Source organism: Bacillus sp. 9.4, from assembly GCF_055486415.1.
In genome coordinates this window covers 570,143-627,813 of record NZ_JBVFMU010000003.1, presented here as the reverse complement: position 1 = coordinate 627,813, position 57,671 = coordinate 570,143, and the positions used below count along the sequence as shown (strand labels likewise).

Genomic DNA, 57,671 nt, shown 5'->3' with positions numbered 1-57,671 from the left:
CATCCCGGCGTTTTTCCGAAGTTCGAAAATTGTACGATAAGTTCATTGTCACCCTTGTGAAGCGTAAAAAAGCTCGTATATGGGCGGTTTTGTGCCGCAAAATCAGGTTTATCTGAAGGGTTGCCGCTTTGGCCAATGAATTGTCCATTAAAATAGATGCGATTGGCACTGTAAATAAACGACGTGCTGATCCCAAAAACCTGATTGTCTTGCTTTGATCTGATGGTCAGCTTATACGTTCCGTAATCAACATTGATACCCTGCTTGGCCAGCTTCACATTGCTGGGGACATCAACGAATAAGGGATCTTTTCCTTTTGCTGAAGCGATCTCTTTTGGTGACAGAATCTGATTTGGATACAATGTCCATTTTCCGTTCAGCTGTACATTCCCATCCTTCTGAAAATCCCAATTCTCCAAGTTCATGACCCCATGCCTTGCCGCAGGAAGCGTTGATCCGGAAAAATGGTCAATGGCTATGAAACCCATAAAGAATGCAGCGTAACCGAAAATAATAGAAGTGAAGATCAATTTCTCTTTCATATCATGGCTCCTTTATTCAAATAGGATCATTCTAAATTCCTATTTTTTTATAAATATTGTAAGTGTAAAATTTCAAAAACTACAATAGAAAGAAAAAGAATCCAGATAAAGGGGTTATTTGTCATGATATAATAGAAGTTATTTACTGATATCTCGATTTTACATATAGGGTGGGATGTTTTGTGAAAGCGTTAATTGTTGACGATGAGCACTTGGCATTGCTCCATTTTAAGAAAATGCTTGAACGAACAAACGCCTTTCAATCTATTATGGCGTATCAAGATCCGGTTGAGGCCTTAGAGCATCCTGAGACTCCTGCTGTAGATGCGGTGTTTCTTGATATTGAAATGCCGGGGGTAAACGGCATTGAGCTTGCTGAGGCGATTCAATCGATGAATGAAAACATCCAAGTCGTTTTCATCACGGCTTATAATGAGTTTGCTATCAAGGCGTTTGAGCTGAATGCCATTGATTATTTGATGAAGCCTGTCATATACAAGCGGCTTGAGACAACTGTTGAACGAATCAAAACGAATAATATGCTCAGAAAAATGCAGAAAATACCGAGGCGCATTTTTCCATCCAATGTTTTGGGAGCTTGCAGTTTCATCAAACCTTAAAGGATGTCAAAACAAGCATTCCAGTCAAGTGGAGAACGTCGAAAGCACGTGAAATATACTTATTTTTACTTCACAATCAAGGCCATGTGGTCAGTAAAGACATGCTAATCGATCTTTTTTGGCCTCATTACGATGTTTCAAAAGCAAGCACCCAACTTTACTCAACCATTTATCAAATACGAAAATTATTCAGCCAGATCCCTTTCAGCCAAACTATCGAGAAGACTGATACTGGATATATTCTTCGGCTTTCAGGCGCAAAAATCGATATTGTGGAATGGGAAAAATCGCTAAAAGGGGCGCCGCCGCTCAATACGGCTACATTACATCTGCACATGGATATTTTCATGTCCTATCAAAATCATTATCTAATGGAGCACGGCTATCTTTGGGCAGAACCGGAAAAGACGCGTCTTTCCCAGCTTTGGCTTGGAAAGGCCTATGAACTGATCGATTATCATATTCATGAAATGAACGATCATCAAGCGATGGACATTTGCCTGCAAGCCGAGAAAATTGAGCCATACGATCATAAAATTATGCAATACAAGCTGCAGCTATTCAACAAAAGCGGGAAGGTAGAAGAGGCGATAAAAGAATATCAGCGTTACAAACAAATGAAGGATCAAATTAATTAAAGAACTCCAAACCAGTATGTGTCGATTGCTTTTCGATGCACACTGGTTTTTTTGTGCACTTAAAGGGAAGTCCCTAGCCATATGTCTCCTGGGTGAAACTTCAACTCTCTCCAATTCACTTCAATCATACATGATTTCTGAGTTGTACAGAAATTGTATAGTTCCATTTCATACAATGTAGTTTGGTTCGGATGACAAATTTTAGTTTTGGAACTCATTCGGTATTAGCAGTTCTTTTTGGGGGATGAGACATGATGTTATGGTCTCGCGGATCAATCGGCAAGTGAAAGATAGATAAGAAAGGGAGGAATGAAAAGTTGAGAACGAGGAGTTTTCCCTTAGGGCTGAAAAAAAGCGGGCGGATCGTTATGATCATAAGCCTTGCCATCTTTTTCTTCTTTAGCCAGATCGCCAGCTATACTCTTACGGCACAGGCTGTGGACGTAACGTCAAGTGACAGCCAATTCTTCGATTCGGTAACAGTTAAGGACGCCAAGGGTCAGATTGTTGACGGATCAAAAGGAAACAAACCGGCACTAACACCGGGGGACGAAGTGAAACTGACATATGAATGGTCATTGAAAAAAGACAAAAAAGCAGATAGCGAACAGGATATCAATGTGGAGATACCTAAAAGCTTTACATTTGATAAAGGTGCAGAAGGTGAGATCAAATCTGCTGATCAGGTCATCGGCAGCTATCAAGTGCCGGCGGGCAGCAGCACCATGACAGTAAAATTAACAACTGCATCCGCGGATTCTCCTGATGCCAAGGGGAACATTACACTGCCAGCTAAGTTTACTGCAGATGTAAAAGACGATGAACATACAGCAGCAGCCCTTTTTCAGCTAGGGGGAGGCAAAACCCAGCAGGTGATCATCCCTGTTAAGAAAGAGGAGACACCAGATGCCGAGGCGGAAGAGCCAAAAAACGACTCTTCTGATACTGCGGGTGATCAGGAAGGGAAAGATGACAAACCTGCACCTTCAGTCAGCAAGGATCAAAAAGAGGAAGAACAGCAGCCGTCAGATGACGCTAAGAGCGGCGAAGCCTCTAAGAGTGATGATTCAAAAAAAGTGTCATCCTCAAGTCAATCAGCTTTCAAAAGCTTGCAAACTGAAGAAAAACAAATCACGCAACATATTTTAACTGGCGTGACGTTGACGGACGAAAACGGAAAGCCATATGACAAGGGCAATCGCGCCAATACGAATTCTCCGGTGAAAATTTCAATTGATTGGGCCATTCCCGACAATTTAGGAAAAACAATCAATGCCGGCGATAAATATGAATTTGATTTGCCTAAAGAATTTATTATGCATAATGACATTGTGAACCTGCCTTTAAGCGCCGGAGACACCACATACGGGACATTTTCTATTGATACGAACGGACATGTGGTAATGACATTTAACGGCGAGGTAAAAGACAGTTCTAATGTCAAAGGCACATTGGTTATCAATACGCAGTTCAACGAGAAAAAAATAACGGGTTCGACAACACAAAAGATCCCATTTCCTGTGAATGCCGATACTCCTGAAACAACAGTTTATTTTAAACCCAATGTGAGTAAAACCATTGATAAATCAGGTGTGCTGGATAAAGGCATCAACCCTGGTAAAGTAACATGGACGGTCGATGTCAATAAAAAGTTGGATCAAGTCAAAAATGCCAAACTCACGGAAAGCCTTCCAGATGGCGTAATCTACCGTTCAGTTAAAGTGTATGAACTCAATGTGAACATTGATGGTTCTGTCAGCAGAGGAAATGAAGTTTCTTCCGGCTACAGTGTTGATTCAAAAGGAAATGTCACATTTGACGGGACAATTGATTCAGCATACCGCCTTGTATACGAAACCGACATTGACAATAGTGCGAAGCCGAGTGAAGGCGGAAATGTAACGCTGACGAACAAGGCGGCATTCAGCGGAGACAACCTGGAACCCATTTCTGCCGAAGCCACTGTTGCAGCCAAATATGGAAGAATGATCGCGAAATCATCGACCGGCTATGATGGAGAATCTCAAACATTCAGCTGGGCTCTTTCATACAATTACGGTGAGAAACAGATCGACCAATCCAAGGCCAGCATTAAAGATGCTTTTGGAACTGGCGATTTGCATCTTGTGAAAGATTCTTTGAAGGTTATTCCTATTACCTTTGGACAGAACGGCAGCGAGCAAGCGGGAACGCCTTTAAAGGAAGGCGAGGACTATACGCTGATCGATAATGGAAGCGGATTTGAAGTCAAATTTAATAAAACCATTACCAGCGCGTACAAAATCACATATCAAACAAAGGTCAACAGCGGAGTGATCATTGATAAATCGACAACATACACCAACAGCGTTGTGACCGGAACAGGGGATTCAAAAGAGGCTTCCGGAATAGCCATTCAGCAAAACCTCATCAAAGGATATTCAAACGTAGATTATGAGAAGAAGACGGCTGATTGGACGATTACAGTTAATAAAAATAAATACTTGATGAACAATTGGACTTTGAATGATCAATTTGAAAGCGGCGGAATGGTTCTGCTTGATGAATCGTTCAAGCTTCAAGACACAACGAACAACAAAACATTGCAGAAAGACAAAGACTACACGTTAATAAAAAAACCGGATCATAAAGGCTTTACTTTGGCATTGATCGGGGATTATGCAAAAACAGACAGTCAATTTAAGATCACTTATACGACAACGTTCAATGCCGATTATTCTAACGAAAGCGTTAAGAATACAGCTCAGTCGACATGGACTGATCAAAACGGCAATGAGCGCACGAATAAGGTATCAAGCGGTTTTACGCCGAATCATCAGACTTCAAATAATGGTTTCAAAAACGGATCATATAACGCGGTTTCAAAGGAAATCACGTGGAAAATCGGCGTCAACTATAACGGCGAGCCGACGAAAAACCCTTATATCAAAGATGCCATAACAGATCCTCAGCAATTTGTGCCGGGTTCCGTTGTCGTTAAGAGTTATACGATCAATAAAAACGGCTCGATCACAGAAGGAGACGCGCTTGATCCTTCCAAGTATGATGTCGAAGAGCCTTCTGCGAAAAATGAACGCACGCTGACGATACACCTTAAAACAGGCGATTCTGTACCATATCTGGTTGAGTTTAAGACATCACTCAAAGGACAGGTCATTGATCAGAATCAGTATACAAACAAGGCAACCTACTATAATGACGGCTATGCAGACCGCACGTTAACAGGCTCTGTTTCAGTTGCGAACGGAGGAAGCCTGGTTTTCAAAGGCGGCAAACAAAATGGAAGCTACATCGATTGGAACATCAATGTCAACTCCAGCCAATCAACGCTGGATGACGTAAAAGTTACTGACACGCCGGATGAAAATCAAATATTAGATGCGGATTCTTTTAAAGTGTATCAAGCAAAATATGATGAAAACGGAGTGGTCAAAGACAGCAGCGGAAATCTGACCGTGGGAGATGTCGAGCTTCAAAAAGACAAAGACTACACGTTAGACATCAAAACGGACAATACAACAGGTGAACAATCGTTTGTCCTGAAATTCATAGGCAGCTATAAGCAAATTGATCGCGCCTATGTGATCAAATACCGGTCTCTGATTAACATAGCCGGCACGAGCGGCCATGTTAAAAATAAGGTGTCTATTTCAGGAACAAATGTGAAGGAGCAGACTCAAGAAAACAGCAGCTCGATCTTTGTTGCCATTTCAAGCGGCGACGGTTCCGGATCCGGAGAAAAAGGAAGCCTGACGATTTTTAAGACTGGAGAGGACGATAAAGCTCTTGAAGGAGCAGAATTCCAGTTATGGTCTGAGGGCTCCAAACAGCTCCTCCGCACTGGTACGACGGATGCCGGCGGGAAGCTTACATTCGGAAATATTCGCTACGGTTCCTATGTATTAAAAGAAGTAAAAGCGCCTGACGGATATACCATCAGTGATGCTTATGCAAAAGGAGTCTCTGTAAAGATAGACAGCAACTCCTCCAAGACAGGAGCGCTGTACAAAGTCGTAAATCAACAGAACAAGGTGACGCTTATCAAACAAGACGAACAAAACAATCCTTTGGCGGGTGCTGTTTTCAAGCTGGAGAAAAAGTCAAATGACGGCACCTATACTCTCATACGAACAGATATAAAATCTGATAAAAACGGAAAAGTAGAAATGAACGGTTTGCCGGCGGGCTACTATCGCTTGACAGAAACACAAGCTCCTGAAGGCTTTATCGTAAATACAAAAGCGATTCACTTCTCAATCGCAAAGAATGAAAAGAATCAAGTGTCTGACGTCAATTTGGGGGCAATGACCAATTATCAAGGAAAAGTCTCTCTGACGAAGGAAAATGCTGAAGGCCAGAAACTTGAAGGCGCAGTATTCAACATTGTCGATCAAGATGGAAAGATTGTTCAAGAGAAGCTGACTTCAGATAAAGACGGAAAAATTGAGGCTTCGGGCCTTGCACCGGGCCATTACGCTTTTGTGGAAACAAAAGCGCCAGCCGGCTATGTGCTGAATACAAAGAAAAAAGAATTTACCATCTCAGAATCTGCAGCAGGAAAGCCTGAAGCCGCAGATGCCGGAATCGCCGTTAACGATAAAGGCTCTGTTGAGCTGACGAAGGAAGATGCAGATGGCCAGAAGCTTGAAGGAGCCGTCTTTAAGATTATCGACAAGGAAGGTAATACGGTTCAAGAAGGACTGACCTCAGATAAAAATGGGAAAGTCGCAGCTTCAGGCCTTGCACCGGGACACTACGCTTTTGTTGAAACGAAAGCGCCAGCGGGCTATGTGCTGAATACAGAGAAAATTGAGTTTGAGATCTCTGATTCCTCTGAAGGAAAGCCTGAAGCTACAGATGCCGGGATCGCTACTAACCATAAAGGCTCCGTTGAGTTGACGAAGGAAAATGCTGAAGGCAAGAAGCTTGAAGGTGCAGTTTTTAACATTGTCGACGAAAAAGGAAATACGGTTCAAGAAGAGCTGACTTCCGATAAAGACGGAAAAGTGAAGGCTTCAGATCTTTCGCCGGGACGCTACGCCTTTGTTGAAACGAAAGCGCCAGCCGGTTATGTGCTAAACACGGAGAAAAAAGAGTTTACCATTTCTGAATCAGCAGCAGGAAAGCCAAAATCCGCTGATGCCGGGATCGTCGTGAACTATCAAGGATCGGTTCAGCTGACGAAGGAAGATCAGGATGGAAAAGGCTTAGCAGGCGCGGTATTCAAAATCACTGACAGCAATGGGAAAACAGTGAGAGACGATCTAGTCTCAAAAGAAGGCGGCAAAATTGAAGTTGACGGGTTAGCGCCAGGAAGCTATCAATTTATCGAAAAACAGGCGCCAGACGGGTATCTATTATCCGCCATCCCTGTGCCATTCACCATTAAGGCAGAAAACGGCGGCAAACCTAAACAAGTTGAAGTAACAGCGGTTAATACGAAGAACCGGGTTGTCCTCACAAAAGTGGATCAGCATGATCAACGTAAAGTTCTGCAAGGCGCAGAATTCAATTTGACAGACGCCAACGGCAAAGTGCTGAAGTCCGGTTTGGTTACCGATGACAAAGGACAATTCACGGTGCATGGCCTCAAAGCTGGCGATTATCAGTTTGTAGAAACAAAAGCGCCTAAGGATTATGAGGTGGACCAAACTCCTATATCGTTCAAGATCACAAACACAGACACGAAAACAGTCGAAATCACCGCGGAAAACATTTTGGCACCAGGTGACGTAAATGTGAAAAAAGTGGATCAAGACGATAAAAATACCGTTTTGGAGGGCGCTGAATTCAAGTTATTGGACGAAAGCGGCAAGCCTGTAAAAACTGACGGGTATGGAAAAGAGCTTTCTAAACTCTGGAAAACAGATCAAAATGGGCAGTTCACTGTAAAAGGCCTTGCGCCGGGAAGCTACCAGTTGATTGAAACGAAGGCTCCCGAAGGTTACAAACTTGACGAAACACCGATTGAATTCACAATTGAAAAAGGACAGTCAAAAGCTGTTGAGATCGTTGTTTCTAATCAAAAAGTGAAAACACCAACGCCTGATAAGCATGATCATCCTGATAAACCTGCACCGGGCGGAAATGGAAAAGATGATGGAGATCATCCGAATACCAATGGTACAGATGGCAGCTCGGATGGTCAGTCGAACACAGACAAAACCCTCCCAAAAACCGGAGATACAGACAGCATGCTGACAGCAATGATCGGTATCCTGCTGCTTATGGCAGGCGGAGGCTTAGCTGTTGCCTCAAGAAAGAAACAAAGAAAAGGATAAAGTTGAAGGCACCTGATCATCGAAGAATCGATCAGGTGCTTTTTTGAAAAGTGACACGAAGCGTTTTTAGAAGGATGCATAAGAAAGGGTTTTTTGCATGTACAAGAAAATGATCATTACGGTGTTCATCCTTTTCGGACTGCTGCTGATCTCTTCTCCTTATATAAAAGGCGGAATTATAGCTTATCTTAGCAAAAGCCAGAGTGAATCGGCCTTAACTGTGGAGCAGCTGAAAAAAAATAATGAGAGAGAAGCGGAATTTGAATTTGATTTAATCGAGCCGCCTGAGTTAATGGATGCTGTAAAGGCCGGCTTTGATCACGATCAAAAAGCGGTTATCGGGCGGATAACAATTAAAAGTGTCGATCTGGAGCTTCCGATCGTAAAAGGCACAACCAATGAAAATCTTTTGATAGGGGCGGCAACAATGCGCCCGGATCAAAAAATGGGTGAGGGAAATTATCCGTTGGCGGGCCATCATTTGAAGCAAAAGAATCTTCTGTTCGGACCTCTGGAAAACATAAAAACAGGTGCCCAAATTGTCATCACGGATTTTAAAAAGGATTATATCTATTCTGTAACATCTAAAGACATCATATCGGAAATGGATGCAGATGTAATTGAGGAGACAAACAGAAAAGAGATTACGTTAATCACATGTGACAAGGCGGTCAAAACTGAAGGGCGCCTTGTTGTGAAAGGGGAATTGGTTGATTCTTTTGGCCATACAAATTAAATATGCAAGAGTGAAAGCACGAAAAGAAAAGCTGCCGTTCAAAACGGCAGCTTTTTTCATGCAGAACATATCTATTCAAAATGTCTATTGTGATGTTCTTCGGTTCAGTGTCTGTTTTGGGGAACATGCCCCCTCATATTTATAATTTTTGCTTAAATGCCTCAATGAGTTTTGTTCCTGTATAGCCCTCTTTTACAAGGGACTCGAGAATGGTTTCAGTGCCCTGCTGTTTTCTTGTGACCATTTGTCCATAGAGTAAAACCTGGATGCTTTCTTCCAGCTTGACGATATTTTTCACTGCTGCTGTCAGCTGGGCGGGGCGATTGCTTTTTTTCGTGATCGTTACAAATACTTTGGCTTCAGATTGGCTGTTTTGAAGCTGTTCAAAAAAAGAAAGATGTTCTTTCTGTACAAGCGCCTCAATCAGCCAGTGATTTTCACCGTCTTCTTTATTTATAATCAGTCCGTCAATAAGGGGAAACTGTTCGATTGATTGTTCTTCCTTGTCCACTCGTTCCACATTCAGGTCAACCAGTTTAAAGGTTTTCATTTCTTCTCACCCCGATTACTTCCAAAGTTTTCTTGCCTTCCATTATAACATAAACGTTTTCGAGGAAAAAATCCTGCAATGCTGGGGCTAAAGAATTTTGTATGAGCGAAACATTTAATAATTTCTATTTTTTCATTATACTGTAACTGACTATGGATTACGGAGAGATGTGGTATGAATCAATTTCGTTTAAAAGAAATTTATATTGACGGCGCTCCTTCTGAAAGCCATTTGATTCAAAAGGAAGTAACATATATGTTAAGCCGTAAAGAAGTGTTTGAGGTTCATCTGAACAAAAAAGGAAGAATAAGTTTTTTATACGAAACACAAGATGGCATGGAGCAGTATAAAATCAAGCTGTCAATGCCGGAAAAAAAATTGAGCTTTCAGTGGTTTGCGTGGGATGGCTCTTCCTATGTGCGCATGAATACGCAAAACTGGCTGACAAAGCAAATCTTTTTCCGTTTTTTAAAAAGTACATATTTCTTCAAAGGAAAAAAGCAAAAGATGTTTTTAGCTGAAGGAAAAATGAAAACGAAAGATAAAAACAGAGGCTGAAAGCCATTTTTAAGCGTTTTTCTTTTCTTGTTGCATCATTTACAATACATACAACCGCAAGGAGAGGAGGAATCGCATGTTCAATCAGGTCATGCTTGTCGGACGTCTTACAAAAGATCCTGATCTTCGCTACACTTCCGCCGGTGCGGCAGTTGCACATGTTACGCTCGCGGTGAACCGCAGCTTCAAGAATGCTTCAGGTGAAATCGAAGCTGATTACGTCAATTGCACACTTTGGAGAAAAACAGCTGAAAACACGGCGTTGTATTGCCAAAAAGGTTCTCTCGTCGGCGTAAGCGGACGGATTCAGACAAGAAGCTATGAAAACGCGGAAGGCGTTAACGTGTATGTAACAGAAGTGTTGGCTGACACTGTTCGTTTTATGGACCCTAAACCCCGGGAAAAAGCTGCTGATTGACACCCCCTGCTCCTCCCGTTATCTATCCATTCACTATTATCCGAATCTTCGCATCATCCCCTCAAAATTGACCAGTCGACCAGACTGGTTCTTTCTTTTTTGTCTACTTAGGAAAAATTGGTTCTCTCGACGCATTTTTACTTAAAATCACTTATTAATGTTGAATAAAATTAAACAAAAACTTATAATTACTTATAAATGATTGCTAAGAAAAGGAATGAGGGCGTGTACCAAGAAGAAAGATTAGTAGCGATTTTGGATTTTTTAAAACAGCATAACCGAATTACAACGGAGCAGATCTGTACGCTCCTGCAAGTGTCAAGGGATACAGCGCGACGAGATCTTGTGAAACTTGAGGAACAGAATGCCATCATCCGCACAAGAGGCGGCGCCATTTTACCGACTGTGCATCAGAAAATTCAAAGCTATTCCGGCCGCCTGAAAACAGTGTCTGAGGAAAAAAATAAGATCGGCAGGCTTGCAGCATCGCTTATTCATGATGGTGACCGGGTGATTTTAGACGCCTCTACAACTGTTCAGGCATGTGCAAAGCATTTGAATGCGGTTGATTGTACGGTAATCACCAATTCGATTAATCTTGCGGATGTGCTGTCCGATAAAGAGGGAATTGAAATTTATCTGCTGGGAGGCAAGCTGGAAAAGGAGCACCGCTTTCTGTACGGGTCCTCTGTGATTGAAAAGCTTTCAAGCTACCATGTTGATAAAGCGCTGATTGGTGTGGTCGGCATTTCCGAACATGGCATTACAATTGCGCATGAAGAGGATGGCATGGTGAAGCGGAAAATGATACAGCAGGCAAAGCAGGTCATTGCGCTTGCAGACCATTCTAAGCTGGGCAGCACCAGTTTTTATCAGTATGCGGAGCTGAATGAAATCGACCTCTTGATTACAGACAGGCTGCCGAATCAGGCATTTTGTGACTTGCTTGACCGAAACGGCGTTGAGCTTCTCGTGACAGAGCAGGATGAAGGAAAGGACTGACAAACGTGAAATTAATTGCGATTGACTTAGATGGAACCTTACTCAACAGCAAGCATCAGGTAAGCTTGGAAAATGAAAACGCACTGCGGCAGGCGCAGCGGGATGGCATTGAAGTGGTGGTGTCAACTGGGCGCGCTCATTTTGACGTCATGTCAATCTTTGAACCGCTGGGGATCAAAACATGGGTCATCAGTGCAAACGGCGCCGTCATTCACGATCCCGACGGCAGGCTTTATCATCACGAAACGATTGATAAGAAACGGGCGTATGACATTCTCTCATGGCTTGAGTCGGAAAACTATTATTATGAGGTATTCACAGGTTCAGCGATTTATACGCCGCAAAACGGCAGAGAACTTCTTGATGTTGAGCTGGACAGATTCAGAAGCGCAAATCCGGAAGCGGATCTTTCTGTCCTTAAGCAGGCGGCCGAGGTGCAATACAGCCAATCGGGCTTTGCTTACATTAACTCCTTTCAAGAGCTGTTTGAAGCCGATCAGCCAATCGATTTTTACAATATTCTCGGCTTTTCTTTCTTCAAAGAAAAGCTTGAGGCAGGCTGGAAAAGATATGAGCCTGCCGAAGATTTGACGCTTGTCAGTTCGGCTGAGCACAACTTTGAGCTTTCTTCCCGCAAAGCTTCCAAGGGGCAGGCGCTGAAGAGGCTTGCGGAACAGCTGAATATTCCGCTCGAGGAAACCGCTGCTGTAGGTGACAGTTTAAATGACAAATCGATGCTGGAGGCTGCGGGAAAAGGTGTAGCGATGGGCAATGCCCGGGAAGACATCAAATCGATAGCCGATGCTGTCACCTTAACCAATGACGAACATGGTGTCGCACATATGATGAAACATTTGCTGTAGGTATATGTGCTGCTCCAAAAGTGCATCCTGTTGAAAACCGGCGTAACGGATTTTTTGGAAATTCGGCGTGACGGCTATGAACGGAAAAAGCTGGCTCTTTCAGAGCCAGCTTTTTTAGTCATGATCATTGCGCTGTTGCGCTTAATGTAAACAGTTCTTCGAGCTCCTGTGTGGAAAGCTCGGTAATCCAGTTTTCACTTTGGATAATTTGATCGTTCAGGGTTTGCTTGGATTCAAGCATGACATCAATTTTTTCCTCGATTGTTCCCGTCGTAATCATTTTATGAACGTGGACAAAGCGCTCTTGGCCTATGCGGTATGCACGGTCAGTCGCTTGATTTTCAACCGCCGGGTTCCACCATCTGTCATAATGGATGACGTGATTGGCGGCAGTCAAATTAAGTCCGGTGCCCCCAGCTTTGAGTGAGAGAATCAGTGTCGGATATTCTTTCCTTTGAAATTTCTCAACGAGTGTATCCCGCTCTTGCTTGGAGAGACTCCCGTTTAAAAATTGCACAGGTTCCCCGAACGTTTTTTCAAGCAGCCGCTTCATCATGTTCCCCATCTGAATGTATTGCGTGAAAATGAGGCAGCTTTCGTTTTGGGCGCGGATCGCTGTCATCAGTTCCATCAATTTTTCGAGCTTGACTGATCTGCCGGCCAGCAGCTCGGTTTGCTCTTCCTTTAAATAAAGCGCGGGATGATCGCATATTTGCTTGAGCCGTCCAAGCATGCTGAGGATCAGCGCTTTTCGCTGCATGCCGGTCAGTGATGTCATATGGTCAAAAGTGTCTTTGACGAGCTGCTCATAAAGGGATGCCTGCTCGGCTGACAGCGGGATAAATTCTTTTTCTTCCAGCTTCTCAGGAAGATTAAGCGCGACCTCTTCATCCCGTTTCGTCCGGCGGAGAAGGAATGGCCGGATTAATTGCTGAAGCTGTCCGATTCTCTTTTCGTCCCGGTCTTTTTCGATCGGCAGCACATAGCGTTTATGGAAGCCGGTCAAACTGCCGAGGTAGCCTTTATTCATGAAGTCAAAAATGGACCACAGCTCAGTCAGGCGGTTTTCCATCGGCGTGCCGCTCAGCGCGATATGGTGAAGCCCCTTCAGCTTCCTGATTGCGCGTGATTGCTTCGTATGCGCGTTTTTAATATTTTGCGCTTCATCAAGGCAGATCGTGTTCCATGTCACAGAAGAAAGCTCTTCAGTATCGGCATGTGACAGACCGTATGAAGTGAGCACCACGTCTGCGTTTTCATAATGCGCGGCGAAATCATCACCCTTTGGCCGGCGCGGCCCATAATGGAGCGCGACAGACAGATCAGGGGCAAAGGTTTGAAGCTCCCGCTGCCAGTTGCCAAGTACGGATGTCGGCGCAATAATCAAATGAGGCGTTTTTTGCCGGCCGCTTTCCTTCACGTGAAGGAAATAGGCGATCATTTGAATCGTTTTCCCAAGCCCCATATCGTCAGCCAGACAGGCGCCAAAACCGCTTTCCCGCAGAAACAGCAGCCAGTTCATGCCGTATTTCTGATAAGGGCGGAGCGTTCCTTTGAAAGAAAGACTGACTTCGTGCTCCGGCAGGTTTTCTGCGGCAGTGAGCTTTCGAATCAGTGACCTGAGCTGTTTAGATAGATCAAACTGAATGCCGGCAAAAGCGGATGTATCAATCAGATCCGAATCCTCAAGTCCGCCATCCTGCTGATCCATTAGCTCGCGTGCCAGAATATCAGACATGTGGAGTCCCTCTGATTCTGCTTTTTCCATCAGGCGTTTCATCTGTTTGATAAACTGCGGATCGATTTTAACCCATTGCCCGCGGATATTAACAAGGCGCCTGTTGCTGGCGACAAGCTCATTAAATTCAGCCTCAGTCAGTTCAATTCCATTTGTCGCAAACCGCCAGTTGAAATCAAGCAGTGCATTCATGCCGACAAATGACTCGCCGCGCGGGGAGGACGACACCTTTGCCTTCAGCATCATGTTGCTGTCTCTGACAATCTGCCACCAGGACGGCAGGAGGATTTCTACCCCCATATCGACAAGCGTCTCACTTGCTTCTGACAGGAAGATCCAGGCTTCTTCCTCTGAGATCAGCGTTGTCCCGGAATCAAACGATAGCCATGGAACCGTTCTGTGAAAGCGGTCCTGCTCACGCGCGATTTTATCGCTGTACGCCTGCCACGATTTTTTGAGGCTTTTCAGTCCGTCAAAGAATTCTACAGCACCGCTCTTTTTATCGCGTAAAAACATCTCGATCTTCCATTCGTCTCCGTCAAAGTCTGGTTCATTTAAGCGCAAGCCGACAGTAAATGGAGATTGGTCGTCAATCCAGCCAATGCCTTCCAGAAAATCCTCTTCATCAAGAAAATGGCCGCGGAATGACGTAACCGCAGGCGATTTCTCCTTGATATGTTCCCATTTTTCCCGCAGGTCATCGTCGTATTGGATGTAATCCTGTACGGCAGCGGAAAACCATTCCGCAGTAAAGCCTTCCAGTATATTATCGCGGTCCTTCCAGCGAAAAACACCGTTTGTCCATGCGTCATAGTCAGGCAGAAAATCGCCGTCCGCGATAAATTCATAGATGGTCGATGCCGCCTCGATCAGCGGCTCCGTTTCTTCTGTAAGCTGCACGGAGCTGAATGAGTTGAACGAGTTTTTGCCGAGAAGCTCTACAGTCATCCATGGAGATAGCAGGACAGCAGTCGTCCCGATGAAGCTGACATCCTCTAGAAAGGTTCCGTAAAATGAGGATTCATGCCATTGGAACAAATGCTTTTTCATATGGCTGTAGGGAAGAGGCTGCTCATTTTCATCAAAGGCTGAGAGCGTAAATGACCCATCTTCCATTTGTTCGACGTGGATGAGAATTTCTTTAAGACTCGCCATCAATCAACTTTCCTTTCTGCAGTTCTTCTTGAAGCGCGCGCAGGCGCTTGTAATGCGCGCTCAGCAGCTGAATATACCGCTCCCACACCTTCTGCTTTTTCGCTTTTTTGTACAGAGTGCGCAATTTTTTCAAATACCGGGCGGCTTCCTTGTACGAGCTGCGGTTCTTCTGATCAATGAAAAAAGCCACTTCTCTATGGTAAGCCGGTATAAGCGCCTCAGGGTCGCTCGCTGCAATTTCCTTGAGCATCATTTTATCCATTTCATTGATGGAAAAGCCGACAAGGCTATGAATTTCAATCCACTCAGCATAGCGTTTTTTTTCATATAAATGATGGCTGTATTCTGTGAACGTATACGGCAGACAGCCCGCGGCAAAGCGCTCAAACAGCGCTTGATCATTGGTTTGCTGCACATAGGCATTCAACAGAAGGAACAGCTCGCCGATCACATCGCGAATCTCTTTAAACGGCTTATCCAGCTTCGAATAACCCATCGCAATTGGTTCAATTTGCTGGTACCATGTTTTAAGCCGTTTCCAGTCCTTCTTGGCAGTCATTTCACTCAGCCATTGGAACGTATAAGGGAGCGCTTCCGGCGGGAATTGATCCGCTTCCGCAAAAATAACGTCATCATTCTTTTGCAGGAATTCCAAATGCAGGCGCCCGAATTGCAATTCGGGAGAAAAACGCCGTCCTGCTTCTTTTTTCAATATCTCCTGTTCGCGTGCCACCCATTTTGGCCGCGACAGCAGCGCACTCCAAATTTCACCGAAGACGCGGATGCGTTCGTATTGGAAAATTTCTTCTTTCAACAGCAAATGTCGGATAACATCCGGTGTTTTATCCAAAAATGGATCAAGCGCAAAAGACAGCGCGTATGTTTTTAATTTATCAATAGAGCTGTAGATTGTATCCATCAGCTGTTCAACGTACGGATTGAGGGAATAAAAATCTTGTTCGGGGTTCAGCTTGCCTGCTTCGATCAATGTGAACATGCGAAGCCAAACCGCAATCGCGGAATGAATCTGATACAGGCTTTTCAGCTCCGGCTTGTTCGGCGCATGTTTTTTTAATGCGGACAGGTAGCCGTAATAGAGGCCCTGCATGTTTTGGCTGCCTTCTGGCGTACGTGCCTGCCAGAGAGAAAACTCTGAATCAAAAAAAGCAAGCCAGCTTGAAAGTGATTCTTCATTAGGCAGCACCTTTTCCTGAAACTGGCGGCGGACGAGCTCTTTGCTTTCCTCAAGCTTTTCCCTCTCCAGCCAATACTCTGTAAAAGTACCCACTCGCTCGAACATTGCATATACATATAAAAACACAGCCAGCATATGGCGGCAGATTCTTCCGGACGGACATGAACAGCCGCTTTTGACTATGACAAACAAGTTCAATGTGACCCGCACAGGCACAACATCCTGCACGTAAGCCGTAACTTCCGTCGGACTCACTGCTTGTAAACGATAGACTGAATCCTGCCGATATAAAATAAGGGCTTTTTTGATCAGCTGAACATTTTCCTCATTGTAAGGAAGAAGTTCTTTTAACTGTTCAGCAGATGCCAGCACATCGTCTTTGGAAATCATATTCTGAAGCATGATTATCGCTCCTAACCGAGTCACGTAATAAAAAGATCCAATTTCTCTATTATATCGCAACACATCGGCCTTAAAAAGTTTTTCCTAAAAAAGGACATAAAAAATGGGATGTGTCGAATGATGTATTAGAGATTGCAAATTGATAACCAGCATCATATAATAATCGTGTTTTCAACTTAATGGAAGCTGAAAGGAATAAAAAGATGAGTGAAAAGAAATTGAATCAAGAAGAATTTCTGAAAATTTTGATGCATGCACATGAAATTGGTGAGCAGTCATCTGAGATGACGACGAAGGAAATGCTTGAAAATTTGATTTCTCATATTAAAAATGGATATGCAACATAAAAATCCCGCACGCCTTTAGCGGGATTTTTCTATGCGAGATGACGTGACTGCACGAATAAGAGAAAATGAGACAGCGCTGTCAACACAGTAAATATAGCGCTTACATAAAAAGTGCTAACATAACGTATTGTAAAAAAATGTCGAATTATGTCATGTGAAAAGCTGGAGAAATGCGGTTTCAACGTTGTATAATCGTAGATGGAAAAGGATGTTATAAGAGATTTGGAGGTATCATGGGAGAATCTACAAGCTTAAAAGAGATATTATCAACGTTAACAAAACGCATACTTTTGATTATGATTGTAACCGCAGCTGCCACTGCTGCCGGCGGACTCATTAGTTTCTTCGCACTTACACCCATCTATGAAAATTCAACTCAGATACTGGTCAACCAATCGAAAAATGAACGAAAAGAAGTCCAATTTAACGATGTCCAAACCAATCTTCAGTTAATCAATACGTACAATGTCATCATTAAGAGCCCTGCCATCTTAGATGAAGTCATTAAAGAAATGGGCCTGTCGATGACATCCCAAGAACTGAATGACAAAATTACCGTATCCAGCGAACAGGACTCCCAAGTGGTCAACATATCAGTCAGGGATGAAAACGCGGAAACAGCGGCTCATATTGCCAATACTATAGCATCTGTTTTTCAAGACAAAATCACATCCATTATGAATGTTGACAATGTCAGCATTCTGTCAAAAGCCGAGGTTTCAGAACATCCGTCCCCTGTATCGCCAAAGCCGCTACTAAACATTGCCATCGCGTTTGCGGCCGGATTGGCGGGAAGCATCGGACTGGCCTTCCTGCTTGAGCATTTGGATAATACGATCAAATCGGAAGAGCAGCTCGAATCCTTGCTGGACATACCTGTTTTAGGGACAGTTTCCACCATTGCGAATGAGCAGAAAACAGCTAAGACCTTACAGGGTTTCCAATCTGAAAAAACGGGGAGTGGACATTTTGGCGCTTAGAAAAAACAGAGGCTCGCGGATGCGGAGAAATGTCATTGCGATGACAGAGCCGAAATCCTTGAACTCTGAACAATATCGGACGATTCGCACGAATATAGAATTTGCTTCAGTGGACCGGCAAATGAAATCAGTCATGATTACATCGGCTTGTCCGGGGGAAGGAAAATCAACAACGGCCGCCAACCTGGCTGTCGTATTCGCCCAACAGGGAAAAAAAGTGCTCCTGATTGATGCTGATTTGCGAAAACCAACAGTACATACGGCTTTTTTTCTTGAAAATACGGTTGGCTTAACATCTGTTTTATTAAAGAAAAGCTCTATGGAGCAGGCTGTACAAGCATCGAATGAAAAACATCTTGACGTGCTGACGAGCGGCCCGATCCCGCCAAACCCGGCCGAGCTTCTCTCCTCGAAGTGGATGAAGGAGCTTGCAGACGAAGCGTGTGCGGCATATGATATGGTCATTTTTGATACGCCGCCTATTCTTGCCGTAGCAGATGCACAGATTTTAGGCAACGTGGCAGACGGTTCTGTTCTGGTTATTTCAAGCGGGAAAACAGAAAAAGAACAAGCCGCAAAAGCGAAAGAGGCGCTTGAAACGTGCAAAAGCAAGCTCCTTGGGGCGATTATGAACGGCAAAAAGCTTTCGAAGCACTCTGAATACGGATATTACGGAAACAAGGACAATTTCATGCAAAAATAAATAACGTGCATCGTGCCCGTTATTTATTTTTGCGAAAAAAGGGGGCTAGGACATGATCGATATTCACTGTCACATTCTTCCCGCAATGGATGACGGGGCAGGTGATTCGGCCGACAGCATAGAAATGGCAAGAGCCGCTGTTCGTCAGGGAATCCGGACGATCATTGCGACACCTCATCATAACAACGGTGTGTATAAAAACGAGCCAGCCGCAGTCAGAGAAGCAGCAGATCAGTTAAACAAACGTTTAATCAAAGAAGACATTCCTTTACATGTGCTTCCGGGACAGGAAATCAGAATCTACGGCGAGGTGGAACAAGACCTTGCCAAACAGCAGCTGCTTTCACTGAATGATACAAAACACATCTTGATTGAGTTTCCGTTTGATCACGTTCCCCGATATGCGGAGCAGCTTTTTTATGATTTGCAGCTGAAAGGATATATTCCGGTTATCGCCCATCCTGAACGCAACAGGGAAATTCGCGAAAACCCGTCCTTGCTGTATCATCTTGTAGAAAAAGGAGCAGCATCTCAGATTACTTCAGGAAGTCTTGCGGGGACCTTCGACAAGCAGCTGAAAGCATTTTCTCTCCGGCTGGTTGAAGCCAATTTGATCCATTTCGTAGCCTCAGATGCCCATAATGTGAAAACGAGAAACTTTCACACTCAAGAGGCCCTTTATGTTCTTGAGAAAGAATTCGGCTCGGAACTTCCTTATATGCTGACGGAAAATGCAGAGCTTCTCCTGCGGAATCAGACCATCTTCAGACAGCCTCCGCAACCGGTCAAAAGAAGAAAATTGTTTGGTCTTTTTTAACAGCCGATTCTCATTTCACCACTTTCTTTTTGAGAGCGATATAATAGTGTATTGTATGGTTGAATCACATTTCAGAAATCAGTACAGGCTGTACCCGACAGGCTATGCGGGAGATCATTCGCATTCATGATAGGATGTTCTCATACGATATTACGGAAGCTGCAAAGCAGCAATTTAACTGTTGGAGGGAAACAATGAATATAACAGTCATCGGAACAGGCTATGTCGGTCTTGTGACAGGTGTTTCTCTTTCTGAGATTGGACATCATGTAACCTGCATTGATATTGACGCTCACAAGATTGATGAAATGAGAAAGGGCATTTCCCCCATATTTGAACCAGGTCTTGGAGAGCTGATGAGAAAAAATACAGCTGATGGACGACTGAACTTTGAAACGAGCTATGAGAAAGGCTTGGCACAGGCAGACATCATTTTTATAGCGGTCGGCACACCGCAGAAAAGCGACGGGCACGCCAATCTGGAGCAAATTACAGATGCGGCCAAACGCATCGCAAAGCATGTCAAACGAGATACAGTCGTGGTAACGAAAAGCACAGTGCCCGTTGGGACAAACGATTTGATTAATGGACTGATCACTGAACATCTAGCGGAGCCTGTCAGTATTTCGGTCGCATCCAATCCGGAATTTTTGCGTGAGGGGTCGGCGATCTATGATACCTTTCATGGTGACAGGATCGTGATCGGGACGGCCGATGAGAAAACAGCAAATACGCTGGAGGAGCTCTTCCGTCCGTTTCAAATCCCGATTTACCAAACGGATATCAGAAGCGCCGAGATGATCAAATATGCCTCAAATGCTTTTCTGGCCACTAAGATCAGTTTTATAAACGAAATTTCGAATATATGTGAAAAGGTCGGCGCCGATATTGAAGCAGTCGCGTACGGGATGGGACAGGATAAGCGGATCGGGAGCCAGTTTTTAAAAGCGGGCATAGGCTACGGCGGCTCTTGTTTTCCAAAGGACACAAACGCCCTCGTGCAAATTGCCGGCAATGTCAAGCATGATTTTGAACTGCTGAAATCGGTTATCAAAGTCAACAACAATCAGCAGGCGATGCTGGTTGATAAAGCGCTGAACAGGCTCGGCGGGGTGACGGGAAAAACGATTGCCCTTTTAGGCCTGTCATTTAAACCGAATACGGACGATATGAGGGAAGCGCCGTCAATTGTTATTGCAGACCGTCTCGCTGCGCTCGACGCCCGTATCAGAGCCTACGATCCCATTGCAGTTGGTCATGCAAAGCATGTTCTCCCGCAAGCTGTTGAATATAAAGAGACGATCGAGGAAGCTGTCAAAGGTTCTGACGCCGTCATGATTTTAACCGACTGGGCTGACATTAAACAATTTCCGCTAGCGGCTTATCGGGATTTGATGGAATCGCCGCTCATATTTGACGGCAGAAACTGCTACACATTGGATGAAGCTGCGGCTTCAGGAGTGGAGTATTATTCTGTCGGTCGGAAGGCGGTTGTTCCGTCAGGTGCAATTCAATAGAGGAAAAAGAAAGGCTGGTTGCGCACCAGTCTTTTTTTTTCCTCTATTGCGGGGTGCTGAATACATTTGCTACTATTTAACTATTGTTTGGAAAATTATACAGAAGTAGGGCTTCTTTAAACAATCGTTTGAAAAACATTAGAAGAAACGAAGAAAACCAGAAAATAAAACCTTGGAGATGCCGGAAAAGGAGAGAATCTGATGAATCATCTGCCCGAAAAAATGAGACCGTACCGCGACTTGCTGGAGAAATCAGCGAAAGAATACGTGAAACTGAATGTGAGAAAAGGGAAAACAGGACGATATGACAGCAAAATTGCCGGTGATCCCTATTTCCCCAAGCATGAAACATACCCGACTGATGAAAATGGACAGCCGATGAAGCTTCTGGCACAGATTAATTTCTCGCACATTCCCCAGCTTGGCGGCTATCCTTCTTCGGGTATCCTGCAGTTCTACATTTCTCTTCATGATGATGTCTATGGATTGAATTTTGACGATCAATGTGAACAAAAGAATTTTAGAGTGATCTATTTTGAAAATATCATAGAAAACGAAGACGAGCTTGTTTCTGATTTTTCATTTATTGGCACAGGCGAATGTGATTTTCCGATTTTATCAGAAGCGGCAGTCGAGCCTGTGAAATCTTCGGAATGGGTGCTGCCTACAGATTTTCAATTTGAGCAGTATACGGGCATGGAAACAATGGAGTTCTTTGGTCAGTTCGGCGAGGATGAAGAAGACATTTATAATGAACTGGCTGAAAACGGATTTGGCCATAAAATCGGCGGATACGCTTCTTTTACCCAGCATGATCCGCGGGAATACGCATATAAAGAACACACCATCATGCTTTTACAAATTGATTCAGACGATGATATCGATTCAATGTGGGGAGACGTCGGCATCGCCAATTTTTTCATCACACCTGACGATTTAAGGAAAAAAGACTTTTCAAACGTTCTGTATAACTGGGACTGCAGCTAATACAAGCTTTTGATCCAAAGGGTCACACCTGATGCCAATAAGATCAGAAGCGGAAATGAAATAAGCCAAATGACAAAATCAGACGTGGCCGAACCGATGAAGAACATAAACATGAACAATAAGCTCAGCGCCGTCAGAGGCATTGGAGAAGAGGTAGATCAACAACATCTGTCTCTTTCAAGTGTCTTTTTAACTATGACTTTAGGTGATTTTATTTTATAAAACGTTTTCTTTAACTGTATAACGAACAAAAACAAGATCAAATACCTACATTCCAAGAGCGTTATATGCATAAATTAAGCCATTTACCCTATTTAAGCCGCCTTCTGGCTATTTTAAAATATAATATATGGAAATAAAGTATGGAAAAGTCTATCTTCATCAGCCCCTCCATACGACTTTTTGAGTATTAAGAGGTGATTCAGATGGGTTATGAAAGTATGCTAGCGGATATCAAAAGTTCGCTCAACGGAAAAATTTCCGACGTGGAAGACAAGATCGAAAAGCTGAAAAAAGCAAAAAAGGACATAGACACACTGCAAGAAGAGGCAATCACTGAAATCAAAGAAATTGTGAAACCGGAATTGGGCAAGCATTGGACGGGAACAAAAGCCGATGATTTCGACAAGGGAAGAGAAGAGGCGAAATCGGAAGCATCCAAGATTGTGAATGATAAATATAACGAGTATATGGCTTCGATTCAAAGCAAAATATTCTGGCTTGAGACAGAGAAATTTGAGCTGAATTTGACAAAAAGTGCAGCGAATGCCGCAGGCGACCTTCTTGCTAAAGGAGAAGATTTCGTAGAAGAAGCAGGAAGACAAATTAGTAAACTAAAATGGTGGTGATCTTTTTTTATGTCAGAAATTAAGCTGAAGTACGACACAGTCATCAAAACATTGGATTCTGTCAAAGATGCGCTTGCTGACGTATCAATCGGCGCCGCGGGGTCCAATGGAAAAAACAAACTCGATTATACGAAAAAATATCATGAGCGTGAGGAGAACATCAAAACCATGCTCGGAGATTACAAAAAAGCGGTACAGAAAAATATCGAGGATACAAAGGATAACGTAGATTCACTCAAAGAGCAGGACGAGGCGATAGCGGTAAAATAGAACAGAAAGGGCAGTGCGATGAGCAAAGTATTTGAATCTAAATCTTTAATCGAAGAAGCGAAGAGCAGAAAAAAGCAATATGAGACGCTTGAGGAGCAGCTGAATACGCTGAAAAAAGCGTTTCAGGGAGTTGCAGATTTAGGCGACAATTTTAAAGGAAAAGGCGCGGACAATATTAAAGATTTTTTTCAGGGACAGGCGGAAATCGTAGACAGCTGGCTGACGCTTGTCTCTGCTCAAATTGCGTTTTTAAATGGCATTTCAGGAGATATTAAAGATCAAGAACTGAATGATTCATATGTGGAAACTTCTTTTTTGGATCATGAGCTGCCCAATGGAGACCTGAAAGCCTCAGAGATAGTCTCCGCCCATAAAGAAGAAATCGATTCTATTTTGTCAGGCATCAGCGATATTATTGACCTCGACATGTATACGCTTGACGACTATGCAGATAAGATGGGCGATGCCCAAAAAATCAGACGTGACACGATCACAGCTGTCGATAAGCTTGATGAATCCCTGACAACTGAATATCAAAATTTAGAATCTCTGGACAACGCAGTGCTTACCAAATATTCCGTTCTCATGCAGGCCACCAGCAATGGGAAGAGCGCTTCTCCTATGTACTATGACAAAAAAGCCTTCCACAGCAATGAAGTCTACAAAAGCGTCATTGAAGTAGAAAATCAAGGAACAACCTATATCGATGCAAAAACCCAGCAAGCAGAAGCAAGACGGCTCCAGGAAAAAGCCGAGGAAGAAGCAAACAAACCGTGGTACGAAAAAACATGGGATGGAGTTTGCAACTTTACTGGAGAAGTCACTGGCTATTATGATTATAAAAGAGCAACCGAAGGCGTTGATCCGGTTACCGGAGAAAAACTCTCCACCGCAGAGCGTGTGACAGCAGGAGCTATGGCCGCTGCCGGATTCATACCAGTCGTCGGCTGGGCAGGCCGGGCCTTCAAAGGCGGAAAAGCCATCTACAAAACCGGAAAAGCAGCTATCGCGGCTGAACACGCTTTAGATGCCTACAAAACAGGCAAATCCTTAGACATTCTCAAAATGACAGAAATGGGTGCATACGGCCTTGTAGCGTCAAACGGATTCTCAGAAGCCGTCACAGGACGGGATATGTTTGGAAACAAAGTGTCTGAGGAGAAGCGGAAAACGGGTGCGCTGGAAGCGGCATTGAGCTTGGTTGGTGCTGGTGCATTGGCGAAACATATTGATAAAGGCATACCGCTTGCAACCCATTCAAAAGTCCAAAAAGCAAACAAAACACTAGAAAAAGTAAAACAATTCAAAGTCCCAACAAACGTCCGCGTGTACGCAGAACGCCCTGTAACTCCGGATGGCTTTACATTCGGAATCCCGACAGTACGTGTCGATGTGGAAAAGACGGCTGTTAAGGATCTTGGGATTGTGAAGATGGTTAGTGATGGCGGTCGTAAGGGAAGCTCTCATAGTCCTAACATTTCTAAAAATCACGATAAAGTAGCGCACGATGGATATTATGGTCGTAAAGAATTTAGAACGATGCTTAATAATGCTTCGTTTACTCCGCATGGCCATAAACATGTTAAGGCTAAAACACCTGAAGAAGCAAAACGTTTTAGTATGACAGGTAAAAAAGCTGCTCAGTACTTACCAGATGTGAATAACAAAGCTTTAGAAAAAGAGGCACTTCTAAAAGGTCATATTATTGATAATGGAAATAACAACTATTATTTCATTTATGATGCAGGAAAAACAGTCGGTTATGATCTAGGTACACCAACAAGCTGGATTAGAGCGGAGTTTTCTGGTGGTGAATATCATGGTCATCCGATTGCTGGAAGTCGATTAGATAAGTATTTAAAACAACTTGGTATTGATAAGTAATAGGAGGCTTTTATGAGAAAGATAAAAAAAATGCCAGAAATAAGTTTACAACCCTTAAGGATTCCAAAAGGATGGACCATAAATCAAAACAGTTTTAGAGAAATTGATCCGAAAAACCTAGCACCAGACGATGAAAAATGGTTGTTTTTTTCACAAGATTTAATGCAATTAACATACTCTCGTAAAAATTACTTACTTGATTTAGGTTGGTATCCAGATGCGGATGCTAATGGATTTTATCAACTAGTTATGATGCAAAATGAGGATTGGGATCAACCCATATATGAATTTCAGACAAATAGCCATATTGAAATAGTTAAAAATATAGAATTTATATTAAACAAAGTTACGAATAATGAAATGTAGTTAAACATTTAATTAGAACTATTAATAAAGTTTGCAGAACCTGGAGTTGTAAGTTTTCAAACAATTTTCATAGTAAAAATGTATACAAAGAAAAACAGACACTAGTTAACAGGAGGTAGGATTGATTTTAGATGCATGTTAAACAAATCCATTCTTTCAACCTAAACAGAGAAGAATTTGTAAAAACACAACAATCCCTTATCCATAAAATCAACCTATCCACCTCCATCAACCTAGACTCCATCAACACCTGCGCAGGCGTTGACCTGGCCTATTGGGAGCAGGATGGAGAACCGTATGGGGTGTGCTGTATTATCGTGATTGACGCTGATACAAAAGAAGTCATTGAAAAAGTGCACAGCATGGGGAGAATCAGTGTGCCTTATGTTTCCGGTTTTCTTGCGTTTCGTGAGCTGCCTTTGATCATCGAGGCGGCGAAAAAGCTGGAGACGGAGCCGGATGTCTTCTTGTTTGATGGCAACGGATATTTGCATTACAACCATATGGGCGTTGCCACCCATGCGGCTTTTTTTCTTAATAAGCCGACGATTGGGATTGCGAAAACCTATCTCAAAATCAAAGGCTGCGATTTCGTGACGCCTGAAAATGAAATAGGCGCATACACCGATATTATCATTGACGGCGAGGTATATGGACGGGCGCTGCGAACGCGGCGGGACGTGAAGCCTATTTTCTTGTCTTGCGGTAATTATATTGATTTAGACAGCAGCTATCAGATCACGATGAGCTTGATCAATCAAGAAAGCAGGCTGCCGATCCCTGTCCGCCTGGCTGACCTTGAGACGCATGTTTTGCGAACGTTTTATCAGAAAAATCACATGTAACACTTGGGGCTCTAAGTCATCAAGTGTTTTTTTGTATGTGTGTGCTTTCCTGGTCTCAAAAACCTTGTCGTCCTTGTGGAGAGGTTTTATTTGAATGTTTTCCGTGTCAAATCGATAAAAGCCTTTAATGGCGCAGACATCCACTTGTCCTTATGCCATGCTAATTGAGTGAAAACGGGGCAATCGCTCTGCCAATTGAGTTCTTTCATCCGGCCTGCTGCAATATCATCTTTTACTGTCATTTCAGGCAAGATTCCAATCCCAAGTCCGGCCATCACGCATTGTTTGATGGCTTCTATGCTGACGAATTCCAATTTGTTAGGATAGACACCGGAGTCATGCAAATTGTTCTCAAAGAGCGTGCGGTACGAGCAGCCGTCCTCTGTCAGCAGAAGAGTTTCGTTTTGAAGATCCTTCAATGTTACTGGTAAATCCGCAGGAAAAGGATGGTCATTAGCAGCCACCATTTTGATCTCATCCTGAATCAAAGATTCAACGTGCAGTGCGTCTTCCATCCGGTTTACATCCAAGATGAAGGTGATATCAAGCTGGCCCTGTAAGAGCTGTTCTTTCGCTTGTTCATTGGAGATATATGGTTTGAATATGAGCTTTACTTGGGGAAAAGCCTGTTTAAATTCTTTTATGATAGGGGGCAGGCGGTATGTGCACTGGCTTTCCGTCGCCCCGATTTTTAAGGTTCCGGTTGTTTCTCTTACTTGATTTGCGGCCATTTTCGCTTCTTCTGTTAACGCAATGATCTTCTGTGCATAAGATTTGAACGTTTTTCCTGCTTCTGTCAAGATAAGCCGCTTGCCGAGCCGTTCAAATAAAGGCGTCCCAATTTCTTCTTCAAGTGATTTGATCTGAGAGGTAACGCTTGATTGTGCATAATTAAGCATTTTGGCGGTTAGGGTGAAGTTTACATGTTCTGCCGCCGTAATAAAGGTGATCAGCTGCTTCAATTCCACTTGTTCTCTTCCTTTCTAAATCGGTTTTAGCGATTGGATTAATCGAAATAATCATCTGTATTGATTGATGAATCCATTATAAGATGAAGAAAATCATTCGTAAACAAAGGAGCAGATGCATCATGAAAATTGCGGTTATTAACGGCGGAACTCGGTCTGGCGGAAATACGGATGTTCTTGCGGAGAAGGCTGTTCAAGGATTCGATGCGGAGCACATTTATTTGCAGAAATATCGAATTCAGCCAATTGAAGATCTGCGTCACGCCCAAGGCGGCTTTCGTCCTGTTCAAGATGACTACGATTCTATCATTGAGCGGATATTGCCGTGCGATATTCTTGTATTCGTCACCCCAATTTATTGGTTTGGCATGTCAGGGACATTAAAGCTGTTTATTGATCGCTGGTCACAGACGTTGAGAGATCCGAGATTTCCTGATTTTAAACAGCAAATGTCAGCGAAACAGGCATATGTAACAGCAGTGGGCGGAGACAATCCAAAAATAAAAGGGCTGCCGCTGATTCAGCAATTCGAACATATTTTTCATTTTATGGGAATGCCCTTTAAAGGCTATGTGCTGGGAGAAGGCAATCGTCCAGGCGATATTCTTCGTGATCATCAGGCGCTGTCCGCTGCGAGCCGCTTACTGAAAAGAAGCGATGCGATATGAAGTTTTTGCTGTCGGTCATTGCTGGCTTGCTGATTCTTGCATTCTTTTTATTTTGGAAGGTCCAGCCTCCTGTTTGGATACATGTTGAAACCAATTCGCCCCAGTTGAAGAAATCTGTGAGAATGGCAGGAACCACGCTGCAAGTCAAGCACATCATCAAGAGTGACGCAGGAGAAGAAACAGCTGTCATATCAAACGGCATTTCTGGGCCAAAATAAAAAAAGCACCTGTCAAGGTGCTTTTTTCTATAAATGAGGGATCACAAGGCCCCCATATAAAAACGCCGCGATAATCAAAAATGCCGGATGCATTTTGAATTTTGTCATGGCAAGGAGCGAAATTCCCGCAATCACGATCGATTGGACCCAGCCGATCGCTTTGATGCCGTCTGCGCCGATTTGCCAGGTAAGAATGAGCATCATGACCGCGATGACAGGCTGGACGGACAGCGTCATGCCTTTGATGACAGGTGATTGGCGGAAGCGCTGGATGATGCGCAGCAGGACGATCAATGCGAGCGCCGACGGTACGACGGTTGCGATCAGGGCAATTAGGAAGCCGGGCCACCCGCCTGCGCTGTAGCCGACATACGCAGCGATTTTCGTGGCGATCGGGCCCGGCAATGCGTTCGCAAGTGCGAGCATATTTGAGAATTGATCGTTTGAGAGCCAGCTGTATCTGTTTACGACTTCTTCAAACATTAGCGGAATAGACGCAGGTCCGCCGCCATATCCCAGTAGGTTTGCGATAAAAAACGCCATAAATAAATAGATCGATATCATGAGGCTGACATTCCTTTATCTTTTGAATGTTTATTTGTGATTTTGTCTTTCAGTTTAAAATGAAACGCCCCGTACGCTAAGAAAATGATAATGACAAGGCCGGGATTAATCTGTAAAGTTTGCAGGCCGATAAAAGCGATGATAAAAAACAGGATGCCGGTGACCCAGCCGAAACCTTTAAGCGCTTTTTGGCCAAACTCGTACGCCATGATTCCGAGCATGACCGCAATTACCGGCGTGACGGCACCAATCATACCTGCAACAATTGCTGAATGGCTTAACACATTTACAGCCGCAAACAAGCCCACCATCGCAAGACATGTAGGCAGAATGTGGGCGAGGGTCGCCACAATTGCACCTAATGTGCCTTTTAGCTTAAAGCCCAGATAAGCAGCCATTTTGGTGGCAATCGGTCCGGGAAGCGCATTAGCGATTGCTAATATTTCTCCGAATTCATCATCGTCAATCCATTTATATTTATTGACCGCTTCATGGCGGATCAGCGGAATCACGGAAGGTCCGCCGCCGAAACCTAATATGCCGGTGCGAATCATTGCGGCCGTCATATCCCGATAAGGATGGTTTTTCATTCGTTTCTCTCCTTTACAGCTTCATTCCCATACGGCTTTTGTATCGTTTGATCAGCATCTGGCAATCAACACTGACGACGCCTCGCAATGGATACAGCCGTTTTGTTAAAAATTCTTCCATTTCTTGATCGTTGGCAAAGATCCCATGCATATGCAGCTTGCTCGGGCCTGTCATGTGATAAAGGCTGGTGACCGCAGGCTCTTCCTCAAGCTTAAGAGCGACCTCTTCTAAAAATTGCGGTTCTACCTCGACATTGAAAAACACGGAAACATGAATGCCGATTTTAGCGGGATTGATGACAGCGGTGAATTTTTCAATAACACCGGCTTCAATTAATTGGTTGATACGGGCCTGCACGGCGACCCGTGACAAATCGACTCTTTTGCCAAGATCCGTATAAGAAATTCTGCCTTCTTCATGCAAAATCGTGAGAATTTGTTTATCAGTCTCATCAAGTACAAGGTTGGGGATTTGATATTCATGACTCAATTGCTCCACCTGCTTTCGTAGCCTTTTAGCAATCATTTTATCATAAAAGTTACGTATCGAAATGATAATTTTTCATTTGTTTTCGAAATGAATGTAAAAACATCTTATCATTTGCGAAAGGAAGAAAGTTCGTCAGTTTTTCTGCCGGATCAGTAGATGTGATAAATCAGGCTCCCTATACTGAAGAAAATTTCTTAAAAAAGGGGACTTGTGATGAACAAATCTGTCATCGGTACAAAGCAAATGGTCGTCAGTCCGCATTACCTCGCTTCTCAAGCCGGAAACCGCATACTGGATAAGGGAGGCAACGCGTTTGACGCCGCCGTTGCGGTGAGTGCTTGCCTGGCGGTTGTGTACCCGCATATGACCGGACTTGGCGGGGATTCCTTTTGGCTAACCTTTCACCAGGAAACAAAGGCAGTAAAAGTCTACAATGGCAGCGGCCGTTCAGGAAAAAACGTAACGAGAGATGTATATAAGGGAAAAAGCGCGATTCCGCTGCGGGGAATTGACAGTGCCATTACCGTGCCGGGAATGGTTGATAGCTGGGATGCGGTCCTGAAGGAGTACGGGCGTCTGTCTCTTGCAGATGTATTGGAGCCCGCACGCGATTATGCCCAAAATGGGTTTCCTGTATCAGCTGATCAGTGTCGTCACACAGAAAAGAATATTGAATTGCTGGCTTCCACGCCTTACACGGCTGACATCTTCACGAGAAGGGGCAAAGCACCTGTCCCGGGAGAGCGGTTTGTGCAAAAAGAGCTTGCAGACAGTCTGAATGTGATTGCTGAAAAAGGAAGAAGCGCATTTTATGAAGGAGATCTCGCTCAGCGGATTGTCTCACATTTACAAGATAACGGCAGTTACATGACAATCGATGATTTTAAAGCGCATCGGGGTGAGTGGGCAGCGCCTGTATCAAGTGATTATCGAGGATACAGTGTGTATCAGGCGCCGCCGAATTCTCAGGGATTTACCGGTTTATTAACACTGAACATTTTGGAAAACTATGATTTCACCCAAATCGAGCACGGTTCATTTGAGTATTATCATGTGCTTGTGGAGGCGCTGAAAAAGAGTTTTGTAGATCGGAATGCCTTTTTGACTGACCCTGCGTTTGCTGACATTCCGCTTGAAAGGCTTTTAGATAAAAATTATGCGAAACGATTGGCGGGAGAAATCGGCTATCTCGCAGTACCGGCAGAAAGCAGGCCGGTGGGAAGTGATACGGCATATGCGGCCGTAATCGATGCGGATGGCAACGCAGTGTCATTCATTCAAAGCCTGTACTTTGAATTTGGCTCGGCAGTCACTGCGGGTGATACAGGCATATTACTGCAAAACCGTGGATCATTTTTCTCACTGGATGAAAATCATGTCAACACGCTTGAACCAAGAAAGCGCACCTTCCATACGTTGATGCCGGCTATGGTCTGTAAAGGCGGAAAGCCAAAAATTCTGTACGGCACACAAGGCGGCGAAGGCCAGCCGCAGACCCAGACGGCCATCATTACCCGAATGCTGGACTACGGAATGCATCCACAGCAGGCAATCAGCGAACCGCGCTGGGTATGGGGCAGAACGTGGGGAGAGGAATACGAAGGTCTCAGAGTCGAGGGCAGATTCACAGACAAAACAATCCAAAAACTGAAAGACAGCGGGCATCTCGTGGAGGTTGTCGGTGACTATGATCCGCTGATGGGACACGCGGCTGCAATCAAAGTTGATGAAGAAGGCTTTCTCCAAGGCGGAGCCGATCCTCGGGGAGACGGAGCGGCTGTGGGGATTTAAATAACTATAGGGTACAAATATAAATCAAAAGCACAAACATAAGGGAGACCTCTACAATGTGGTACATATACTGTTTATCTTCTGGTCTATAATGCCACTCCATAAAAATTCGTATTGAGTCAATCACAATAAAAAATAAAAGAAGCAAATATTCAACTGGAAAAAAGGAGAGTGAAAACACAAACAAAATAAGTAAAGTGATTTCGATCCATTTGTGTGTATTGCTGACATGCTTATATCGCCAGCCGGATTTATCAATACCGTATTTTTTCTTTATAAAAAATTGAGAGGCGAGACTGATGGTAATAGCGATCAGCATTAAAATCCAAAAGTTTGTCATTCCAATTCCTCCTAATCTACCTTTATACGAAGAAAAAGGAAAAACGTTTCATAAAAGAACACCCCGAGCTTACTCTGGGTGTTCTTTTTTTTGATATTTTTTCAGTTATTTACAGGCGATATTTTGTAATCATAAGGTCTTTTTGACTAGTTTCTTCTATTTAAATAGTCCTTCTCTTCAGCTGGGACGAATCAGTGTGAATTCTTCCCCCAGCTTGGCATAGTGATTTCCCGCCAATCGTGAGGCAGGCTTTAATTCATCCGTTAAAATATATCCCTTTTCTGCATCATACACCTTTTCATCTAGGTGGAAGCAGACAACTCTTCCGATGAGCAGATCTGCTGTAGTGATGCCTTGATCATTGTCAAAGGTAATATGCCGCTCTAATTTGCACTCAAAGCGAACGCGGGCTTCCTTAATGCCGGGAACTGAAACAGCTTTGCTTTCAACAGGATGAAGCGAGGTGCGTGTAAGCTCGCTTTCATCCGGCCTTAAGCTTGCAGCTGTTTCATTGATATCTTCAATGATGGCTTCATCACTGACATGAACGACAAATTCTCCGTTCTCCACTGCGTTTCGTGCTGTATCTTTTTGGCGTCCTTCCGTCCTGTTAACAGAAATACTGAGAAGCGGAGGATCTGAGCTGACGACGTTATAAAAACTGAAAGGCGCGGCATTTACCGCTCCTCCTGAAGAAAGTGTTGTCACAAATGCAATGGGGCGGGGAATAACGGTACCTGACAATAGCTTGTATGTGTCTTTGGCACTAAGCTGATCAGCTTGAAATATGTACATAGCAACAAACCGCCTTTATCGTTAGGATACCTTGATTATAACGAAATGGTTTAAAGGAAACCAAATGATGCGGGTTGCATATGTTATGTCATGACATATATCTAATACAGGGCAAATAAAAAAATAGGCTTCCGTACCTCCGCCGGTAGCCTATTGAAACAATGAAAACTTAGATTATTTGTATTTCTTTTTGACTACCCAGCAATTGCCGTCTTTCCAGTATTCTTTTTTGCTGTCATAATCATCGTGTCTTTTGTAGTCGTCGCAGTGGTGGTGCGGTTTTTTGTAGTATTTCTTATGGGAACGATAAGATTTTTTGTGTGTGCGGCATGACTTCTTATAGCTGCGAGATTTTTTCTTGTGAGAACAGTAAGACTTTTTGTAGCTGCGAGATTTTTTGTAAGAACGGCAAGATTTTTTATAGCTGCGAGATTTTTTGTAAGAACGGCAAGATTTTTTATAGCTGCGAGATTTTTTGTGAGAACGGTACGATTTTTTGTGGCTGCGTGATTTCTTGTGAGAGCAATATGATTTTTTGTGGCTGCGAGATTTTTTGTGAGAACAGAATGATTTTTTGTGACTGCGAGATTTTTTGTGAGAGCAGTATGATTTTTTATGGCTGCGAGATTTTTTGTGAGTGCGGTGCGACTTTTTATGACTGCGTTTTTTTCCATGAGGCTCTTGGTATAAATAATCCTTTAAACCTTCTTTTTTTGCGGATTTCACCGCTTCTTTGATGTCAGAATGGGAATAGTGGCCCAATTTGAAATCCTCCTTTTAAAAATGATGTTAAGGATGAAGATCCTTACTACCCTCATAGTACGCGCGGTTTTAAAAAGTGTATAAGTGTTCCGCTGAGATCTTATAAAAATAAAAGCCTAAAATTTGTAAGGAGGATTATGGATGAAGAATCAATCCAATTTACCGCTTTATCAGCTGTTTGTTCATCCAAAGGATTTGCGTGAATTAAAAAAGGATATATGGGACGATGATCCGGTGCCAGCTGTGATGAAGGTAAATCAAAAAAGGCTGGATATCGATATCGCTTATCGGGGATCACATATCAGAGACTTCAAAAAGAAGTCATACCATATTTCCTTTTATCAGCCGAAAACATTCCGCGGCGCGAGAGAGATTCACTTAAATGCGGAGTATAAAGACCCTTCCTTGATGAGAAACAAATTGTCTCTGGATTTTTTCTCGGAGCTAGGGACACTGTCTCCAAAGGCAGAGTTTGTGTTTGTAAAGGTGAATGGGAAGAATGAAGGGGTTTATCTTGAACTTGAATCCGTAGATGAATATTATTTGGCGAAAAGGAAGCTGGCTGATGGCGCGATTTTTTACGCGGTGGATGATGATGCTAACTTTTCTCTGATGAGCGATTTGGAAAAGGAAACGAAGACGTCGCTGGAGCTTGGATATGAAAAGAAGACAGGGACTGTGGAAGATGATTTTTATTTACAGGATATGATTTTTAAAATTAATACTGTCCCTAAAGCTCAGTTTAAGTCAGAAGTGACAAAACACGTGGATGTCGATAAGTATTTGCGGTGGCTTGCCGGTATTGTATTCACCTCGAACTATGACGGGTTTGTCCACAACTACGCATTATACAGAAGCGGGGAAACCGGATTATTTGAGGTGATTCCTTGGGATTATGATGCGACCTGGGGCAGGGATATCCATGGAGAGCGGATGGCTGCCGATTATGTAAGAATTCAAGGATTTAATACACTAACCGCCCGGATATTGGATGAATCCGAGTTTCGCAAGTCCTACAAGCGCCTGTTAGAAAAAACGCTCCAATCTCTTTTTACGATAGAATATATGGAACCGAAAATAATGGCGATGTATGAGCGGATTAGGCCTTTTATCTTAATGGACCCATATAAAAAGAATGATGTTGAGCGTTTTGACCGTGAGCCGGATGTGATTTGTGAGTATATTAAAAACCGTTCACAATACCTCAAAAATAATTTAAGTATTTTATGAATGTGTGAAAATAGGTATTCTGCTGAAAAAGCGACAATTAGGCTATTGAATTAGTTCAACAAATAAACGTGACACGTATATATGCAATATGTTTATCATCTATGTATAAGTGACTAGGAGGAACTTGAATGAGCAAGAGGAGAATGAAGTATCATTCAAATGATGAAATATCTTATTATAACTTTTTGCATTCAATGAAAGATAAAATTGTTACTGTATATCGTGGAGGTCCGGAATCTAAAAAAGGAAAATTAACTGCTGTAAAATCAGATTATATTGCTTTACAAGCTGAAAAAAAAATAATTTATTATCAGTTGGATCATGTGAAAAGTATTACTGAGGATACCAATAATAGCACCACAACAATTGAGACTGGGGAAATGCCCGACGCTGACGATTTTCATAGCTTAATCGGACAATTAATGAACCAATCAGTTCAATTTAATCAAGGGGGTCCGGAATCTAAAAAAGGAAGGTTGGTCTGGCTGGGAGATGATTACGCTGCGTTAAACACAAATGAGGATGGGGTAGTGTATTTTAATATCCATCACATAAAGAGTATAAGTAAACATGAGCCCGATTTGAAAATAGAAGGACAGACGCCATCAGGTGTCTTGGAAGCTGATTATTTAAGCGAGGTTTTTAAGAGTCTGACTCATAAATGGGTTTCAATTAATCGTGGAGGTCCGGAAGCCATTGAGGGTATCCTTGTAGATAATGCCGACGGCCATTATACTATAGTGAAAAATCAAGAGGTGCTTCGCATCTATCCTTTTCACATAAAAAGCATCAGCTTAGGCCCAAAAGGGTCGTACAAAAAAGAGGATGAAAAGAATGAGCATCAAAATCAGGAAGACAGCGATGATACAGATCAAAAAGAAGAAGTGTACAGCAGTTCGTTAATTTCTTCAAAGCCATATAGCTCATCAAGTTCATCAAAATCATCTAAACGATCACTAAAATCTTCAGATTATCAGTCATCAAAATCATACAGCTCATCAGGTTCAAAGAGTTCATCAAAATTATCTAAACGATCATCAAAATCTTCAGATCATCGATCATCAAAATCATACAGCTCATCAGGTTCAAAGAGTTCATCAAAATCATCTAAACGATCATCAAAATCTTCAGATCATCAATCATCAAAATCATACAGCTCATCAGGTTCAAAGAGTTCATCAAAATCATCTAAACGATCACCAAGATCTTCAGATTATCAATCATCAAGATCATCAGGTTATTCAAGTTCCTTAAAAAGTTCAGGAAAACAAAAGGAAGATTATAGCTATGAAACGATTGTCAGAACGATAGACTATCACTGGAAACGTAAATATTAATAGATAATGGAGGAGCATCAGATTAAGTGATGCCCTTTTTCAGTTAAAGGAGGAGAATCGTGAAAGGTTTGAATCAATTCCTTAACACAGATGTTGAGGTTGTCATTTCAGGAGATACAAGGTTTGTCGGCACCCTTATAGATATCGGACAGGATATTTTTGTTATTTTTGATGGCTGCAATTATCTTTATATTCCCTTGTTGCATCTTCATCAAATGAAAAAGGCGAAAATAGTGACCAGTACTGAGAAGCCATTTTTGATCAATCCGGAAGATCCAATGATAGAGGCAGAAACTCAAGCTTTTTCATATAGAAATACATTAAACAAGGTCAAAGGCCAGTTTATTGAAGTTTATGTAACTGGGGGTCGATCGATCCATGGGTATGTTACAAATGTTTTAAACGATTATATTGTATTTTTCTCACCTGTATTTAAAATACTTTTTATATCTATGCATCATTTAAAATGGTTTACCCCTTATTCAACTGAACAAACACCGTACACTCTTGACAACTCACAATTGCCTGTCGTGCCTTCCAAAGTTCCTCTTGTGCGTAATTTTGAGGAGCAGATCAAAAAAAATATTGGTGAATTGGTCATATTTGATATGGGAGAGGTGCCAGAAAAAGTTGGTCTATTAAAGGATGTCTCTAATAATATCATTGAGCTTATTAACGCAAATGGAGAGCCAATCATTTGGAAGTTAAATCATCTAAAGACAATGCATCTTCCCTAGTGTATGCAAAACTGCCCTCTTGAATAGCAGAAGGCAGTTTTTCGTTTCATACTGTGCTAAAGAAATAACCAACTGATCCAAAAATATAAACATGTTAACGTAAAAAGAACAGTCAGCGGAATGATGATAATGGTCGTTTTTATATATTCGCCCCATGAAATACTTTCATCATGCTGTTTTAATATATGCATCCAAATAAGCGTTGCTAAGGTTCCCATAGGTAATAATAATGAACCGATATCACTGCCGATAATATTTGCCAAGTAGATGATTTTTGTTGTTGAAGGATTCAGGGTCATTTCAGTTAAGGTAAAAGTACTGATCATTAACGCTGGATGATTGTTAAAGAGATTAGAAAAAACAGAAGTAGAGATACCTGATGCGAAAGTTGCATGGGCGAGGCTTCCAGAAACCACAGGTTCAAAATAATTCACAAGTAACTCAGAGAATCCAATATTATGCAGACCATAAATTAAGACATACATAGTAAAAGCGAATATAAAAATGTGCCAAGGCGATTTATATAACAAGTCTCTTGGGGAGGTTTTGAAATAAATCCATCTCCAGCTCAACAGGATAAAAGATCCGATGACAGCGACTAGAGGAACAGAAATACCGATATATGATGCTGCAAATAGACTCATTCTGACAAGAAAAACAAATGCAAGCACAAACAACATGATTTTTGTTTGATTTCGTTCTGGTAAAGGAGCTGTTGGCGAATTAAGAGGATGGTACCTTCTATGCCGCAGAGACTGAAAATGGCTCGGTATATCTGGCAGGTTCTTGGGAAGACGTTTATAAAAGAACATAAACAGTAGACAAGTCATAAAAATGAGTCCCATCATACTAGGGACAAACATCATGGCAGTGTGAAGATATAGATCCATTCCAATTATTTTGAGAGAAATTAAATTAACAATATTACTTACGCCAATCGGTGCGCTAGAGGCTGTGGCTATTAAAACACCGCTTAATAAATATGGGGCTTTTTGATGTTTTTTTAAACCTAAATATTTTAGTACAAGCAAAAGGATTGGAGTTGTGATCAAAATGCTCCCATCATTATTCAGGAAAATGGTCATGAGAAAGCAGAGCAAATTGGTTAGCCAAAAAAGCTTGATGCCTGAACCCTTGGATTGTTGGAGCAGTTTTGCAGCCACCCAATAAAAGAAACCAAAGCTTTCTAGTGCAATGGCCATAATCATAGTGGCAAGGATTGTAACCGATGCACCCGTGACTTTTGTTCCGATTTCCCCTAAGTCTGCCAATGACACACTTCCGCACAATAAAACCATTAAAGCGCCAAATGTGGCGGGGATAGCTTCATTTAGTCCTTTTGGTCTCCAGAAAATAAAAATCATTGTTACGAAAAAAGCGAGCAATGTGAATATGCCGGTGAACTCAATAATTTACTTCACCTCTCTATCTTTCATTTTTAAAATCAAACTAATTTCCTGCGCTTACTAATGTCCTTGCCAACTATTTGTACTGTATGTATACGTATACTGATATAAAGTTGTACTAAGCGATTATATTAAATTAATAAAATTTCCATAAGAAACCCAAAAGAAAAAAGAGATTGCAAGTATCGTTCATGTACCTGCATCACTCTCTTTAGTTCTTGTCTGCTGACAATTTGAAATATGAATAAAATGCTTTATAAGCGGATTATGATTGTCTTTGCGGTAAGCGATAACCCATTCTGCATTAAGCTGTATTTGGTCCATTTTTCGATAAGTAACATCCAAATTAAATAATTTTTTGGCTGAGGAAGGAACAAATGTCATACCAATTCCGGCACTGACTAAACCAATCACCATTTGATATTCTGTGGCTTCCTGGACAATGTTGGGTCTGAAGCCCGCTTGTTCACAGAACTGAATAAAATCCATGTATAGAGTAGGCCATGCTTCTTTAGCAACAGTAATAATTGGTTCATCTCTTAAATCCTCAATCGTAATTGATTCCTTAGAAGTCAATGGGTGTTGCTTAGGCAAAGCTAAAACACAAGGGCTGCTTTGGGCGGTTTCGATATGTAAAGCTGTATGCTGTAAGGGAGGATGAAGTATACCAATATCAATGTTGCCCTTTAGTAGCTCCTCCTGCTGCCTAGACGAGGATATTTCACGCAGTTCTATTTTCACAGATGGGAATTTTTTACGATATTCCCGGACAATCGGCGGCAGAAATTCATATGTAGCTGATCCGACAAAACCGATTACGAGAAGGCCTTGCTCGCCGCGGGCCGTCCGCTGTGCCAGTTCAATTCCTTGTCCGATTTGCATCAATGCCATGCGGCAATGATTTAAAAAGATTTCTCCTGCTGCGGTAAGCTCGACAAATCGTTTTGTCCTTTTCAGAAGCGTAACTCCGACTTCTTCCTCCAGCTGTTTGATCTGCTGGCTGAGAGGAGGCTGCGTCATGTTCAGCCGCCGGGCAGCCCTTCCGAAATGAAGCTCTTCGGCTACTGCGATAAAGTATTGAAGATGGCGAAGCTCCATTCAATATGCATTCCTTTCCATAGGTTAATAATTCGTATTACATATTAATCATAAGGCGAATCGATATTGGAGGTCAATTTCCAAAGAGTGTATAGTGAAACTTATCACAAGATATTTAAAATTTTACGTTTAAAATGCATAATAAGGAGTGAGGGTGTTGACAAAAGCAACAAAAGAACAAAAATCCCTTGTGAAAAACAGAGGGGCGGAGCTTGTTGTTGATTGCTTGGTGGAGCAAGGTGTCACACATGTATTTGGCATTCCAGGTGCAAAAATTGATGCGGTATTTGACGCTTTACAAGATAAAGGACCTGAAATTATCGTTGCCCGGCACGAACAAAACGCAGCATTCATGGCGCAAGCAGTCGGCCGTTTAACTGGAAAACCGGGAGTCGTGTTAGTCACATCAGGACCGGGTGCCTCGAACTTGGCAACAGGTCTGCTGACAGCGAATACTGAAGGAGATCCTGTCGTTGCGCTTGCTGGAAACGTGATCCGTGCAGATCGTTTAAAACGGACACATCAATCTTTGGATAATGCGGCGCTATTCCAGCCGATTACAAAATACAGTGTAGAAGTTCAAGATGTAAAAAATATACCGGAAGCTGTTACAAATGCATTTAGGATAGCGTCAGCAGGGCAGGCTGGGGCCGCTTTTGTGAGCTTTCCGCAAGATGTTGTGAATGAAGTCACAAATACGAAAAACGTGCGTGCTGTTGCAGCGCCAAAACTCGGTCCTGCAGCAGATGATGCAATCAGTGCGGCCATTGCAAAAATCCAAACAGCAAAACTTCCTGTCGTATTAGTCGGCATGAAAGGCGGAAGACCGGAAGCGATTAAAGCGGTTCGCAAGCTTTTGAAAAAGGTTCAGCTTCCATTTGTTGAAACATATCAAGCTGCCGGTACCCTTTCGAGAGATTTAGAGGATCAGTATTTTGGCCGTATCGGTTTGTTCCGCAACCAGCCTGGCGATTTACTGCTAGAGCAGGCAGATGTTGTTCTGACTATCGGCTATGACCCAATTGAATATGATCCGAAATTCTGGAATGTCAATGGAGACCGGACAATTATCCATTTAGACGAGATTATCGCTGACATTGATCATGCTTACCAGCCTGATCTTGAATTGATCGGTGACATTCCGTCCACGATCAATCATATCGAACACGATGCTGTGAAAGTGGAATTTGCAGAGCGTGAGCAGAAAATCCTTTTTGATTTAAAACAATATATGCATGAAGGTGAGCAGGTGCCTGCAGATTGGAAATCAGACAGAGCGCACCCTCTTGAAATCGTTAAAGAGTTGCGTAATGCAGTCGATGATCATGTTACAGTAACTTGCGATATCGGTTCACACGCCATTTGGATGTCACGTTATTTCCGCAGCTACGAGCCGTTAACATTAATGATCAGTAACGGTATGCAAACACTCGGCGTTGCGCTTCCTTGGGCAATCGGCGCTTCATTGGTGAAACCGGGAGAAAAAGTGGTTTCTGTCTCTGGTGACGGCGGTTTCTTATTCTCAGCAATGGAATTAGAGACAGCGGTTCGACTAAAAGCACCAATTGTACACATTGTATGGAACGACAGCACATATGACATGGTTGCATTCCAGCAATTGAAAAAATATAACCGTACATCTGCGGTCGATTTCGGAAATATCGATATCGTGAAATATGCGGAAAGCTTCGGAGCAACTGGCTTGCGTGTAGAATCACCAGACCAGCTGGCAGATGTTCTGCGTCAAGGCATGAACGCTGAAGGTCCTGTCATCATTGATGTCCCGGTTGACTACAGTGATAACATTAATTTAGCAAGTGACAAGCTTCCGAAAGAATTCGGGGAACTCATGAAAACGAAAGCTCTCTAGCACTCTGCGCATCACGACACTGTTTTATGAACAGCACTAAATAAAAGGAGTGAAGGGAAATATGAAACGAGAAAGCAACATTCAAGTGCTCAGCCGCGGTCAAAAAGATCAGCCTGTGAGCCAGATTTATCAAGTATCAACAATGACTTCTCTATTAGACGGAGTATATGACGGAGATTTTGAACTGTCAGAGATTCCGAAATATGGAGACTTCGGTATCGGAACCTTTAACAAGCTTGACGGAGAGCTGATTGGGTTTGACGGCGAATTTTACCGTCTTCGCTCAGACGGAACCGCGACACCGGTCCAAAAAGGGGACCGTTCACCGTTCTGTTCATTTACGTTCTTTACACCGGACATGACGCACAAAATTGATGCGAAAATGACACGCGAAGACTTTGAAAAAGAGATCAACAGCATGCTGCCAAGCAGAAACTTATTTTATGCAATTCGCATTGACGGATTGTTTAAAAAGGTGCAGACAAGAACGGTAGAACTTCAAGAAAAACCTTACGTGCCAATGGTTGAAGCGGTCAAAACACAGCCGATCTTCAACTTTGACAACGTGAGAGGAACGATCGTAGGTTTCTTGACACCAGCTTATGCAAACGGAATCGCCGTTTCTGGCTATCACCTGCACTTCATTGACGAAGGACGCAATTCAGGCGGACACGTTTTTGACTATGTGCTAGAGGATTGCACGGTTACGATTTCTCAAAAAATGAACATGAATCTCAGACTTCCGAACACAGCGGATTTCTTTAATGCGAATCTGGATAACCCTGATTTTGCGAAAGATATCGAAACAACTGAAGGAAGCCCTGAATAAAAGAAAAAAAGAAAGCCCCTTTTAGCAGGGCTTTCTTTTTATTTGGCTCTTTTCCTGATTTTAGATAAAATAACATCAAAACAGTAAAGGTGTGGTCTGATGAAAATATTGGTCTTGGCAGTGCATCCTCATATGGAGACCTCAGTTGTTAATAAGGCGTGGGCTGAGGAATTGAGTAAACATGACAATATCACAGTACGGGATCTTTATAAGGAATACCCGGATGAAGCTATAGATGTTGCGAAGGAACAGCAGCTGTGCGAGGAATACGATCGGATTGTCTTTCAATTCCCGCTATATTGGTACAGCTCTCCGCCGCTCTTGAAAAAATGGCAGGATCTTGTGCTGACTTACGGCTGGGCTTTTGGTTCAGAAGGAAATGCCTTGCATGGCAAGGAGCTGATGCTGGCTGTATCAACAGGGAGCGAAGCGGAAAAATATCAAGCGGGCGGAGCAAATCATTACTCGATCAGTGAGCTATTGAAACCATTTCAGGCCACGAGTAATCTGATCGGCATGAAGTATCTGCCTCCATATGTGTTCTATGGCGTGAATTATGCAGCTGCAGAGGATATTTCACACAGTGCAAAACGGTTAGCCGAATACATTCAGCAGCCTTTTGTTTAAAAGAAAGCCCTGTCGAACATACGGCAGGGCTGTATTTGTTTAAAAATCCGGCAGCTCAGACAGGTTGTTTTCCTTGATGCCGTCCGGTTCACTTCGCAAAATGTCACGCCCGTATTTATGGAAGACATCAACATGAGCGAGTTTTCCTGATTTTGCTTCTGACAGCGCAGTAGGATAGTCGAGCTCTCTTCCTGTATTGGTTTTCACTGCGATAATATTGTCTTCCTCATTTCTTCTAACCGCAATAATTTCTTCTTTTCCAGATGGAACATTTTCTTGATCGACAGTTGTTTGCCGGGCTTTATACGATTCATATGCTGCTTCAAATTGATCCATATTTACACCTCCGCTTTTTAGCGTGAACAAAAATGTTGATGATCATGTAAGGTTTCGACACAGCATACGACAATATTTCCTGAGAAATATCTTGGGAATGTGACAAATCAATTCATAATAAAAGGGATTCCGCATAAATGCGGAATCCCTCTCAGTTATTTTGTCATGTGTAAATCCTTTGATTTCATATAACCTGTCGCACCGCCGTAATCAACGAATACCCAATCAAAATCAAAACCGCCTTTATTCGTTTTACTCCAGCCTAAAAAAGAAACGCTTGTGTCTGCTGGAAGAGTCTTAATGCTCTTTCCGTCAGCGGATGTATATACTTTTGTTTTTGTTTTGGTTTTTACCGTTGTCGCTGCTTTAACAATGTAATGAGTGGATACAAATCCTGTTTTTCCATTTTTATACTGAACCTTTGCCCAGTCAGCATTTGAGAAGGAAATCAGCTTTAGGCTATCTCCTAAGTGCAGCGTATCGGCTTTCTGGCTTGATGCGGAAGGCTTCGTTCTGACATTTAGAGCCTCTGCTGATACCAAATAAGAATCAATCGGATAACTGTATAAATCATCAATGCTTACCGTTGTTTCTGGCTGTTGAGCATGGATCGTTCCAGCGCCCCCTGCAGCAGCCGCAGTCATTCCAGCCGCAAGTGCTAATGTTGAAAATAGTTTTGTTGGTTTGTTCATGCCGTTCCTCTCCTCACGTAAGAGAAATAATTCATTCTATAACTCTATTCACGTTATCGCAGGTTCCTAAACATCAGACAATTATTTTTGTGTTTCTAGTTTGAGAGGCGCGGATATTGTTTTTTGCACTTTTTTTCCGTGCAAAATATCATCTGCTGCTTCTGTAGCCAGTTTACCGATTAACTCAGGCTGCTGAGCGACGGTTGCTGACAGCTTTCCGTCTTTAATGGAAGCGAGCGCGTCTTTATTGCCGTCAAAACCGATCACCAATATGTCTTTCCCCGAGCTGTTAATTGCCTCGAGAGCACCGAGCGCCATTTCATCGTTGTGAGCAAAAACAGCTTGGATATCAGGATGTCCCTGCAGCAGGTTTTCCATGACAGTCAGGCCTTTCGTGCGGTCAAAGTCAGCTGATTGTTTTGTGACAACTTGGAGCTTTTGGTCTGCGATGTTATGGAATCCTGAGCCGCGTTCCCGTGTGGCAGATGCGCCGGGGACGCCTTCAAGCTCTGCCACCTTTGCTCCTTTTCCAAGTTTGTCGGCAATAAACGATGCGGCCATTTCACCGCCTTTTACATTATCGGAAGCAACGAGGGTTTCAACTTTTCCTTGTTCGGCAGATCGATCGATTGTTACGACGGGCACACCGACTGCGTTTGCAGATTCTACTGCCGTTGAGATCGCCGAAGAATCAGTCGGGTTGATTAATAATGCATCAACACCTTGCTGAATTAAATCTTCCACGTCACTCGTCTGTTTCGATGAATCATTTTGTGCATCAACAATGATGACTTTCATTCCCCGTTTTTTAGCTTCTTTTTCGATACCCTTTTTTAATGAGACAAAAAAAGGATTATTAAGTGTTGAGACGGACAAGCCAATGGTGAATTCCTTTTTGTTCCCCGAGTTTGACGGCTTTGCCCATTGGGGAGGCTCAAGCGAACAGGCGGTTAACAAAAATAATGATAACGTTAAAATGACGGATACAGCCTTTTTCATGTGAAAACCCTCCTAAGCTGACTTCTTGCGGTCTAATAATACCGCAATTAAGATAACAATCCCTTTGACAACCAGCTGATAAAATGATGAAACGCCAAGCAGATTAAGCCCGTTATTAAGTGTGCCGATGATCAGGACCCCGATCAAAGTGCCGACAATGCGTCCGCGGCCGCCAGAAAGACTTGTCCCTCCTAAGACGACTGCCGCGATAGCATCAAGTTCGTACGATTCCCCCGCAGTCGGCTGGGCCGAATGCAGGCGGGAAGTCAATATGGCACCTGCAAGAGCGGATAAAAGACCGGCTAAAGAATAGATCATCACTTTCACGCGCGTCACTTTGATGCCTGAAATGAGCGCGGCTTTTTCGTTGCCGCCGATAGCGTACGTTCGGCGTCCGAATGGTGTTTTATGAAGAAGCACCCAAAGGATGACAAAGGCAAGAACCATCGTAATCGCCGGTACAGGAATGCCTAAAAAGTAACCTCGTCCGAACATCTGAAAAGCGTAGTTTGTGCCAAGTCCTGTAATCGGATTTCCATCTGTATACACTAGCGTCAGTCCGCGAAACACAGTCATGGTCGCAAGCGTGGCGATAAAGGGCGCCATTTTTCCTTTAGTAATCAATAATCCGTTGATCATGCCTAGTACGGCACCAATGATACAGCCAAGGATGATTGCGAGAACCGGATCGACACCGGACACAATCATCCCAGCAACTAAAGCACTGGACAGGGCAAGAATAGCGCCGACAGAAAGATCAATGCCGCCTGTCAAAATGACAAAGGTCATCCCGAACGCGATTAATCCGTTAATGGCGACCTGGCGAAGCAGGTTTAAAATATTCAGCGGTTCAAGAAAGCTGGGATTTAAAATAGATACAATGATAACGAGAATAAATAAACCAAGAAACGGGCCGAGTTTTTGCATGACTCCGTCGAAGTGAATCCGTTTTTGTTCTGTTTGCAGTTGTTCCGTTTTCATATTACCGCCCTCCCGTGGCAAGTGTCATAATTCGTTCTTGTGTTGCTTCTCGCGCATGGATTTCTCCGCTGATTCTGCCTTCATGGACAACGATAATCCGATCGCTCATTCCCAGAATTTCAGGCAGCTCTGATGACACCATGATGATTGCGACGCCGCGTTCGGTCAGCTCATTCATCAGCGTATAAATCTCTCGTTTGGCGCCAACATCCACACCTCTGGTCGGCTCATCCAAGATAAGCACTTTCGGTCCGATGCCGATCCACTTGGCTATCACCACTTTTTGCTGGTTTCCTCCTGATAAATGGCGTGCGTGCGTTTCCGGTGATGCTGTTTTGATAGTGAGTCGTTTGATTAACAGATTGACAAATTCAGCCTCCCGCTTATGATCAATGAGACCCTTTGGTGAGAAGCTGGACAGATTGGGCAGGGCAATATTTTCGCGGATCGAGGTGTCGAGCAGAAGCCCTTCATCCTTGCGATTCTCTGTAATAAAGCCGAGACCTTTTTTCACGGCTTCCTGCGGGTTCTTAATAGCCGTTTTTTTCCCAGCGATCCATATCTCACCCGTGTCCAGCCTGTCAACGCCGAACAGCGCTCTCATCATTTCTGTCCGGCCGGCTCCCATTAATCCTGAAACACCGACGATCTCACCGGAACGAACATAAAAGCTGACATCCTCAAAACTCCCTTTTACGGAGGCATTTTTCACCTCGAATACTTTGTCACCGAGAGAAGGAGTGCGTTTTGGATATCGTTCAGTCAGCTCCCGTCCGACCATTTTTTTGACGACTTCATCAAAATCAGTTTCTGAGATGTTTGTTGTATCTACCGTTTTTCCGTCACGCATGATGGTAATTCTGTCGCAAATCGCAAAAATTTCTTCCATGCGATGCGAAATATAGACAATGGAGACGCCGTTCTTTTTTAACGCTGTAATGACCTCAAAGAGCTTGCTGATTTCACGTTCAGTCAACGCTGCGGTCGGTTCATCCATAATGATTACCTCGGCATTTGTCATAAGCGCTTTTGCGATTTCGATCATTTGCTGCTGTCCGACGGAACATTCGCCGGCTTCTTGATCAAGAGAAAGAGAGACGGAGAGTTTGTCAAATTGCTCTTTTGCTAGCGCTTTCATTTTTCTTGTTTGTAAGACGCCCAGCTTGGAGGATATCTCTTTACCGATAAATAGATTCTCAAGAACGGTCATTTCCGGCCAAATATTCAATTCCTGATGGATAAAGGCTATTCCATGCTGTTCCGCTTCTTTTGGATTGGAAAAATACGTTTCGTTTCCGTTTATGCTGATTTGACCTTTATCTGCTTTGTGCAGGCCTGTCAAAATGTTCATAAGCGTGGACTTGCCGGCGCCGTTTTCTCCCATTAATGCGTGAACCTCGCCAGGCATGAGCTGAAAGGAAACGCCTGACAGCACCTGATTTTTTCCGAATGCTTTTTGAATGTCTTTCATTTCAATCTGCATGTTTCATCCTCCTTTCTAGAAAAGCACACCTGCCTGCAGGATGCAGTTGGCATATGGTGTGAATTCTCCTGTTCTTATGACTGCCTTTGCTTCTTTTGTCAGCAGCTTAAACTCCTCGTGAGAAAGGTATTCAATCTCTTGTTCAGAGAAAAGATTTTCTAGAAATTTCGCATTCTCCTGATTGGATGCTTTTATTTCAGCTGCAGCAATGACTTTTTCGATGACCATCTCGTCAGCGAGCACTGCCGCTGTATCTTGGAAAGCCGGAAGGCCCGGCTTCAGTGAAAGATCAATTTTCAAAACGCCGTCAGGAACCGGCAGTCCGGCATCCGCGATGACAATTTTATCAGTGTGGCCAAGGTCGGCTAAAATCTTGGCAAGATGGCTGTTCAGTATACCGTGTTTTTTCATGACAGCAGCTCCTCTACTTTATTTCTTGTCGGCATTCCGCCTTGGGCACCGAAGGAGCAGACAGAAAGGGAAGCGGCACGATTGGCAAACCGCAATGCGGCTTCAATGTCTTTTCCCTCAGCCAGGGCCACGGCAAATGCTGCGTTAAACGTATCACCGGCTCCGGTTGTATCAACGGGCTCTACAGGGAAGGACCGGATGAGCACCTCTTTGCTGCCAGCCGAATAGCGGACGCCTTGTTTTCCTTCCGTAATAAAGAGCTTTGCCGGATAAAGCGCAAGAGCTTCAGAAATGGTAAGATCAGGGAATAAAATCGAAGCCTCGTGTTCATTCGGCGTCAGATAGGTAGCGTGATCAATTGTTTCCTGCTTGAGCGGGCGGGCCGGTGCTGGGTTTAGTATGATCGGGATATCGTGAGAATGGCAGTATTTGCACACCTCATCAACCGTTTCTTCTGGGATTTCCTGCTGAATCAGCACCATATCGACCTTTTCAATCTGTTCGAGCGCGTTTAACGCATACGCTGGGGTGATGTCATCGTTCGCGCCTTTGACAACGACAATGCTGTTGTCGCCTTCAGCAAGCACAATATGAGCGGTTCCGCTTTTCGTATGTGTAACCGGTTCCATATAGTCAGTGCGAACGCCGTTAGCTTTGAGATTATTCAAAATAGCTGTTCCATAATGATCGTCTCCAACCTTGCCGACCATAAACACTTGCGCCCCAAGTCTGGCTGCGGCAACGGCCTGATTTGCTCCTTTGCCGCCCGGCACAGTCTGAAATGACGTGCCAAGAACCGTTTCACCGGCTTTTGGGCGTTTGTCCGAGGTGACCACTAAATCCATAGAACAGCTACCAATCACACAAATATTACGCATCTTAATCTTCCTTTCTTGTCGTCTTTCTTCCTATATAGGTGACAGGCATTTGAATTGCCGTTTCTGCCAGCGGCTGTTTTTTGATGATACCCAAAAGCAGTTTGGCAGCTTCTTTCCCCATATCATATGCGGGCTGTTTAATTGTAGAAAGTGGCGGGAACAGAAGTCCGCTTTGCGGAATGTCATCATAGCCGATAATTTGAATGTCCTCCGGCACGTTTTTTCCGCGCCGCAATGCTTCATGTAAAACGGCAGCGGCTTGAATATCATTACTCGCGATCACACCATCTGTCGCTGGATAAGCGGCAAACAGCTCCTTCGCCATCGATTGTGCATCTTTAATTGAAAATGAAGCCGTCTCAATGACCTGAAAATCAACTTCAGCCTGCTTTAAGATTTCCAAAGCGCCGTTAAAGCGGTCTTGAGCGGTCGGCAGGTGAGCGGGTCCTCTCAAGAGCGTAATGCGCTGGCTTTTTCCGTGAATGATAGCCTGAGCGGCTAACTTTCCTCCTGTATAGCCGTCACTGGACACAGAAGGAGCCCCTTCAAGTGTTCTGTCCAGAAAAACAACTGGATAATTCATGCCGCTGTATTCCTCGAGATCCGGGTAATTTGTTGCGGCAATAATGCCTGCGACATGATTTTGCTTAAAGGTTTGAAGGTATTCAAGTTCTTTTTTCAATTCCTCGTCACTGTTGCCGAAAATAAGGCGATAGCCTTCCCGGTTCAATTCATCTTCCGCACCGCGGGCAAGCTGGGGGAAGAAAGGGTTTGTGATATCCGGGAGCAAAAGTCCGATCAGTCGGGATTCTCTTTTATATAGAGATCTGGCGACTTCATTCGGGTAATAGTTCAGCTTCGCCATCGCCGCTATGACACGCGTTCGTGTTTCTTCGTGTACATAGCCGTTATCATTCAGGACGCGGGAAACCGTCGCAACTGAAACGCCCGCCGCTCCGGCGACATCTTTAATTGTAGCCAAAACAGCTCCTCCTTGTTTATGTAACCGTTTACATAGATAGATTATCATGAACAATCCGAAGTTAGCAATAAAAATATCAAAAGAAATCTAATTGTAAATTGTATATATAATTGAAAAAATTAAGGTTTTCACTCTTTTTTTGACAAAGTCTTCACAAATATGGATGAAGATTTCTTGAACAAATATTAAGTTTTATTAAAATTGTTTCAAAGTCATGCGTTTAGACCTGTAAATGGTGAGAAACAGAAAAGACTATCATCCCAGAAAATGTTTAATTATGTTAGAGAATTCGGACTCGTATGTTTAGCGTTTTCATCTCGAACCTCCTTAGTCATTTTGGAATGGGCCTAATATTGCTTATTCCATGCAGAAAGGATGACATTATGACCTTGTCCTTAAGAAACAGGATAAAATTATTTTGTGTTCATAAGAACCGGAAACACGCATGATAGCAGGAAATGCTTGATAACACAGGCTGAAAAAAAGATTGATTTGAAATGCATATTAAATACAAACAGCAAGGTGTGACTATACGTCCAGAAGGATATCAGGAGAAAAATGAAAGCGCATTCTCTTCGATTTTTCAAAAAAGTGATAAGGTATAAGTCCTGCTGTTTTCCAAAAATAGAAAACAGTTTGTAGGTATAAAATCTCTTTCAAAAGAGAAGTTTGGCTTAGTCGATTAGGGAAGATTATGTTACATAATGCCGATTGAGAATTCATAGTGATTCTATATACTGATGAATGAATTTACAACAATATAGAAGGAGATGTCGAAAAGCAATGTGGTTACTCATTATAGCCTGTGCTGTCATACTGGTCATCGGAATATTAGAAAAACGACGACATCAGAAAAACATTGATGCCCTCCCTGTTCGGGTGAATATTAACGGCATCCGCGGAAAATCGACTGTGACAAGGCTGACAACCGGAATATTAATAGAAGCCGGTTACAAGACTGTTGGAAAAACAACAGGAACAGATGCAAGAATGATTTACTGGGACACACCGGAGGAAAAGCCGATTAAACGGAAACCTCAGGGGCCGAATATCGGAGAGCAAAAAGAAGTCATGAGAGAAACAGTAGATAGAGGGGCTAATGCGATTGTCAGCGAATGCATGGCTGTTAACCCAGATTATCAAATCATCTTTCAGGAAGAACTTCTGCAGGCCAATATCGGCGTCATTGTGAATGTTTTAGAAGACCATATGGATGTCATGGGGCCGACGCTTGATGAAATTGCAGAAGCGTTTACCGCTACAATTCCTTATAATGGCCATCTTGTCATTACAGATAGTGAATATACCGAGTTCTTTAAACAAAAAGCAAAAGAACGAAACACAAAAGTCATCATTGCTGATAACTCAAAAATTACAGATGAGTATTTACGTAAATTTGAATACATGGTATTCCCTGATAACGCTTCTCTGGCGCTGGGTGTGGCTCAAGCACTCGGCATTGACGAAGAAACAGCATTTAAGGGAATGCTGAATGCGCCGCCAGATCCGGGAGCAATGAGAATTCTTCCGCTGATCAGTCCGAGCGAGCCTGGGCACTTTGTTAATGGGTTTGCCGCAAACGACGCTTCTTCTACTTTGAATATATGGAAACGTGTAAAAGAAATCGGTTACCCGACCGATGATCCGATCATCATCATGAACTGTCGCGCAGACCGTGTCGATCGGACACAGCAATTCGCAAATGACGTATTGCCTTATATTGAAGCAAGTGAACTGATCTTAATCGGTGAAACAACAGAACCGATCGTAAAAGCCTACGAAGAAGGCAAAATTCCTGCAGACAAACTGCATGATCTAGAGTATAAGTCAACAGATGAAATTATGGAATTGTTAAAGAAAAGAATGCACAACCGTGTCATATATGGCGTCGGCAATATTCATGGTGCCGCAGAGCCTTTAATTGAAAAAATCCACGAATACAAGGTTAAGCAGCTCGTAAGCTAGGGGGAAATGCAAACATGTTCGGATCAGATTTATACATCGCACTAATTTTAGGTGTACTACTCAGTTTAATTTTTGCGGAAAAAACAGGGATCGTGCCGGCAGGACTTGTTGTACCGGGATATTTAGGACTTGTGTTTAATCAGCCGGTCTTTATTTTACTTGTTTTGCTAGTGAGCTTGCTCACTTATGTTATTGTGAAATACGGTTTATCCAAATTTATGATTTTGTACGGACGCAGAAAATTCGCTGCCATGCTGATAACAGGGATCGTCCTAAAAATCGCGTTTGATTTTCTATACCCGATTGTACCATTTGAAATCGCAGAATTTCGAGGAATCGGCATCATCGTGCCAGGTTTAATTGCCAATACCATTCAGAAACAAGGTTTAACCATTACGTTCGGAAGCACGCTGCTATTGAGCGGAGCGACCTTTGCTATCATGTTTGTTTACTACTTAATTTAATGTAAGGTGTGTCAAACGATGAAAAAAGAACTGAGCTTTCATGAAAAGCTGCTAAAGCTGACAAAACAGCAAAAAAAGAAAACCAATAAGCACGTATTTATTGCCATTCCGATCGTTTTTGTCCTTATGTTCGCTTTCATGTGGGCGGGAAAAGCGGAAACGCCGAAGGTCAAAACGTATTCTGACGACGTACTCTCAGCCTCATTTGTAGGCGATATTATGATGGGACGCTATGTTGAAAAAGTAACGGAGCAAAAAGGGGCAGACAGTATTTTTCAATATGTTGAACCGATCTTTAGAGCCTCGGATTATGTAGCAGGAAACTTTGAAAACCCGGTAACCTATCAAAAGAATTATAAACAAGCAGATAAAGAGATTCATCTGCAGACGAATAAGGAATCAGTGAAAGTCTTGAAGGATATGAATTTCACGGTTCTCAACAGCGCAAACAACCACGCAATGGATTACGGCGTTCAGGGCATGAAAGATACGCTTGGAGAATTTGCGAAGCAAAACCTTGATATCGTTGGAGCGGGATACAGCTTAAGTGATGCGAAAAAGAAAATTTCGTACCAGAAAGTCAACGGGGTAACGATTGCGACGCTTGGCTTTACCGATGTGTCCGGGAAAGGTTTCGCGGCTAAAAAGAATACGCCGGGCGTGCTGCCCGCAGATCCTGAAATCTTCATCCCTATGATTTCAGAAGCGAAAAAACATGCGGACATCGTTGTTGTGCAGTCACACTGGGGCCAAGAGTATGACAATGATCCAAACGACCGCCAGCGCCAGCTTGCAAGAGCCATGTCTGATGCGGGAGCTGACATCATCGTCGGCCATCACCCGCACGTCTTAGAACCGATTGAAGTATATAACGGAACCGTCATTTTCTACAGCCTCGGCAACTTTGTCTTTGACCAGGGCTGGACGAGAACAAGAGACAGTGCACTGGTTCAGTATCACCTGAAGAAAAATGGAACAGGCCGCTTTGAAGTGACACCGATCGACATCCATGAAGCGACACCTGCACCTGTGAAAAAAGACAGCCTTAAACAGAAAACCATTATTCGCGAACTGACGAAAGACTCTAATTTCGCTTGGAAAGTAGAAGACGGAAAACTGACGTTTGATATTGATCATAGTGACAAACTAAAATCTAAATAATCGGAGTGATAAAGATGAAATTTGTCAAAGCCATTTGGCCGTTTGTTGCCGTAGCCATCGTGTTCATGTTTATGTCAGCTTTTAAATTCAATGATCAGCTGACAGATCAGGAAAAACAGAAGATTGATATGGAAATGAATAAAATCCAACAGCAGGAAGAACCGGTAAACGCCAATAAATAATTCAAAAAAGAGAGTGTCTGAGGAGACACTCTCTTTTTATTTGCCCAGCATATTCATTCTGTAAAAATATTAAAAAGTCTCTTAACATATTCAAAAAAATACCGATGTTAAAACTGCAAAAAGAGGAGGAGATAATAAAAGTGAACACACTGGCAAACTGGAAGAAGTTTTTGCTTGTGGCGGTTATCATTTGTTTTTTGGTTCCAATTATGACAAAAGCGGAGATTGCGGAAGCTGATACATCATCAGAATTGATTGTCAGCGAAGCAAAAAACCTGCTTGGATATCAGTATAAATATGGCGGGGAAACGCCAAAAGAGGGTTTCGATCCATCAGGATTGATACAATATGTGTTCAGTAAGGCTGATATTCATCTGCCGAGATCTGTAAACGACCAGTATAAAATCGGAACAGCTGTAAAGCCGGAAAACCTGAAGCCGGGTGATATTTTGTTTTTCAAGAAAGAGGGAAGCACCGGCACTGTTCCGACACATGACGCCCTTTATATCGGAGACGGCCAAATGGTTCACAGTACACAGTCAAAAGGGGTTATCATCACCAATTACAAAAAAAGCAGCTATTGGAGCGGAACTTATATCGGAGCGAGACGAATCGCTGCCGATCCGGCAACGGCTGATGTTCCTGTCGTTCAGGAGGCCGAAAAATATATCGGTGTCCCATATGTGTTTGGCGGAAGCACGCCGTCAGAGGGCTTTGATTGCTCGGGGCTTGTGCAATATGTGTTTCAACAGGCACTCGGCATTTATCTGCCGCGATCAGCCGAACAGCAGTGGGCAGTGGGCGAGAAGGTAGCCCCTCAGAACATAAAGCCTGGTGATGTCGTCTATTTCAGCAATACGTATAAAACGGGAATTTCACATGCAGGCATTTATGCGGGCGCAGGCAGGTTCATTCAGGCAAGCCGGTCAGAAAAAGTAACCATTTCCTATTTGTCAGAGGATTACTGGAAATCGAAGATGACGGGTATTCGCCGATTTGACAACCTGACAATCCCGAAAGAAAATCCGATTGTTTCCGAAGCGACGCTTTATGTCGGAGAAGTGCCTTACAAACAGGGCGGAGTAACACCTGAGACAGGATTTGATACAGCTGGATTTGTCCAATATGTCTACCAGAAAGCAGCCGGTATTTCCCTGCCTCGATACGCAACAAGCCAGTACAATGCCGGAACTAAGATTGAGAAGGCGGACCTGAAGCCGGGAGACATTGTGTTCTTTCAATCAACAAGCTTAAATCCCTCCATCTATATCGGAAACGGACAAGTTGTTCATGTCACATTATCAAACGGCGTGACCATCACCAATATGAACACGAGCACATATTGGAAGGATAAATACGCAGGAAGTATACGGGTGCAATAAAAGAAAAAGACTCCAATCTCTGGAGTCTTTTCTTTATGCATATTGGCCTGAAAGAAGCTGGTCTATAAAGTAGGCCACACCATTTTCGTCATTGCTTTTTGTGACAAAGGTGCTTTTTTCTTTTAATTCATCAATCGCATTTTCCATGGCGATACGGTGTCCGGCGACTTCAAACATGGACAAATCGTTTGGACTATCGCCGATCGCATAGATATCCTGTGTTTCAATTCCGTATAGGTCAGCCAGCTTTGTTAACGCGCGTCCTTTTCCTGACGAGGCCGGCAGGATTTCGATAATATGTTTTCCTGAAGAGGTTTGCGCCAGTTTTTTATGATGCTTCAGTTCTTCCTTCGCTTGTTTCAGCTTGTCCATATCAAAGGAGAAGCAAAGAAGCTTATAAATGTTTTCACCGCCGTCAAAAACCGATTCGATATGAGGGATTGGTTTAATGCCAAACTGTTTGAATTGAGTCATGGCTCCTTGCCACAAGTCATCCGTCTGCTCGTTTGGGTTTGCGCTCTTTAGAATGTCAAGCTCCGCGTGCAGCTTAGCTTCGCCGTCAAAAGGAGAAAGCAGATGGTCATCTGTATATACCTCAAAGTAAATGTTTTTTGAAAGTAAGTAATCAGCAATCGCTTTACCGGCTTCCTGATCCATTAATGTCCGGCTGATCAAACGGTAACCCGTGTCGTGGATCGTACCGCCATTAGCTGCAATGATAGGGATGTCCAAGTCATCCAGCAGCGCTTTTACATCAAATGTCGCTCTTCCCGTGCAAATGGTGACGAGGATGCCGGCATCAACGGCCCGCTTGATCGCCTCTCTGTTTTCCGCAGAAATGACGCTTTCTTTATTCAGTAATGTTCCGTCTAGATCAATCGCAATACATTTCATATGTAGGGGAACCTCCTTAAAAATGAAGCTGCTTCGTGTAGTATGTTCAGCTTGCCTGTGAAACATAATCCATATAAATTAAGGCTAATCGTTACTTTGATAATTTTCAACAAGGAAATATGTAAAACGGGATGGCGTAATCGCCATCCCGTTCATTATACACCTAAATCGTTTTGCAGCTCTTCTTTAACTTCCTGCAGCTTTTGCTGATTCAATTTGAAATAATAAACTCCGGCAGGTTCATAATCATAACCCGTCAGCTGAATAGACTCAACTGATTTCAATGAAGTGATGAACGGGAACAGGCCGATGGCATCTTTAAGGGATAAGTTCATTTTTAAATTTTGCCCCATCGTATCCACAATATCATCATAAGCCGGAATTGAGCTTAATGATTTTGATTTATCTATAATGGCGCTCAGCACTTCCATTTGTCTTTGCCCGCGTAAAAGGTCACTGTCCGCTTTACGTGTTCTTACGTAAGCGAGCGCTTCTTCCCCATCAAGCGTATGTGTTCCTTTTTGAAGAACGACTTTACCTTTTGTATCTTTTTTGATTTGCTGAATGACTTTATCGCTTTTTACTGTTACTTTGACGCCATTTAATTCGTTTACGACGTCTTCAAAAGCCGTGAAATTGCTTTCTACGACATAATCGACGGGAATATCCAGCATTTCTTCAACTGTTTTCACAGTCAAGTCAACACCGCCGTAAGCGTGAGCATGTGTGAATTTATCATACCCGTGGCCCGGGATGTTTACATAGGCGTCACGCGGAATGCTCAGCATTTTAGCTGTTTTTTCTTTCCGATTAAATGTAACCAGCACATTCGCGTCACTTCTTGCCTGATCGACGGTCTCGCCGTTTTTCTCCCTGGCATCAATTCCTAAGAGCAATACAGAAAAAGAATCTTTTCCAGGATCAAATTCTTTGATCCGTTTTACAGATTGTTCTCCGCGTGCAAGGCTGACGTGAGCTTCCTTAGAAGCATTGTTCAGCTTTACAAAAGCATAGGCGCCGACAGAGCCTGCCGCAATGACTAAAAAAGCCATTAATCCGGCAACAACTTTCACCCATTTTTTTAGTTTTCTCTTTTTCTTTCTGCGCTGTGATCGTTCTTCCATATATCAATACCTCACGTTTCTTTAATATTTGAAGCGTACCATTCTATTTGCCATGGGGCAACTACTCGAAAGACATTTTTCGATAAATATTCCTATATTTATAAGTTCTTGTTTTTGAAAATTGATAACGATGATGTGCTGAATCACCTTATATTGGACGCCGCAGCAGGTAAAATGTTTCGGCGACATTGAAAAAAATACAAGTAAATGATTGGAAAACTTATGATCAGCAAAATAAAAAGGTTTAATGGCCGGAAAAAGAGGCTAAAAGATTTCTAAAAAAATCCCACAGACAATGTCATTGCAGCTGATGGAGAAAGGGAGTCATTTTTATGAAAAAGCAGTCAAATATATGGCTTTATTTTTTCGGAGCTCTTGGAGGCGCGTTATATGGCTATGATACCGGAGTGATTTCCGGAGCTATTTTATTTATGAAAAAGGAGTTAGGCTTAAACGCGTTTACAGAAGGTCTTGTTGTAAGCTCCTTGCTGGTTGGGGCGATATTGGGCTCAGGAGCGGCCGGCAAGCTGACTGACCGTTTCGGAAGAAAAAAAGCAATTATGGCGGCCGCGCTGCTGTTTTGTATAGGCGGTCTTGGTGTGGCGCTGGCCCCGAATACGGGAGTCATGGTGCTGTTTCGCATCATTTTGGGACTTGCAGTCGGAACATCGACGACTATCGTGCCGCTTTATTTATCTGAACTGGCGCCAAAACATAAACGCGGGGCGCTGTCATCACTGAATCAGCTGATGATCACGGTCGGCATCCTTCTTTCTTACATTGTCAATTACATATTTGCCGATGCCGAAGCGTGGCGCTGGATGCTTGGATTGGCTGCTGTGCCGTCATTGCTCTTGCTCATTGGCATTTTGTTTATGCCGGAGAGCCCGCGCTGGCTGTTCACGAATGGCGAAGAAAGCAAAGCGAAGAAAATTCTTGAAAAATTGCGTGGCACAAAAGATATTGATCAGGAAATACATGATATAAAAGAAGCGGAAAAGCAGGATGAAGGCGGCCTGAAGGAGCTGTTCGATCCATGGGTGCGCCCAGCGCTTATTGCCGGTTTGGGACTCGCTTTTTTGCAGCAATTTATCGGAACGAATACGATCATCTACTATGCGCCAAAGACCTTTACAAACGTCGGATTCGGAAACT

54 protein-coding genes and 2 pseudogenes (1 of these 56 cut by a window edge) are annotated in these 57,671 nt (G+C 43.2%); 34 read left to right on the top strand and 22 right to left on the bottom strand.

Features of this window, described 5'->3' with window-relative positions; genetic code table 11:
• Positions 1-724 precede the first annotated feature (724 nt).
• The 3 genes and pseudogenes from ACZ07B_RS15135 (at position 725) to ACZ07B_RS15125 (ending at position 8,817) form a co-directional block, all read left to right on the top strand.
• A pseudogene (locus ACZ07B_RS15135) lies at positions 725-1,800 on the top strand (response regulator).
• Positions 1,801-2,117: 317 nt separating this feature from the next.
• Positions 2,118-8,081, top strand: coding sequence for a SpaA isopeptide-forming pilin-related protein (locus ACZ07B_RS15130; protein WP_464877381.1), 5,964 nt, complete (start codon positions 2,118-2,120; stop codon positions 8,079-8,081).
• A gap of 97 nt (positions 8,082-8,178) precedes the next feature.
• Positions 8,179-8,817, top strand: a complete 639-nt coding sequence (locus ACZ07B_RS15125; RefSeq protein WP_464877380.1) for a class A sortase — start codon at positions 8,179-8,181, stop codon at positions 8,815-8,817.
• A gap of 139 nt (positions 8,818-8,956) precedes the next feature.
• On the opposite strand, the gene ACZ07B_RS15120 is transcribed toward ACZ07B_RS15125, so the two are convergent.
• Positions 8,957-9,367, bottom strand: coding sequence for a YwpF-like family protein (locus tag ACZ07B_RS15120; protein WP_003227794.1), 411 nt, complete (start codon positions 9,365-9,367; stop codon positions 8,957-8,959).
• 174 nt (positions 9,368-9,541) lie between these two features.
• Here ACZ07B_RS15120 and ywpG point away from each other — a divergent pair, with 174 nt between their 5' ends.
• The 4 genes from ywpG (at position 9,542) to ywpJ (ending at position 12,208) form a co-directional block, all read left to right on the top strand.
• On the top strand, positions 9,542-9,925 hold the full coding sequence (gene ywpG, locus ACZ07B_RS15115) for a DynA interaction protein YwpG (RefSeq protein ID WP_014478204.1): 384 nt from the start codon (positions 9,542-9,544) through the stop codon (positions 9,923-9,925).
• A gap of 76 nt (positions 9,926-10,001) precedes the next feature.
• Positions 10,002-10,343 carry a single-stranded DNA-binding protein SsbB gene (gene ssbB / locus ACZ07B_RS15110; protein WP_014478203.1) on the top strand — a complete coding sequence of 114 codons (342 nt, stop codon included), beginning with the start codon at positions 10,002-10,004 and terminating at the stop codon, positions 10,341-10,343.
• Between the two features lie 225 nt (positions 10,344-10,568).
• Entirely contained in the window at positions 10,569-11,345 is a 777-nt protein-coding gene (gene glcR / locus ACZ07B_RS15105) for a transcriptional regulator GlcR (RefSeq protein WP_003244075.1), read from the top strand.
• A 5-nt stretch (positions 11,346-11,350) separates the two neighbouring features.
• Positions 11,351-12,208, top strand: a complete 858-nt coding sequence (gene ywpJ / locus ACZ07B_RS15100) for a phosphatase YwpJ (RefSeq protein WP_048654783.1) — start codon at positions 11,351-11,353, stop codon at positions 12,206-12,208.
• Positions 12,209-12,332: 124 nt separating this feature from the next.
• On the opposite strand, the gene ACZ07B_RS15095 is transcribed toward ywpJ, so the two are convergent.
• Both ACZ07B_RS15095 and ACZ07B_RS15090 read right to left on the bottom strand, forming a co-directional pair.
• Positions 12,333-15,101: a DEAD/DEAH box helicase gene (locus tag ACZ07B_RS15095; protein WP_464877379.1), complete on the bottom strand. Its 2,769-nt coding sequence runs from the start codon at positions 15,099-15,101 to the stop codon at positions 12,333-12,335.
• Positions 15,088-16,698, bottom strand: a complete 1,611-nt coding sequence (locus tag ACZ07B_RS15090) for an SWIM zinc finger family protein (RefSeq protein ID WP_464877378.1) — start codon at positions 16,696-16,698, stop codon at positions 15,088-15,090. Before ACZ07B_RS15090 ends, ACZ07B_RS15095 begins: the two co-directional genes overlap by 14 nt.
• Positions 16,699-16,901: 203 nt before the next feature.
• Here ACZ07B_RS15090 and ACZ07B_RS15085 point away from each other — a divergent pair, with 203 nt between their 5' ends.
• From ACZ07B_RS15085 to ACZ07B_RS15030, 12 genes and pseudogenes are all read left to right on the top strand, one after another.
• Positions 16,902-17,045, top strand: coding sequence for a hypothetical protein (locus ACZ07B_RS15085; RefSeq protein ID WP_003242876.1), 144 nt, complete (start codon positions 16,902-16,904; stop codon positions 17,043-17,045).
• 233 nt (positions 17,046-17,278) lie between these two features.
• Positions 17,279-18,025 carry a protein-tyrosine kinase activator TkmA gene (gene tkmA / locus ACZ07B_RS15080; protein WP_003227811.1) on the top strand — a complete coding sequence of 249 codons (747 nt, stop codon included), beginning with the start codon at positions 17,279-17,281 and terminating at the stop codon, positions 18,023-18,025.
• The gene (gene ptkA, locus ACZ07B_RS15075; RefSeq protein WP_086344405.1) at positions 18,015-18,728 is read left to right on the top strand and encodes a tyrosine-protein kinase PtkA; all 714 of its coding nucleotides are present in this window, start codon (positions 18,015-18,017) and stop codon (positions 18,726-18,728) included. The genes tkmA and ptkA overlap by 11 nt, the downstream gene beginning before the upstream one ends.
• A gap of 52 nt (positions 18,729-18,780) precedes the next feature.
• The gene (locus ACZ07B_RS15070) at positions 18,781-19,545 is read left to right on the top strand and encodes a tyrosine-protein phosphatase (RefSeq protein WP_464877377.1); all 765 of its coding nucleotides are present in this window, start codon (positions 18,781-18,783) and stop codon (positions 19,543-19,545) included.
• A 194-nt stretch (positions 19,546-19,739) separates the two neighbouring features.
• The gene (uglF, locus tag ACZ07B_RS15065; protein ID WP_464877376.1) at positions 19,740-21,062 is read left to right on the top strand and encodes a UDP-glucose 6-dehydrogenase UglF; all 1,323 of its coding nucleotides are present in this window, start codon (positions 19,740-19,742) and stop codon (positions 21,060-21,062) included.
• A 201-nt stretch (positions 21,063-21,263) separates the two neighbouring features.
• Complete coding sequence (locus tag ACZ07B_RS15060) at positions 21,264-22,049, top strand: YwqG family protein (RefSeq protein ID WP_464877375.1); 786 nt, start codon at positions 21,264-21,266, stop codon at positions 22,047-22,049.
• 69 nt (positions 22,050-22,118) lie between these two features.
• Positions 22,119-22,258: pseudogene (locus ACZ07B_RS15055) on the top strand (hypothetical protein).
• A gap of 216 nt (positions 22,259-22,474) precedes the next feature.
• Positions 22,475-22,897 (top strand): YwqH-like family protein, encoded by a 423-nt coding sequence (locus ACZ07B_RS15050; protein WP_010332155.1) that lies wholly within the window; start codon positions 22,475-22,477, stop codon positions 22,895-22,897.
• A gap of 9 nt (positions 22,898-22,906) precedes the next feature.
• Complete coding sequence (locus tag ACZ07B_RS15045) at positions 22,907-23,167, top strand: YwqI/YxiC family protein (protein WP_003227825.1); 261 nt, start codon at positions 22,907-22,909, stop codon at positions 23,165-23,167.
• A gap of 18 nt (positions 23,168-23,185) precedes the next feature.
• Positions 23,186-25,051 carry a ribonuclease YeeF family protein gene (locus ACZ07B_RS15040; protein WP_217002809.1) on the top strand — a complete coding sequence of 622 codons (1,866 nt, stop codon included), beginning with the start codon at positions 23,186-23,188 and terminating at the stop codon, positions 25,049-25,051.
• A 12-nt stretch (positions 25,052-25,063) separates the two neighbouring features.
• Positions 25,064-25,417, top strand: a complete 354-nt coding sequence (locus ACZ07B_RS15035) for a hypothetical protein (RefSeq protein ID WP_014481129.1) — start codon at positions 25,064-25,066, stop codon at positions 25,415-25,417.
• 131 nt (positions 25,418-25,548) lie between these two features.
• On the top strand, positions 25,549-26,262 hold the full coding sequence (locus tag ACZ07B_RS15030) for an endonuclease V (protein ID WP_217002810.1): 714 nt from the start codon (positions 25,549-25,551) through the stop codon (positions 26,260-26,262).
• Between the two features lie 86 nt (positions 26,263-26,348).
• Here ACZ07B_RS15030 and ACZ07B_RS15025 read toward each other — a convergent pair whose 3' ends face one another.
• Positions 26,349-27,230, bottom strand: a complete 882-nt coding sequence (locus ACZ07B_RS15025; RefSeq protein ID WP_014481127.1) for a LysR family transcriptional regulator — start codon at positions 27,228-27,230, stop codon at positions 26,349-26,351.
• Positions 27,231-27,352: 122 nt separating this feature from the next.
• Here ACZ07B_RS15025 and ACZ07B_RS15020 point away from each other — a divergent pair, with 122 nt between their 5' ends.
• Together ACZ07B_RS15020 and ACZ07B_RS15015 are read left to right on the top strand one after the other, a co-directional pair.
• Positions 27,353-27,898 (top strand): flavodoxin family protein, encoded by a 546-nt coding sequence (locus ACZ07B_RS15020; RefSeq protein WP_124059278.1) that lies wholly within the window; start codon positions 27,353-27,355, stop codon positions 27,896-27,898.
• The gene (locus ACZ07B_RS15015; RefSeq protein ID WP_217017176.1) at positions 27,895-28,116 is read left to right on the top strand and encodes a hypothetical protein; all 222 of its coding nucleotides are present in this window, start codon (positions 27,895-27,897) and stop codon (positions 28,114-28,116) included. The genes ACZ07B_RS15020 and ACZ07B_RS15015 overlap by 4 nt, the downstream gene beginning before the upstream one ends.
• A 27-nt stretch (positions 28,117-28,143) precedes the next feature.
• Here ACZ07B_RS15015 and chrA read toward each other — a convergent pair whose 3' ends face one another.
• The 3 genes from chrA to chrS are packed head-to-tail and all read right to left on the bottom strand — an operon-like array spanning position 28,144 to position 29,760.
• On the bottom strand, positions 28,144-28,680 hold the full coding sequence (chrA, locus tag ACZ07B_RS15010; protein ID WP_021480764.1) for a chromate resistance efflux protein ChrA: 537 nt from the start codon (positions 28,678-28,680) through the stop codon (positions 28,144-28,146).
• Positions 28,677-29,270 carry a chromate efflux transporter subunit ChrB gene (gene chrB / locus ACZ07B_RS15005; RefSeq protein ID WP_130572931.1) on the bottom strand — a complete coding sequence of 198 codons (594 nt, stop codon included), beginning with the start codon at positions 29,268-29,270 and terminating at the stop codon, positions 28,677-28,679. The genes chrA and chrB overlap by 4 nt, the downstream gene beginning before the upstream one ends.
• Before the next feature lie 13 nt (positions 29,271-29,283).
• Complete coding sequence (chrS, locus tag ACZ07B_RS15000) at positions 29,284-29,760, bottom strand: chromate efflux transcriptional regulator ChrS (RefSeq protein WP_014478181.1); 477 nt, start codon at positions 29,758-29,760, stop codon at positions 29,284-29,286.
• Positions 29,761-29,973: 213 nt separating this feature from the next.
• Here chrS and ggt point away from each other — a divergent pair, with 213 nt between their 5' ends.
• On the top strand, positions 29,974-31,551 hold the full coding sequence (ggt, locus tag ACZ07B_RS14995) for a gamma-glutamyltransferase (protein WP_217002813.1): 1,578 nt from the start codon (positions 29,974-29,976) through the stop codon (positions 31,549-31,551).
• Between the two features lie 4 nt (positions 31,552-31,555).
• Here the strand turns inward: ggt and ACZ07B_RS14990 are convergent, their stop codons facing one another.
• From ACZ07B_RS14990 to cotG, 3 genes are all read right to left on the bottom strand, one after another.
• Entirely contained in the window at positions 31,556-31,891 is a 336-nt protein-coding gene (locus ACZ07B_RS14990; protein ID WP_128738312.1) for a DUF4181 domain-containing protein, read from the bottom strand.
• Positions 31,892-32,068: 177 nt separating this feature from the next.
• Positions 32,069-32,686 (bottom strand): flavin reductase family protein, encoded by a 618-nt coding sequence (locus ACZ07B_RS14985; protein ID WP_003227852.1) that lies wholly within the window; start codon positions 32,684-32,686, stop codon positions 32,069-32,071.
• Between the two features lie 174 nt (positions 32,687-32,860).
• Complete coding sequence (cotG, locus tag ACZ07B_RS14980; RefSeq protein WP_080009846.1) at positions 32,861-33,448, bottom strand: spore coat protein CotG; 588 nt, start codon at positions 33,446-33,448, stop codon at positions 32,861-32,863.
• 141 nt (positions 33,449-33,589) lie between these two features.
• Here cotG and cotH point away from each other — a divergent pair, with 141 nt between their 5' ends.
• The 3 genes from cotH (at position 33,590) to ACZ07B_RS14965 (ending at position 36,752) form a co-directional block, all read left to right on the top strand.
• Positions 33,590-34,678 (top strand): spore coat protein CotH, encoded by a 1,089-nt coding sequence (cotH, locus tag ACZ07B_RS14975; protein WP_014478176.1) that lies wholly within the window; start codon positions 33,590-33,592, stop codon positions 34,676-34,678.
• A 128-nt stretch (positions 34,679-34,806) separates the two neighbouring features.
• Positions 34,807-36,015 carry a spore coat protein CotH gene (locus ACZ07B_RS14970; protein WP_464877374.1) on the top strand — a complete coding sequence of 403 codons (1,209 nt, stop codon included), beginning with the start codon at positions 34,807-34,809 and terminating at the stop codon, positions 36,013-36,015.
• Between the two features lie 59 nt (positions 36,016-36,074).
• Positions 36,075-36,752, top strand: a complete 678-nt coding sequence (locus ACZ07B_RS14965) for a DUF2642 domain-containing protein (protein WP_256683031.1) — start codon at positions 36,075-36,077, stop codon at positions 36,750-36,752.
• Between the two features lie 56 nt (positions 36,753-36,808).
• Here the strand turns inward: ACZ07B_RS14965 and ACZ07B_RS14960 are convergent, their stop codons facing one another.
• On the bottom strand, positions 36,809-38,137 hold the full coding sequence (locus ACZ07B_RS14960) for an arsenic transporter (protein ID WP_464877373.1): 1,329 nt from the start codon (positions 38,135-38,137) through the stop codon (positions 36,809-36,811).
• A gap of 210 nt (positions 38,138-38,347) precedes the next feature.
• Entirely contained in the window at positions 38,348-39,256 is a 909-nt protein-coding gene (gene alsR, locus ACZ07B_RS14955; RefSeq protein WP_024572689.1) for an acetoin biosynthesis transcriptional regulator AlsR, read from the bottom strand.
• 157 nt (positions 39,257-39,413) lie between these two features.
• On the opposite strand from alsR, the gene alsS reads away from it, so the two are divergent.
• The 3 genes from alsS (at position 39,414) to ACZ07B_RS14940 (ending at position 42,582) form a co-directional block, all read left to right on the top strand.
• Positions 39,414-41,126 (top strand): acetolactate synthase AlsS, encoded by a 1,713-nt coding sequence (gene alsS / locus ACZ07B_RS14950; protein ID WP_464877372.1) that lies wholly within the window; start codon positions 39,414-39,416, stop codon positions 41,124-41,126.
• A 61-nt stretch (positions 41,127-41,187) separates the two neighbouring features.
• On the top strand, positions 41,188-41,955 hold the full coding sequence (gene budA / locus ACZ07B_RS14945) for an acetolactate decarboxylase (RefSeq protein ID WP_024572687.1): 768 nt from the start codon (positions 41,188-41,190) through the stop codon (positions 41,953-41,955).
• Positions 41,956-42,054: 99 nt separating this feature from the next.
• Positions 42,055-42,582, top strand: a complete 528-nt coding sequence (locus ACZ07B_RS14940) for an NAD(P)H-dependent oxidoreductase (protein WP_003242788.1) — start codon at positions 42,055-42,057, stop codon at positions 42,580-42,582.
• A gap of 39 nt (positions 42,583-42,621) precedes the next feature.
• Here ACZ07B_RS14940 and ACZ07B_RS14935 read toward each other — a convergent pair whose 3' ends face one another.
• The 8 genes from ACZ07B_RS14935 to ACZ07B_RS14900 all read right to left on the bottom strand — a co-directional run bounded on the left by ACZ07B_RS14935 (position 42,622) and on the right by ACZ07B_RS14900 (position 49,344).
• Positions 42,622-42,918 (bottom strand): DUF3892 domain-containing protein, encoded by a 297-nt coding sequence (locus ACZ07B_RS14935; protein ID WP_003227867.1) that lies wholly within the window; start codon positions 42,916-42,918, stop codon positions 42,622-42,624.
• A 155-nt stretch (positions 42,919-43,073) separates the two neighbouring features.
• Positions 43,074-43,610 carry an SH3 domain-containing protein gene (locus ACZ07B_RS14930; protein ID WP_464877371.1) on the bottom strand — a complete coding sequence of 179 codons (537 nt, stop codon included), beginning with the start codon at positions 43,608-43,610 and terminating at the stop codon, positions 43,074-43,076.
• An 81-nt stretch (positions 43,611-43,691) separates the two neighbouring features.
• Complete coding sequence (gene rbsB, locus ACZ07B_RS14925) at positions 43,692-44,609, bottom strand: ribose ABC transporter substrate-binding protein RbsB (protein WP_464877370.1); 918 nt, start codon at positions 44,607-44,609, stop codon at positions 43,692-43,694.
• 12 nt (positions 44,610-44,621) lie between these two features.
• The gene (gene rbsC, locus ACZ07B_RS14920; protein WP_003227873.1) at positions 44,622-45,590 is read right to left on the bottom strand and encodes a ribose ABC transporter permease RbsC; all 969 of its coding nucleotides are present in this window, start codon (positions 45,588-45,590) and stop codon (positions 44,622-44,624) included.
• Between the two features lies 1 nt (position 45,591).
• Entirely contained in the window at positions 45,592-47,073 is a 1,482-nt protein-coding gene (gene rbsA / locus ACZ07B_RS14915) for a ribose ABC transporter ATP-binding protein RbsA (RefSeq protein ID WP_464877369.1), read from the bottom strand.
• 15 nt (positions 47,074-47,088) lie between these two features.
• Positions 47,089-47,484, bottom strand: coding sequence for a D-ribose pyranase (gene rbsD / locus ACZ07B_RS14910; protein ID WP_003227877.1), 396 nt, complete (start codon positions 47,482-47,484; stop codon positions 47,089-47,091).
• The gene (gene rbsK / locus ACZ07B_RS14905) at positions 47,481-48,362 is read right to left on the bottom strand and encodes a ribokinase (protein WP_464877368.1); all 882 of its coding nucleotides are present in this window, start codon (positions 48,360-48,362) and stop codon (positions 47,481-47,483) included. The genes rbsD and rbsK overlap by 4 nt, the downstream gene beginning before the upstream one ends.
• Position 48,363: 1 nt before the next feature.
• Positions 48,364-49,344, bottom strand: coding sequence for a LacI family DNA-binding transcriptional regulator (locus ACZ07B_RS14900; RefSeq protein ID WP_032722637.1), 981 nt, complete (start codon positions 49,342-49,344; stop codon positions 48,364-48,366).
• A 783-nt stretch (positions 49,345-50,127) separates the two neighbouring features.
• Here ACZ07B_RS14900 and pgsB point away from each other — a divergent pair.
• The 5 genes from pgsB (at position 50,128) to pgdS (ending at position 54,498) form a co-directional block, all read left to right on the top strand.
• Complete coding sequence (gene pgsB, locus ACZ07B_RS14895) at positions 50,128-51,309, top strand: poly-gamma-glutamate synthase PgsB (RefSeq protein ID WP_014478160.1); 1,182 nt, start codon at positions 50,128-50,130, stop codon at positions 51,307-51,309.
• 14 nt (positions 51,310-51,323) lie between these two features.
• On the top strand, positions 51,324-51,773 hold the full coding sequence (pgsC, locus tag ACZ07B_RS14890) for a poly-gamma-glutamate biosynthesis protein PgsC (protein WP_003227889.1): 450 nt from the start codon (positions 51,324-51,326) through the stop codon (positions 51,771-51,773).
• A gap of 18 nt (positions 51,774-51,791) precedes the next feature.
• The gene (gene pgsA / locus ACZ07B_RS14885) at positions 51,792-52,934 is read left to right on the top strand and encodes a capsular polyglutamate synthetase PgsA (RefSeq protein ID WP_003243306.1); all 1,143 of its coding nucleotides are present in this window, start codon (positions 51,792-51,794) and stop codon (positions 52,932-52,934) included.
• Positions 52,935-52,948: 14 nt separating this feature from the next.
• Entirely contained in the window at positions 52,949-53,116 is a 168-nt protein-coding gene (gene edmS, locus ACZ07B_RS14880; RefSeq protein WP_003227896.1) for an extrachromosomal elements maintenance protein EdmS, read from the top strand.
• A 140-nt stretch (positions 53,117-53,256) separates the two neighbouring features.
• Complete coding sequence (pgdS, locus tag ACZ07B_RS14875) at positions 53,257-54,498, top strand: gamma-DL-glutamyl hydrolase (RefSeq protein ID WP_003242751.1); 1,242 nt, start codon at positions 53,257-53,259, stop codon at positions 54,496-54,498.
• A 33-nt stretch (positions 54,499-54,531) separates the two neighbouring features.
• Here pgdS and ywtE read toward each other — a convergent pair whose 3' ends face one another.
• A complete protein-coding gene (gene ywtE / locus ACZ07B_RS14870) occupies positions 54,532-55,392 on the bottom strand; it encodes a 5-amino-6-(5-phospho-D-ribitylamino)uracil phosphatase YwtE (RefSeq protein WP_088327102.1) in 861 nt (286 codons plus the stop codon).
• A 155-nt stretch (positions 55,393-55,547) separates the two neighbouring features.
• Positions 55,548-56,516, bottom strand: coding sequence for a polyisoprenyl-teichoic acid--peptidoglycan teichoic acid transferase TagT (gene tagT, locus ACZ07B_RS14865; RefSeq protein WP_014478157.1), 969 nt, complete (start codon positions 56,514-56,516; stop codon positions 55,548-55,550).
• Positions 56,517-56,848: 332 nt separating this feature from the next.
• Between tagT and ACZ07B_RS14860 the strand changes: the two genes are divergently transcribed.
• On the top strand, positions 56,849-57,671 hold the 5' portion of the coding sequence (locus tag ACZ07B_RS14860; RefSeq protein ID WP_100505902.1) for a sugar porter family MFS transporter. The gene runs 551 nt beyond the window's last position; 823 of the gene's 1,374 nt are visible here — the first part of the coding sequence; its start codon is at positions 56,849-56,851; its stop codon lies off the right edge, out of view.

Excerpts from the sequence above, each read along its gene's own strand:
- ACZ07B_RS15125 (WP_464877380.1), top strand. The coding sequence starts at position 8,179 with ATGTACAAGAAAATGATCATTACGGTGTTCATCCTTTTCGGACTGCTG.
- ACZ07B_RS15120 (WP_003227794.1), bottom strand. The coding sequence starts at position 9,367 with ATGAAAACCTTTAAACTGGTTGACCTGAATGTGGAACGAGTGGACAAG.
- ywpG (WP_014478204.1), top strand. The coding sequence starts at position 9,542 with ATGAATCAATTTCGTTTAAAAGAAATTTATATTGACGGCGCTCCTTCT.
- ssbB (WP_014478203.1), top strand. The coding sequence starts at position 10,002 with ATGTTCAATCAGGTCATGCTTGTCGGACGTCTTACAAAAGATCCTGAT.
- ACZ07B_RS15095 (WP_464877379.1), bottom strand. The coding sequence starts at position 15,101 with ATGGCGAGTCTTAAAGAAATTCTCATCCACGTCGAACAAATGGAAGAT.
- ACZ07B_RS15090 (WP_464877378.1), bottom strand. The coding sequence starts at position 16,698 with ATGCTTCAGAATATGATTTCCAAAGACGATGTGCTGGCATCTGCTGAA.
- ACZ07B_RS15085 (WP_003242876.1), top strand. The coding sequence starts at position 16,902 with ATGAGTGAAAAGAAATTGAATCAAGAAGAATTTCTGAAAATTTTGATG.
- tkmA (WP_003227811.1), top strand. The coding sequence starts at position 17,279 with ATGGGAGAATCTACAAGCTTAAAAGAGATATTATCAACGTTAACAAAA.
- ACZ07B_RS15070 (WP_464877377.1), top strand. The coding sequence starts at position 18,781 with ATGATCGATATTCACTGTCACATTCTTCCCGCAATGGATGACGGGGCA.
- uglF (WP_464877376.1), top strand. The coding sequence starts at position 19,740 with ATGAATATAACAGTCATCGGAACAGGCTATGTCGGTCTTGTGACAGGT.
- ACZ07B_RS15060 (WP_464877375.1), top strand. The coding sequence starts at position 21,264 with ATGAATCATCTGCCCGAAAAAATGAGACCGTACCGCGACTTGCTGGAG.
- ACZ07B_RS15050 (WP_010332155.1), top strand. The coding sequence starts at position 22,475 with ATGGGTTATGAAAGTATGCTAGCGGATATCAAAAGTTCGCTCAACGGA.
- ACZ07B_RS15045 (WP_003227825.1), top strand. The coding sequence starts at position 22,907 with ATGTCAGAAATTAAGCTGAAGTACGACACAGTCATCAAAACATTGGAT.
- ACZ07B_RS15040 (WP_217002809.1), top strand. The coding sequence starts at position 23,186 with ATGAGCAAAGTATTTGAATCTAAATCTTTAATCGAAGAAGCGAAGAGC.
- ACZ07B_RS15035 (WP_014481129.1), top strand. The coding sequence starts at position 25,064 with ATGAGAAAGATAAAAAAAATGCCAGAAATAAGTTTACAACCCTTAAGG.
- ACZ07B_RS15030 (WP_217002810.1), top strand. The coding sequence starts at position 25,549 with ATGCATGTTAAACAAATCCATTCTTTCAACCTAAACAGAGAAGAATTT.
- ACZ07B_RS15020 (WP_124059278.1), top strand. The coding sequence starts at position 27,353 with ATGAAAATTGCGGTTATTAACGGCGGAACTCGGTCTGGCGGAAATACG.
- ACZ07B_RS15015 (WP_217017176.1), top strand. The coding sequence starts at position 27,895 with ATGAAGTTTTTGCTGTCGGTCATTGCTGGCTTGCTGATTCTTGCATTC.
- chrA (WP_021480764.1), bottom strand. The coding sequence starts at position 28,680 with ATGATATCGATCTATTTATTTATGGCGTTTTTTATCGCAAACCTACTG.
- chrB (WP_130572931.1), bottom strand. The coding sequence starts at position 29,270 with ATGAAAAACCATCCTTATCGGGATATGACGGCCGCAATGATTCGCACC.
- ggt (WP_217002813.1), top strand. The coding sequence starts at position 29,974 with ATGAACAAATCTGTCATCGGTACAAAGCAAATGGTCGTCAGTCCGCAT.
- ACZ07B_RS14990 (WP_128738312.1), bottom strand. The coding sequence starts at position 31,891 with ATGACAAACTTTTGGATTTTAATGCTGATCGCTATTACCATCAGTCTC.
- ACZ07B_RS14985 (WP_003227852.1), bottom strand. The coding sequence starts at position 32,686 with ATGTACATATTTCAAGCTGATCAGCTTAGTGCCAAAGACACATACAAG.
- cotH (WP_014478176.1), top strand. The coding sequence starts at position 33,590 with ATGAAGAATCAATCCAATTTACCGCTTTATCAGCTGTTTGTTCATCCA.
- ACZ07B_RS14970 (WP_464877374.1), top strand. The coding sequence starts at position 34,807 with ATGAGCAAGAGGAGAATGAAGTATCATTCAAATGATGAAATATCTTAT.
- alsR (WP_024572689.1), bottom strand. The coding sequence starts at position 39,256 with ATGGAGCTTCGCCATCTTCAATACTTTATCGCAGTAGCCGAAGAGCTT.
- budA (WP_024572687.1), top strand. The coding sequence starts at position 41,188 with ATGAAACGAGAAAGCAACATTCAAGTGCTCAGCCGCGGTCAAAAAGAT.
- ACZ07B_RS14940 (WP_003242788.1), top strand. The coding sequence starts at position 42,055 with ATGAAAATATTGGTCTTGGCAGTGCATCCTCATATGGAGACCTCAGTT.
- ACZ07B_RS14935 (WP_003227867.1), bottom strand. The coding sequence starts at position 42,918 with ATGGATCAATTTGAAGCAGCATATGAATCGTATAAAGCCCGGCAAACA.
- ACZ07B_RS14930 (WP_464877371.1), bottom strand. The coding sequence starts at position 43,610 with ATGAACAAACCAACAAAACTATTTTCAACATTAGCACTTGCGGCTGGA.
- rbsB (WP_464877370.1), bottom strand. The coding sequence starts at position 44,609 with ATGAAAAAGGCTGTATCCGTCATTTTAACGTTATCATTATTTTTGTTA.
- rbsC (WP_003227873.1), bottom strand. The coding sequence starts at position 45,590 with ATGAAAACGGAACAACTGCAAACAGAACAAAAACGGATTCACTTCGAC.
- rbsA (WP_464877369.1), bottom strand. The coding sequence starts at position 47,073 with ATGCAGATTGAAATGAAAGACATTCAAAAAGCATTCGGAAAAAATCAG.
- rbsD (WP_003227877.1), bottom strand. The coding sequence starts at position 47,484 with ATGAAAAAACACGGTATACTGAACAGCCATCTTGCCAAGATTTTAGCC.
- rbsK (WP_464877368.1), bottom strand. The coding sequence starts at position 48,362 with ATGCGTAATATTTGTGTGATTGGTAGCTGTTCTATGGATTTAGTGGTC.
- pgsB (WP_014478160.1), top strand. The coding sequence starts at position 50,128 with ATGTGGTTACTCATTATAGCCTGTGCTGTCATACTGGTCATCGGAATA.
- pgsC (WP_003227889.1), top strand. The coding sequence starts at position 51,324 with ATGTTCGGATCAGATTTATACATCGCACTAATTTTAGGTGTACTACTC.
- pgsA (WP_003243306.1), top strand. The coding sequence starts at position 51,792 with ATGAAAAAAGAACTGAGCTTTCATGAAAAGCTGCTAAAGCTGACAAAA.
- edmS (WP_003227896.1), top strand. The coding sequence starts at position 52,949 with ATGAAATTTGTCAAAGCCATTTGGCCGTTTGTTGCCGTAGCCATCGTG.
- ywtE (WP_088327102.1), bottom strand. The coding sequence starts at position 55,392 with ATGAAATGTATTGCGATTGATCTAGACGGAACATTACTGAATAAAGAA.
- tagT (WP_014478157.1), bottom strand. The coding sequence starts at position 56,516 with ATGGAAGAACGATCACAGCGCAGAAAGAAAAAGAGAAAACTAAAAAAA.